Below are 57,671 nucleotides of genomic sequence, written 5' to 3'. Positions count from 1 at the left end.
ATGGTAAACATAACGGTCTGCCCAGAAAGCGGCTTGAGGGTAGTATTGTCAGTGACCGTTGCACATACGCGGTTAACAGATTTTCCGTTTGCCTGAGCATTATCAGATACCACGTTCAGGACCAGAGAAACGTCAGTTGAAGGTGTAGCTGAAACAAAAGTGGCGGTCACTGAGCCATAAACAACAATGTTATCCTGGAGATAAGCGGTCAGTCTCGTTTTGCCAGCGGTAGTACTGGTAAACGGCAGGGAGGCCCGCCCCTTGCTGTCAGTGGTTATATCTGCCGTGTTTAGCCCATTGATGAAGACAGCGCCATTTGTTAGCGCCACAGAAACGCCCACACTCGGAACGGGGATTGCCCCGCTGAACGTTTGTAGCTCTACCAGGTTTTGGTCCTCACCATCAGCTTTCGCGTCGTCGACGGTCAGCAGAAGATTTAGGGTATCGGTTTTATTACTCGATTGGGTGAACGTTGCAGCCAGCGAGCTATGAACAGAGGCATCGTTTTGAAGCGCAACCTCCACCACGACGGTTTCAGCTATCGTGTCAACCAGACTGGCGGAGACGGCCCCCAAGCTGTTGGTTGAAACGACAATGGATGACAAGCCATTCGAAAAAACGGCAGAGCCTGAAGTAATACTGAAAACGACGGGTTCCCCGGATACGTAACTATTGCCATTCATGACAACGGCGCTCGCGCTGACTAAGTCAGCACCATTCGCAATGGCAGAATTGGGGGTGAGTGTGAAATTTTCAATAATCAAAATATTTTCTCCGGCGCGATGTGCGCTGATTAAAGGTCTTATTTCAAGGTTGAAGCACTGACAGATAAATAGACGGACCCACCTGAGTCCCGGCAAAACATAAGCAAAAATCGCGCTTCACAGATCCGTGGAGGCAGATTGAATGAGCCGAATAATGGGTTAGTGATTCTTCATCAAGAAGAGTTTCCGCAATGCCGTTCAACATGCCTGTTCCGAGAGATCTTTCAAGGTTCAGCAGAACGCATGCAAATTGATCTGAACAGCCAGCTATAACGACAGCGTAGCTGGCGCTGGTCCTGACCTTCAGCGTCTCTGCCCACGAGCCTGGTGACTGCGTTGTTTCGAAGTACAACAAGCCGGGGAGTAGCCCAACGACTACCGTACTTGAAGAATAGATAATGTTAAGGATATCAACCTTACCAAGAGTATATGTTCCAAAATAAACACGTGGCTGAAAACGAAAGTTGGCCTTGCTCACGGCATCGTCACTCACTTCAACTTCAGCAGAGTCTTGTAGGGATGAGTGAAGCTCAATCCCGCCTTCATTTTTTTCATAAATTGGGTATTCAAAGAAAGGGCAGACGCTATATGTTTCTCATATTTGTTTTAAACGCAAAATCAACGATAACGTTAGACTGAAACTTTACAGGCTAGCGCTAATAGGAAAGGGAGAGAGAGAAAGTCCTAAATTTTTATCATATAAAACAATCAAATCGGCCTACAAGAACCGGACAGAGCGAGATCACGAAAATGACGCATCCCTTTCAAGAGGGGCTTTCCGTGAAGGGTCACCCGCTACCGACAACAAGCCCGTATTCTCTCATCCGGTTAGAAACAACATGTTCGTCTGGCCGTTACCAACCCCCGTTTTGTCTTCCTATTGAACCGTTCCGGCAGCATTTCCAGCACCTGTTGTTGACTTGTTTTTTCAGCGCCCAGGCGAAGCTGCTCTGGGATATTCAGGTCAACCTCTATAGTAGAACTTCAGAATTAACATCACTGACGACAATGAACGCACGAAAATGCCCCCCACATCAGCACATCAGCACATCAGCACATCAGCACATCAGCACATCAGCACATCAACACATCAGCACATCATGTACAGAATCGAACCCTCGAGACTGATCGACTGTTCCGCCGTCACCAGAAGCAAAAAGGTGTACAGGCAGGCGTCGCTTTGCCGGGCGACCAAAATTCAATTGCACCATGTAGTCTTAGCGATTGGGTCTTTATGATTCCACGCACGTCCCGCCTGCAGGATATCGGGCTAAACATTTTAGAGATATGTTGCGTGAAACGTTTCGCCAAAAGCCCTCACGCACCACAGACGGCCCTCCTCCTATGCCTTTACGACCCCACATAATGTTGTCCAGGTATTCAACCTGTTGATCTTCTTTCAACTCTTATTTATTTGAGACCATGCATTCACGACAGGACTGAAATAAAATTCCACATAGCCAAATTTTTATTTCTATATATCGATTACTGTTTATTCTCATTGACTCAAAATATGAATAATGTAGATATTAGATTGTCAGAAAGACAAAAACATTTCTTTTGTTCGACCATACCGTTCAGGTAGGGTCCAAGGAGCCAGTATGTCCAACATGATCTATTTGAAGTTAACGGGGAAAAAGCAAGGCTTGATTTCATCAGGCTGTTCAAACATGAATTCCACCGGGAAACGGTTTCACCTTTCCCATGACAATGAAATATGTGTTTATAAACTAATAAACACATTATCACGAGATGACTATGATCCCTTTCGACACGTCGACATAATAAAACCCATTGATAAATCCACGCCGCTTTTGGCCAATGCATTGAATGAAAAGGAAAGGTTGACCTGTGAGTTTTTCTTCTTTCGGACGGTGGAATATGGCAGAAAGGAACTCTATTTTAAATTTATCCTGCAGAACGCTTTTCTCACGGACATTCGCTTTATTTACCCTAACTCATTGTTAAATATAGATTGTAATCCACATGAGAGCATATCTTTCGCCTACTCATCGGCCATTTTCGAACATGTTAAAGGGCAAACGCGATCTTTGCTGACAGGGAATGAATCCGTGCAACAAAGTGATTATATTTGAAATGACGGCATATGAATGAGATCATGAATAAACGAAACCATTATCAATCAGAAAGTCATACTTAAAGACAGCATCTCTTAATTATATATATTAAGCATAGGTTGACCCATCGCGTTCTGTCATGAAAGATGAAATTAAACCCATCATGCGAAAAACATATCATTTGTATATTGATGAATTAATGCTGGAGAGGATTTTAGTTAAGAACAGAGAGAAACCTTTATCCGAATAAAACCAGACAGAATTTATAAACCGTTTCTTTATAAACCTGAACACATCATCGGAGAAATGTAAGCTAATCGATATATTCAAAGAGTAAAAAACGGATATTACGCGTGTCATACCGCATACAGACGAATGGATACCGTGCCGGCGGTATCCTTAACTCGCGTCAGATCGCCTCAATAGCCACTTTACGGTTGCCGATCGACTACATTATCTTAGCCATCGAATTATACGGCGGCGCGAGGGTCGAAGAGACCATCAGCGTAACCGTTCTTCCTATCAGTAAGGTGCTAATCAATGAAACTTTTCATCTATGAACACTGTCCGTTCTGCGTTAAAGCCAGAATGATTTTCGGTCTCAAGGCTATCCCTCATGAGCTGTCCGTGATTATGGAAGGCGATGTCGAAACGCCAACCCGCATGGTCGGACGCAAGGTTGTCCCGATACTGCAAAAAGAGGATGGCAGCTACATGCCGGAAAGCATGGATATCGTGCATTACGTCGNCGCGATCAAAGCGCCGCTCATCGTCGACAAGCCGGTCGACCCGACCCTTGAAGCCTGGAGCAAAGCCGCCACGGGTCCGGTGTTCAAATTGGCGGTTCCGCGTTTTACCCAAGCGGACTTCAAAGAGCTGGCCACGCCGGAAGCGCGTGAAGCCTATCGAATCCGGGAAGAGAAAGCCTTTGGCGATCTGGAAGCGCTGATGGCTCAGACGCCAGAACTGATCGCAAATGTCGAGCAACAGCTCGCTGAGCTGGAGCCGTTGCTGGCACAGCCGACAGCCATTTCCACCAGCGACTTTGTCCTGTTCCCAATACTGCGCTCTCTGACCATCGTCAAGGGCATCCAGTTCGGCCCGAACGTCGCCGCCTACCTCAAACGCGTCGCCGATGCCACGCAGGTCGNCCTGTTCACCGCCAAAGCCTTGTAAAAACCGCCACCTCACCCGTAGAGCATCAGCGCTCGGGTGAGGTCACCGCCAACACCGCTTTCAAGGGCAGCGTCGACCCCAATCAGACGCCGCCGCCGTTGTGCCACAGTAAAGCCGCTGCCGGGCTTCTTCTTCAACAATCCAAACGGCGGTTGGGGATTCCCTGCGCTGTGGATCGNCGGCCTGATCGCGCTGGCGTTAGTCGGCGACGGGCCTTATGCCCTGAAACCGACGAGATCGCGTCAAGCCTGATCCCGCTTCATCCGGGGCCTGTGCCTGACGCCAGCCCCGGTGCTATTCTCTCTCTTGCCGCTGCGGCGCACTGCCGTAGCCGATTTATCTACAGCGAGGGACCGTATGGATAATTCACTGATCATTTTTTTGCACGGCATCGGCGGCTATGGCCGCTATTTCGCTTCCGTGGCCAAGCGTTGGCAACAACAGTGGCCGGCCACACATTTCGCCCTTCCCGATGGCCCTTTTCCCTTCACGCAAGGCGAGGGATTTCAATGGTTCGATATCGATGACGATACTCCCACCTTACGCAACGCCCGCATCGTCGCCGCACGTACCACGTTCGATGCCGTTATTCAGCAAGCGATAGACCAATACCAGATGACTGAACACCCGGAACGGGTCGCGCTGGTCGGGTTTTCTCAGGGCGCAATCATGGCGCTGGATACACTGACGTCGGACCGCTGCCCCTATGGCGCAATCGTCGCCTTCTCGGGCTATCTGCCGGTGTTTACCGATGCTCGCATGGCGCGCCGAACACCGGTCGCGCTGATACACGGCATGGAGGACGACAAACTGCCCTGGCAGCATAGCCAGCAGACGGAACGTGCATTGACGCAGGCCGGGGTTAACTGCGAACTGCATTTGCTGCCGAACGTCGATCACCGCGTCTCCGTTACGGGCGCCAACCTTGCCAGCGACTTCCTCGCCCGCATCATGCGTTAATCACGCTCCGGCGACGCGTCGCCGGGGATTTCGAGTTGTAACTCAGCGTGGTTATCGTTTACTCTCCCTCCCGAATCCGAGCACTACCTTGTCCGTATCAGGAGGAGTCTGACGGCTATGCAAGGCTACGCCTATTCCCAATTTCCCCGGCTGTGCGCGCTGATGTTTAGCACCCTGCTCACCCTCATCAGCGGCTGCGATAATCAGAACAGCGCCAGTCCCACTTTACCGTCTTCCACCACCGCTCACGACGGCTGGCCGCGCACGTTCCAAACGTTAAAAGGCCCGCTGACGCTGCAACATCCGCCGCAGCGCATCGTCTCCACCAGCGTCACCATTACCGGTACGCTGCTGGCGATTGATGCGCAGGTGATTGGTTCCGGCGCCACCAGCCGCAATTCAACGGTGTCCGACGATCAGGGCTTTTTTATTCAGTGGGGACGAGAAGCCAAAGCGCGCAACGTNAAACCGCTGTACATCACCGAGCCGAATGCGGAAGCCATTGCCGCGGCGTCGCCGGACCTGATCGTCATTGCCGCCACCGGCGGCGATTCCGCACTGAAACTCTATGACCAGCTTTCCGCCATCGCCCCAACGCTGGTGATCGACTATGGCGATAAAAGCTGGCAGCAGTTAGCCGAACAGCTGGGAGAAGCGACGGGCCGCGAAAAAGAGGCCCATGACGTCGTCGACCGCTTCGAACGACGCGTACAGTCGATCAAACAGGCGATTACGCTGCCGCCGCAGCCGGTTTCAGCGCTGGTGTATTACGAAGATGGCCGGGGGGTAAATATCTGGACCCGCGCTTCCGCGCAAGGCCAGCTCCTGTCGGAGTTAGGGTTCCAGTTGGCGGAACTGCCGCCCAATCTGCCGACCGAGACCAGCCAGGGTAAACGGCGGGACATCGTGCAGATTTCGGGGGAGAACATGGCCGACAGCCTGAACGGCAAGTCTTTGCTGCTGTTCTCTGCGGATGAAAGAACGGTCGGAAACCTGATGAATAACCCGTTCCTGCGTCATATAGAACCCGTCGTGCAACAGCGCGTGTGGGCGATGGGGCCGGATACGTTCCGGCTTGATTATTACAGCGCCAGCAATATGCTGAACAATATCGAGCATTTTTTCCGTAAGCCCCAATGATTCATGTCCCCGATACGGCCGCGTCCCTGCGGCCTGCCGCCACGCTTCTGGCTCTCGTCGTCTAAGAGTGGCGCGCCGGGGATTCTGCGGCCTCATTCAGCGCTTCGCTGACCGATTCTTCCTCGTCGACCTGCCCGAATGTACACCGGCGCAAAGGCCGAACCAGCAACATCAGCCCCAGTCCCAGTATCGCCGCCGCGCCGCCGAACGACAGAATACTCAGCGCGGGCGTCATGAGCCGGGTCATCGCCCCCAGGCCCAGCGCGCCGAGCGAATCGCCGGTGACGTCCTGCGCCGAGCCCAGACTATTGACCCGCCCCAGCAGCCTGTCCGGCGTATGGGTCTGAATCAAAGTGAACTGAAGCAGGGAGGCGATGGCGTTGAGATAGCCGTAACAGACCAGCGCTGCCAGCGCCACGGCGAAATAGCCCGCCACACCCAGCAGCGCCACCGACAGAAACGCGCCTGTCGTGCAGACCAGCAGCACCAGTCCCGGCCGGCGTACGCCGGAAACCCAGCCGCTGGTAAACGCGCCCAGCATCGCCCCCAGCGGCACCGCGGAGTACATCAGGCCGATGGCGGAGGGTCCGGCGTGATAGACGTCGTTCGCCAGCGCGGGAAACAGTACCCGCATCGCGCCGATCATGCTGACCAGCAGACCGAGCACCACGACCCAGCCGACGACCGGATGCGAACAGACGAATTTCACGCCGCCCGCCAGCGAACGCAGCGGATGCTCCGGCTCGCTGGCCTCCGGCTGAAGCGACGGCAGCCGCATCAGCGGGATCAGGGTGCCCAGCGTGCCGACAGCCGCCACGGCGAAGCTCCAGCCGACGCCGCCCGCCACGATAATCACCCCGCCCAGCGCGGGCGACAGGATCGCGCCCAGTCGCACCGTCACCATACTCAGCGCGCCGGCAGCAGGGAGATTCTTCCGCCCCACCAGCAGCGGGATCACCGCCATCAGCGCCGTCATGCCTAATGCGCCGAAGAATCCATCCCAAGCGGCCAGCACGTACAGCGCGACGAGAGACGGCGAACTCGAAAAGGCATTGAGACTGAGCGCGACGAAGCCCAGCCCGCAGGTGCCGCGCGCGAACAGGATAAGTTTCCGCCGGTCGAAGCGATCCGCCAGCACGCCCCCGCACATCAGACCGATGAACATCCCTACGCCGTCGAGCGCCACCGCCACCCCAACCTGCAGGGTGGAGCCGGTCATCGACTGAATTTGAATGGGGACGCCCACCGCCAGCATGCCGAGCGAGAAGACGGACAGCATTCTGGCGACGAAAATCGCACGAAAGTGGGCGTTGTTTTTTAGCAAACTGAAGTCAAGCAAGATAGAGGATTTAGCCATAATATTCCGTGAAAATAAGGTGATATAGCCAGTTCAGCGGCGGCTGAATGGCGTCAACACGCGGTCTACGTCAATGTATTTGCTCACCGAGGCATGCTAACATAGCAGCTCGATAACATTAATGATAATCATACTCATCTTCACACATTAAGGAGCTGTTCGTTGGCGATGTCACTTCCTTCGCATCAGGCGCCTGTCGCCGCCAATCAGCCACCCACCCGCTACTTTCAAGCCTTTCGGCGTCGCGCCGGTCTTCTGGTGTTCCTGCTGCTGCTGGCGCTCGCTGTCGTCGCTAGCCTGACTATCGGGGCCAAGTCAATTTCTCCCGTCGTGGTCTGGCAGAGCTTGACTGGCCAGCTCGACACGGCCGACAGCACCATCATTCTTAATGCGCGCCTGCCGCGGACGCTGGCGGGCATCATTGTCGGTCTCGCGCTGGGCGGCGCGGGCGCCGTGATTCAAGCGCTGACCCGCAATCCGCTGGCCGACCCCGGCATCCTCGGCGTCAACGCGGGCGCCAGCTTCGCTATCGTTATCGGCATTACCTGCTTCGGTATCAACAGCATGACCGCGTGGCTGGGCTTCGCCTGGATGGGGGTGCTCATCACCAGTCTGGCGGTCTGGCTGATCGGCACGCTCAGCGGGGGACGCATCAACCCGATTCGACTGACGCTGGCCGGGGTCGCGCTCAGCGCAGTCCTGAGCGGCCTCTCCTCATCCATCTCGCTGCTCGACCCGCAAGCGTTCGNCCAGATGCGCATCTGGGAAGCCGGAACGCTGGATATTCGTTCGCTGCGCAACGTCGGGATCGTCACACCAACCATACTGTTGGGCGCGGTATTGGCACTGTTGGCCGCGCGCTCGTTAAACGCGCTCAGCATGGGCGAAGACATCGCGATGGCGCTGGGCACCCGCGTCATGCTGGTCCGCGTCATTGCCGTGCTGGCCATCATGCTGCTGTGCGGGTCAGCCACCGCGCTGGCCGGCCCCATTGGCTTTGTCGGCCTAATGATCCCGCACGTCGCCCGCTGGTGGACGGGACCGGATCAACGCTGGATCATGGCGTACTCGTTTCTGTTCGCCCCCATCCTGCTGCTCTGCGCCGATATCGCGGGCCGCTTGCTGGCGGCAGGCGAGCTGCGCGTCTCCATCGTGACGGCCTTTATCGGCGCGCCGGTTCTGATTTGGCTGGTTCGCCAGCGTAAAGCCTGAGGAAACAGAAATGCTGAGTAAGACACTCTCGCTGCGCGCCCCCGGCGGCATCGTCAGCGGTCGAATCGCCGGACGCTCTCTGCTGGTCAACGGCCTGCTTCTGATGCTCGGCCTGCTGCTGCTCACGGTCGCGATGGGGTTGGGGACGCTACAGATAGCCCCGCTGGACGTCTGGCGGGCGTTGGCCGGTCACGCCGACGGCGGTATTCAAACCGTCGTGACCCAGTGGCGCGCGCCTCGCGCGGCAATGGCCCTACTGTTGGGCGCAAGCCTCGGCATCAGCGGCGCAATTTTTCAGTCTATTATTCGCAACCCGCTCGGCAGTCCGGATATCGTTGGGTTCAATACCGGGGCGTTCACCGGCGTGCTGCTGGTGGTGATGGTGTGGGAAGGCGACTATTACCAGATCGTCAGCGGCGCCGTCATGGGCGGGATCGCCGCCGCCGCGCTGGTGTATCTGCTGGCCTGGCGCAAAGGGATTAACGGATTCCGGCTGATTATCGTCGGCATTGCCGTCAGCGCCGTGCTATATGCCTTCAACACCTGGCTGATCATCACGGGTTCGCTGGAACACGCCATGACCGCCACGCTGTGGGGCACCGGCACGCTCAACGGCATGACCTGGACCAAAGCGCAACCCGCGCTCTGGCTCACGCCGCTGGCGACGTTGGCCGTGCTGTTGCAGGGCAAACGACTTCAGCTGCTGGAAATGGGCGACGACAGCGCTCGCGCGCTTGGCGTCAATGCGGAGGCGAGCCGCCTGTGGCTGATGCTGTTCGGTATCGTACTGACGGCGCTGGTCACTGCCACCGCGGGACCGATCTCCTTTATCGCCCTCGCCGCCCCGCAGATCGCCCGCCGACTAACCCGCGCCAGCGCCACGCCGCTGGTCTCTGCCGCCTTGGTCGGCGCCACGCTGCTAATAGCGGCAGATATGATCGCCCAGCACGCTTTCCGCCAGATCCAACTGCCCGTCGGCGCCGTGACCGTCAGCATTGGCGGCATTTATCTGATCTGGCTGCTGATTCGCGAGTCGCGCCATTGACCGACGTCCGTCTCCGCACTGTTCATGTGGGAGACGGCTCAACCGTTGTTTAGAGTGAGTGATTGATGACACCGTTTTTGCACGCCGCCCACCTGACGCTGGGCTACGACCATAAAATCATTGCCGACGATCTGAATGTGACCATCCCGTCGCATCAGTTCAGCGTCATTGTCGGCCCCAACGCCTGCGGCAAATCGACGCTGCTGCGCGCGCTGTGCCGATTGCTGAAACCGCTGGCAGGCGAAGTGTTGCTGGACGGCAAAAACATCCACGCCATCCCGACCAAGGCCCTTGCCCGTCAGATCGGTCTGCTGCCCCAACACGCTATTGTGCCGGACAACATCACCGTGGCCGATCTCGTCGCGCGCGGACGCTACCCGCACCAGAGCCTGCTGCGCCAGTGGAGCGAGGGGGATCAGGAAGCCGTGGAACAGGCGATGCAGGCCACCAATGTCAGCGAGCTGGCGGACCGCAGCGTGGACGAACTTTCCGGCGGGCAACGTCAGCGGGTCTGGATTGCGATGGTGCTGGCTCAGCAAACGCCGCTGCTGCTGCTGGATGAACCCACCACCTGGCTGGATATCGCCCACCAGATCGATCTGCTCGACCTGTTCCGCGAACTGAATCAACAGCGCGGCCATACGCTGGTCGCGATCCTGCATGACCTGAATCAGGCCTGCCGCTACGCGGACCATCTCATCGTGATGCAGTCGGGCCGCGTGATGGCGCAGGGCGCGCCCGCCGACATCGTCACCGCCGACCTGGTGCGCGACGTCTTCGGCATGGCCTGCGTGATTATCGACGATCCGGTGTCTCACACGCCGCTGATCGTTCCCTGCGGCCGCTATCACCCGGCGCCAAAGGGTCTGTGACCCACTGATACCTCGGGCGGAGCGTCGCGTCTCCGCCCGATCGCCCTACCGTGATTTCAGTTCGGCCAGCGGCATCAGCAGCCGATTCAGCTGCGGCCCCAATCGCTCCAGCGAGGCGGGCGACAGGATGTCCGCGTGCTCACAAGGCTGGAGATAGGTCGTCAGACGATCGACATACGGCGCCCAGGTCGCCTGCACGTCCATCCCTTCCGGCAACGTACCGGTGGCGACGAACAGCGTCGCCTCACCGTGATAGCGCTGTGTGGACGCCGTAGAGAGCCGTTGCACCGCATCGCGGTAGTTCGCCACGATATCGCGGAACATCGCCGCTTTTTCCGCGCGCAGATGCTCGTCCGTTTCCTCTTCCGCCTCGGCCATGAATTCGGCCTGCTCCTGTGCCACCTCCTGCTGCGCCTGCTCCTCGCTCGGTCCGCTCCAGTCCTGCCCTTCGGGCGGATAGGTGTCGAACAGTCCGAGGAACGCCACCTGCTCGCCCGCGGCTTCCAGACGCGCGGCGATGCCGTGCGCCAGCGTGCCGCCCAGCGAGTAACCCAGTAGGTAGTACGGCCCCTGCGGCTGTAGGCGGCGGATTGTCGCCAGATGGCGTTCGCACATCGCCGCCACCGAATCACAGGCGGCGATAACGCCGTCCGGACGCGGCGACTGTAGCCCGACAAGCGGATAAGTCCCCGTCAAATGGCGCAACAGTCCGGCATACTGCCAGGCGAACCCAGACGCCGGGTGCAGGCAGAACAACGTCGGCCCACTGCCGGCGCGCAATGGCAGCGTTTCGTCCGCACCGCTGTGACGAGACGCCTCGCCCTCGCCCGCCAGCCGTTGCGCGATCTGTTCCACGCTACGCGCCGCCATGATCTGACCGACCGTCAGCGAACGCCCCAGACGACGGCGAATTTCCGCCGCCAGCCTCATCGCCAGCAGTGAGTGTCCGCCCAGCGCGAAGAAATCATCGTCGGCATACACCGTCGGCAGCGTCAAAATCTCGGCGAACAGCGCCGCCAGCATGCGCTCATGTTCCGTTTCCGGCTCACGTCCCGCCTGCGCCGGTCCCGTCGGAGACGGCAGCGCTTTGCGGTCGAGCTTACCATTGGCGCTAAGCGGGAACTGCGTCATGGTGACATAGCTGACCGGCAGCATATGGGCCGGCAAGGCTTGGGCCAGCGCCTGATGCAACATGGTCGTCTCCAGCGTCACGCCCTCCTGCGGGATCACCCATGCCACCAGTTGACGAGCATCGGCCCCCGTCAGCGCGCCTTGGCCTTCGCCCAGTTCACGCGCGCAGACCACCGCCTGCGCCACGTCAGGCTGAGCCAACAGCGCCTGTTCAATCTCGCCCAGCTCGATACGCTGCCCGCGGATCTTCAGCTGGTCGTCGCTGCGCCCCAGATAGTCCATCGCGCCGTCTTCTCGCCAACGGGCGATATCGCCGGTGCGGTACATGCGCGCGCCGTCGGCAAACGGGTCGGCCACGAAGCGCCCGGCGGTCAGATCCGGTCGGCGCAAATAGCCCTGCGCGAGCTGGATGCCGCACAGATAGAGATCGCCTGCCACACCCAACGGCACCGGTCGCAGCGCGCTGTCCAAAATACGCAGCTGGGTATTCCACACCGGCAGACCGATAGGCACCCCGCCCGTGGTGCAGTGAGCCAACGCCTCGCCCGACGCGGGCTGATAGGTCACGTCCACCGCCGCTTCCGTCGGCCCGTACAGGTTGTGGAGCGGCGCCGCCACTCGCGTCTGATAGCTTTCCGCCAGTTCCTGCGATAGCGCTTCGCCGCTACAGAACACGCGGCGCAGGCTGGCGCATTCGACGCCCGTCTGCGTTTCCAGCGCGCCGATCCAGGCCGCCAGCATCGACGGCACAAAGTGCAGCGTGGTCACAGCGTAATCGTTAATCAGCTGGGTCAGCGCGTCCGGATCGCGATGGGCGTCCGGCGGCGCCATCACCAGTCGCGCGCCCACCATCAGCGGCCAGAAGAACTCCCACACCGACACGTCGAAACTGCACGGTGTTTTCTGCAACACCACATCGTCGTGGGTCAGCCGGTAGGCGTCCTGCATCCACCACAGGCGGTTGACGATGGCCTGATGGCTGACCACGACGCCTTTGGGCCGCCCGGTCGACCCCGAGGTATAGATGACATAGGCCGGGTGCTGGAGCGACGACGCAACCGGCGGACTTTGCGGCTGACGGTGCGCATCGTCCAATGCATCGAACAGCAGCGTGTCGCCGAGTGGCGCGAAGCGCGCTTTCAGCGCAGATTCCGTGATCACCAACCGAGGCTCGGCATCGTCCACCATTAGCGCCAGTCGTTCGTCCGGATACCCGGTATCCAGCGGCAGCCAGGCAGCGCCTGCGGCGACGATGGCTTGCAACGCCAGCGACAGACGCACCGAACGCGGCAGCGCGACGGCGACGATATCGCCGGGAGCGACGCCCGCCTCCCTCAGCCGTTCGGCCAGCAGCGCGACCTGGTGACGCATCTGCCGGTAGGTCAGTTGATGTTGAGCATCCGCCAGCGCCGCGCCGTCCGGCGTTTGCCGCGCCTGACGCTCCAGCGCCTCGTGCAGCGTCATCGGCGGCACCGCGTGCGTCGTGTTATTCACCCTCGCCAGCAGCGCCTGCTCCTCCGGCAGTTGCAACGCCCAGGCGCAAAGCGGCTGTTCCGGCTGATTGACCAGCTGCGTCAGCAACTGCATCAATCGTCGAGCCAGCCGCTGTGGTTGTGCTACGCAGGAACGATATTCCATCAGCAGTAGCAGACGTTCACCCGGCAGTACCAACAGCGTCAACGGATAGTGCGTGTAGCCGCGGTTGTTCAGCGCGTCACAGCGAATGCCCGCCGAACCGCTGCCCAACGCGCCGCTGTCGGGGTAGTTCTCCACCACCAGCAGCGTGTCGAACAACGTGCCATTACCCGCCAGTTGCTGAATGTCGCCCAGCCCCAGATCGTCATGCTCGATCAGCCGGATCTGTTGCGCTTGCAGCGCNCCCAACTGGCTCAGCAGCGAGCGCGACGGGNCGAGTTTCACCCGGACCGGCAGCGTGTTGCTGAACAGACCGATGTGCTCGTCGATACCCTCGATTTGGCCGAAACGCCCGGACACCGGCGCGCCGAAAATCACGTCGTTCGCGCCGCTGTAGGCGCTGAGCAGCAGGCCCCACACGCCTTGCATCAGCGTATTGAGCGTCAGCCCGTGCTGGCGGCACAGCGTCAGCAGTCCTCGCTCCAGTTCAGGCTCCGGCAAAAGCGCCAGCTCGCGCACCTCGTCGTCGTGCGCTCCATCGCCGAACAGCAGCGTCGGCCGCGCATCGCTCAGCACCTCGCGCCACAGCGAACGAGAGCGCTCGGCATCGCGCGCCGTCAACTGCCGCACCACATCGCCATAGCTGATGCGAGGCGGCGTCAGCGCCGTGTTTTCCAACACCTTGAAGAGGTCGCCCAGCAGCACCGGCGTCGACCAACCGTCAACGATCAGATGGTGCGCGTTGAGAAACAGCGTGTGGCGTTCGCCGTCGGCATGGCTGACCAGCAGCGCGCGCAGCAGGGTTCGCGGCTGACGGAACAGATCCCGCGCCAACTCCCCTTTTTCGAGCGCCAGCAACGCGTCGCTTTCCTGCTCCGGCGTCATCGACGGCAGCGTCTGTACTTCGAGCGGCCAGTAGTCGGCGTCGTCCTGCAATAGCGGGATCAGCTGGAGTGGGTGCTCGGCCTGTTCGCTGTCGAACCGGGCGGCCAGCTGCGGATGGTGACGTACGACGGCATTCAACGCCTGACCGATGCGTTCCGCGGTCACCGGCCCGCACAGCGACAACCGGGTCAGCGAGTTATAGCTGCCGCTGTCCGCCGCCATCTGCGCATGGAACAGCAATCCTTTCTGCAACGGCAGCAGCGGCAGAACGGCCTCCAGCGGCCCATGTCGCTGGCTGAGCTGCGCCAGGGTGTCGTCCGTCACGCCAGTCAGGCCGACGTCGGCGGCCACCAACGTATCCGCCGCACACTGCGGTTGTCGGCACGCGGCCGTCAGCAGATCGTCCGCCGCCTGCGCCAGCGCCTGATGCAGCGCATCAATATCGTCGCGGTTGAACACGCCGTCGGCCCAACCCCAGTGGATAGCCAGCCGAGGCTCTCCCTGACCTTCATCGACGAAGAGGTTGATCTCCAGACCGTGGCCCAGCGCCATCTGCCCGTCCTGCGCGACGGCAAACGCATCGCGAAAACGACGAGCGCTGCGCTGCGGCGCCCACGCGCCATCCGCCGCCTCAAAGCGGCCCAAATAGTTAAACAGGATGTCGGGAGCGCTCTGCGCTTCCCGCTCGGCGAGAGAGTCTGCATTCGTCGCATCCAGATAACGCAGTACGCCGTAGCCGATGCCGCGATCCGGCACGGCGCGCAGCACCCGTTTCACCGCACGCATCACCTGCCACGGCTGCGCCGCGTCTGTGTCAGACCAGTCCAGGCACACGGGATATTCCGCCGTCAGCCAGCCGATGGTGCGCGTCAGATCGAACCGATCATCCCGATCGCTGCGACCATGCGACTCTAGCGTCAGGCGCAGACGGGAAACGGCGAAGCGGCGAGCGCAGGCCATCGCCAACGCGCACAGCAGCGTCTCCTCCACACCCGCGCGATAACGTTGGGGCAGCGTGGTCAGCAGCGCTTCGGTCTGCTGCGTGGTCAGCAGCAGACGCTGTTCGCGCTGTCGATGCTGGCGATCCTGTTCTTCCAGCAGCGGACGCCGTCCCAGTCGAGGGACGTCCGGGGGCAGCATGGACTGCCAGAAAGCCAGTTCGTCGCGCCGCCGGGGGATATCCGCCAGCAGATGAGACGACCAGTCGTGCAACGAACAGGCCTCCTCGGGCAATGTCGCCGTCTGTCCGGCCAACACGGCTTCGGCGGCCTGCCGCAGCTCGGGCAGCAGCACCCGCCAGGAGACGCCGTCCACCGCCAAATGATGAATGACCAGCACCAGCCCGCAAGACTGCGCCTCATTCCGGCGCAGCAGCACGGCCTGCAACATCATGCCCTGCGACGGATCGAGACGGCCGACCGCCTCATCAAACGCCTGCTCGGCGGCCGCCTCGGCATCGCCTTCCACTGCAAGCATGCGACAGAGCGACGCCGCCGCGTGACGTGGAGATTCTCCCACCACCAGCCGTTCGTCCTGCGTATAAGCCGCCAGTACGGGGTGGCTGGCGATCAGCGCCTCTAACGCCCGCACCGTCTGCTCCGCCTTCATCTCTTCGGGAACGTTAAGCCAGACCGCGTGAGCGAAACGGCGGTTGATGCCGTGATGCCGCGCAAACCAGTGCAGGATAGGCAGCCCCGNCAGCGGACCTCGTTGAGCGACGCGGGGTAACTGCGCCTGTTGCGTCAGCGGACACATCGCTCGCGCCATCCCGGCGGGCGTGCGTTCAGAGAAAATGTCACGCGGACGTAGCATCCAACCCTGGCGACGCAGCGCCGTCGCCAGTCCCATCGCCGAGATACTGTCGCCCCCCAGCGCGAAGAAGTCGTCGTCCGCGTTAACCGCGTTCATCCGCAGCAGGGTTGCGATGGCCTCGCAAATCAGCACTTCCTGCTCGCCCTGCGCGGCGCGACCTTGTCGAACGGCCGCCGCCTGCGGTTTCGGCAGCGCCTGTCGGTCGATTTTGCCGTTGACCGTGAGCGGCAGCTCGGCCATCACCATCAGCAGCGCTGGCACCATATACTCCGGCAGCGTCACGCCCAGCTGCGCCAACAGGCGGGCGGAGATATCCGGCTGCGCGCGCAGTGCCTCATCCGGCACCGAGCAATAGCCGATCAACCGATGCGTCGCGCCCATCGGCTCGGCGATCACGACAGCGGTGCTGACTTCCGGCAGCCCCGCCAGCGCGCTTTCGATTTCGCCCAGCTCCACGCGGAAACCGCGCACTTTAATCTGATGATCGACGCGTCCGATAAAGGCCAGCTGGCCGTCGGGACGCCAGCGCAGCACGTCCCCGGTGCGGTACATCACCTCGCCCGGCGCAAAGGGATTGGCCACGAAACGGGCCGCCGTCAGATCCGGGCGACGTAGATAGCCGCGCGCAATGCCCGGCCCTGAAATATACAGTTCGCCGGGGACGCCGACCGGCACCGGCTGCAAACGGGCGTCCAGTAGCCAGACGCGAGTATTGGCGACCGGCCGACCGATCACGGGCTGGTCCGCCGCCTGTACGCTGGCCCCCAAGGTGTCGATGGTGTACTCAGACGGGCCGTAGTAGTTGTGGATTTCGATGGCGTTCTGGCGCTGCATCAACTGCCACAGCCTGGGCGTGGCCGCCTCGCCGCCGATCATGATGAAAGCGGGCTGATGCTGTTCCGCCTCCAGCAGACCGGCGTCGATCAGCTGGGAAAAGAACGACGGCGTGATGTCCAGCAGGTCCACCGGCACCTGATTCATCTGCTGCACCAGCGCCCACGCGTCCCGGCGCAAGTCTTCGTCGAAAATGTAGAGTTCGCTGCCCATCAGCATGCAGAACAGCGGCTCCCAGGAGGAGTCGAACGAGAAGGAGGCGGTATGACCGGCGCGCAACCGTCTTTCGTGACGCTGCTGGAAACGCGTCATCGCCGGACCAAACAAGAAGTGCTGATGAGACAGCAGCAGGTTCAGCAGGCCGCGATGCGTGCTCATGACGCCTTTCGGACGCCCGGTCGAGCCGGAGGTATAGATGATGTAGGCCAGATGATCGCCGGACAGCGGCTGCGGACGATCGCCATCGCCGATAGGCGCCGCCGACGCCGCCTGGCATTCCGCCCGCAGCGCGTCATCGTCCAGACACAAGGCGTCCGCCAGCGCCGGCATCTGCGCGAGCCGGTCCCGCCAGGTCAGCAGTAGCACCGGCCGGGCGTCTTCGCACATCAGCGTCAGACGCTCGCGCGGGTAGTCCAGATCCAGCGGCAGATACGCCGCGCCGCTGGCCAATACAGCCAGGATCGCCACCACGCTGTCCACGGAGCGAGGCACGGCGATAGCGACGACATCGTCCGCGCCCACCCCGCGCGCGATCAGCACGCGCGCCAGCCGCATCACCCACGCCGACAGCGTCGCATAATCAATCTGTTCGTTTGCGCTAGTGACCGCGACCGCATTCGGCTGCCGGGTCGCCTGACGCACCAGCAGGTCTATGACTGACGCGCCGTCATCCGGCATCGCGAGCTGCGGCCCTCGGCTCCAGCTGTCAATCCGCCGTTGCTCTTCGAGGCTTAGCAACGACAGTTCGCCGATGGGCTGTGCAGGCTGCTCTGCCAGTTGGGACAGCAGGTGCTGTAAACGATCGCCGTGCGCGGCCAGCGTTTCGCGATCATAGCGGGCGGGATTCGCCACCAGCCCCAGTTGCAGGCGGTCGCCGTCGACACCGACTTCAAACTCCAGATCGTCCACCGGACCCATCGCCAACACATGAGTGACGGCGGGCGTGCCGTCCAGCGTCAGTCCTGCGTTGTACACTTTGTAGTTGAATACCGGGCCGTATAGCCCATCCTGTTCGCCTACCCGCCCCAGATCGCGCCGCAGCTGTTCGGCTTCGTAGCGTTGATGGCGGCGGACGGTTTTGATCTCCGCCAGCAACGCGCGGGTTACGTCCGTCAACGTCATGTCGGGCGAGAGCGTTAACTGCAACGGCAGTACGTTCACCACGGGTCCGACGGCGGTCAGCGCCGCAGACCCCATACGGCGCATGAACGGAAAACCGATCGATAGCCGCGGCTCGCCGCTCATGCGGAACAGGTAGACGGCCAGCGCCGCCATTGCGATTTCCGCCGGTTGGGCCTGACCCAGTTCGGGACTCGCGGCCAGCGCGGCAAACGGTGCCGCCGGGAACGAGAGTTGATGATGCCAGGTCCGCACCGTGTCTGAGTGAGGGAGGCCCTCCTCTGTAGACAAGGAGATCGGCGTCGGCAGGTCAACCGCATGCGTACGCCAAAATTCGGCGGCGCGCTGACAGGCGGTAGAGGACTGCCAGGTCAGATACTCGTCCACCACATCGCTGAATGGCGTAAACGGCGTGGGCGACGCCGTTTTTCCAGCCCGCAGCGCGTTATAAATGTCGACGATCCGCCGGGTCAGCGCGTCAAAACTGAATCCATCCAGCAACAGATGATGATAACGCTGATACCACAGCCAGCGTTCCGGCGCGGCCGACACGCGCATGATCCTATGCCGGTACAGCGGCCGATCGCCGTCCGCCGGCAGCTCTTCCGCCAGATCCGCCTGCATTAACGCATAGGCCGCCGCTTCCCCTTCCGGCTGCTCGCTTAAGTCCAGCCACTCTACCTCGCGCACCGCGTCCGGCAAGACACGCGTCGGCACAGACTGTCGCGGCTCGCCGTCTTCGTTCAGCGTGAAGCGGGCATGTACCGTATCCGCTTCGGCCAGTCCCTGGCGGATAGCGGTTTCCAGATCGTTGCAGTCAAGCGAGCCGTTAAGTTCGATGGCATGCGCCACGGTAAAAACATTTCTCCGGCTGGCGATGCTGTCCGCCATCCAGATCCCCGGCTGGGCCGCCACGAGCGGCATTTCCAAATATTTCGCCTGTAATTCAGGCGCAACGAGAGTGTCTGACACGATGAGACTTCCTTTGCGTTTGCATGGAGAAAACAGTGTGGGGCGCCGAGCCGACGCCGATGTGCGGCGTGGCTACATCTCAGCCTGTCGCAGGCTGGCGGGACGCATATCCTGCCACTGGGTTTCGATCCAGTTCAGGCAAGCCGAGCGGTCGCCCGGTCCGTAAACCGTTTTCCACCCTGTGGGGACGGCGGCAAAGGACGGCCACAAGCTGTATTGCTCCTGCGGATTCACCAGTACCTGAAACTCAAGACTGTCATCATCAAACGGGTTTTGTTGTTCCTGACTCATACTTATTACCTTTTTCATGTGGTTGTGGCGTGAACGCCCCCTCAGTCATTTCCGCCATCAGCCAGCGGCAGCCGTCGATCAAGCCGCCCCGCCAGCACAGCGCATCATGACCGCCCGCATACATCCGNAACTGAACCCGGTGTCCCGCCTCTGTCAGCGCCTGATGCATCTGTCGATTGACGAGTGCTATGTCCGCTTCGCGGCGTCCCGCCTCCTGAAAAATCGTGAGAGGCCTTTCTGTCCGCCCCCGCTTACGGACCTGCTCACCCAGCCAGCCGCCGGGTTGCGAGCATGGCTCGCCCTCAGTGATGAATTTCAGGTCAGGCCACCAGAAGGAGCCGGATTGCGTCAGCACCCGGCCGAACCGCTGCGGCAGGAAAAGTCCGGCATACAGCGCCGCCAGTCCGCCGTAACTCTGCCCCGCTACCAACGTGCGGTCGGGGTCATGACTGAAAGGGGCATGCCGAGCGGCTAACGGCAACAGCTCATCCTGCACCGCCGACCAGAATGCGGCGTTGCAGGGCAGTTCGTCGCCGCGGGTCGACGGGTCTAGCGCGTCGATCAGCAGCCAGACGGCGGGCGGCAGCTTTTCGCCTCGGGTTTCTTCGTCCAGCGCGGAAAAGAGCGGGAACTGATCCGCCCAGCGCTGACCGTCCAACACGATCGCCAGCGGGCGATGTTCAGGCGCCTCGCTGTTTCCCGTGGTGTAAAGCCAGATGCGCCGGGCGTTGCCCAATGTGACGCTGCGCCACGTGAAGGTGTGCAGCCGACGCGCGTCCGGCGCCGACGCCTGTCCCCGGTCAATGCGCCGCCACGCGGCCTGAGCCGGCGCATTGGGCATGTGAGCGGACGACTCCGGCTGCCCGCCCCAAGTGTGATGGGGCAGAATGGCATTCAGCGGGTCGGCCACCGCGTGAGCCGACAGCGAACACCACCACTCTCGCTGCTGCTGGCGTCGTTCGTTGTCGTCCTGGCTGAACGACGGCGGTAGCTCAGCTTCCGTGACGGGCAGCAGGCAGTAGCTGCCGCGCCAGTCGTTCTCCAGCGTGACGCTCCAGTGCCAAACATCGGTGTCCGCCAGACGCCGTAGGCTCTGCGGCGAACAACTGTGGTGGTCGGTGACGCCGTTGATATCCGCATAGACTCGTTGGATGGGAGACTGCGCCCCCGAACCGTGTGGGTCCCGCCACAAAAATGTCGCGCTGACCTGCCCAGGTGCCGCGCTTTCCACCAGCGGCGTGCCAAGCTGAGCCACACGTCGCCACCAGGCTTCCGTTCCCACCTCTGGCGCGTTTAATAACGCCGCGGTAAAGCCGGGTTGCCGTGGTTCAGACATACCTCCTCCTGTTCCGATAACCCCTAATACTTACTTAAGATTATTTACTTAAAACCATACGTCTGCGGATTACATCACAGAATCAGACATAAAAACGAATAATATTGAGAATCATTTACACTTGCAATAACATGTAAATCGAACTTACGTTAAGCCAGGGATTAATGTGAGCTAAAGCCACTAAAAATAAGGGGTTTATCAACCTTTCACCAACAAGATTGTTAGACGCTTCGGTGATTCGTTGACGCAATGCTTACGAAATCCTTCTTTCTGATGTTTTGCGACAGGTTTTCAAAGGGATAAATCATGTTCACCACCAAAATAAAACCATTAACACAGCTTATTGCTTTTTATACTAATGGCCGCAGAGCGCCTCTGATATTGGCCTCTGCGCTCCTGACCCCTGCCTTGGCGCAGGCGGCGGATACGCCTTCCGCCGCCGACGGCAATGACACAATCGTGGTCACCGCCACTCAGGGAGAGAGCGTCACTGCGCCGCTGCGAGGCATCGTGGCCAAAGCCAGCGCGTCGGGCACCAAGACCGAAACCCCGCTGGTGAAAACGCCGCAGTCGATTTCCGTCGTAACGCGCGACCAGATGGACCAGCAGGCCGTCGGCTCCGTGGCTGACGCGCTGAATTACAGCAGTGGCGTCGTCACCAACTNCCGTGGTTCTTCCAACCGCAATGACGAAGTGATTTCCCGCGGGTTCCGGTATGCGCCGAAATTCCTGGATGGCCTGAGCTTCGGCCTGAGCGGTCAGGGTTCCTCGCTGGGGAAATTCGATCCGTGGCTGCTGGAGCGCGTTGAGCTGGTGCACGGCCCGGCATCGGTGCTCTATGGACAGGTTAATCCCGGCGGACTGATCAGCATGACCAGCAAACGCCCGACGGCCGAAGAGATCCGCAAAATTCAGTTCAGCGCGGGCAACCAGCATCTAGGCGAAGCGGCGTTCGACTTCGGCGGCGCGCTGAACGATGACAAGACGGTGCTCTATCGCCTGAACGGCATCGGCAGCACCCAGCACGAATTCGTTAAAGACTCCAAACAGGAACGGGTCGCCATCGCGCCCGCCCTGACCTGGCTGCCGAATCCCGATACCAGCTTTACGCTGCTGACGGCGTACCAAAACGACCCGGAGGCGGGCTTCCGCAACTTTCTGCCCGCCTACGGTACGGCATTTGAGACGGTATCCGGCTATATCCCCTATGACCTGAACGTCAGCGACCCTCACTACCACGAGTCGAAACGCGAGCTGGGTTCTCTTGGCTATATCTTCGACCACTCGTTTAACGACACGATTTCGTTCCAGCAGAACTTCCGCTATTCCAAGCTGAAGGAGAAATACAAGTATCTGGTGTACACCGTTGGGGGGACGGCGACGGACACTACGATCTCCCGCCGCCAGCAGAAGGAGTACACCAATACCGACGAGCTGGGGCTGGATAACCAGCTGAAAGCCAAGTTCACTACCGGAGACGTCGCGCACACCCTGATCGGCGGTCTGGATTACAAGTGGCAGAAGCAGGATTACAACTACTGGCGCAACGGCGGCGATCAGTACGACTTCGACTGGGCCAACCCGGTCTATGGCGGCTCTTGGCTGGTCAGCGACAATGAACTGAGNCTGATGACCAGTACGGTGAAAAAGCTCGACCAGGTGGGGATCTATCTGCAAGACCAGTTGGAGTGGGAGCGTTGGAACCTGCTGCTGTCAGGGCGTAATGACTGGAGCGAAGTGCGCACCACTGACCGGACCGGGTCCACCACCACTCAGCAGAACGACAACAAGTTCACCGGCCGCGCGGCGCTGTTGTACGCCTTCGACAACGGCATTTCCCCGTACATCAGCTACAGCACCTCTTTCGAACCTAACCTGAGCAGCGGTGCGCCGGGCAGCGACCCGTTCAAGCCCACGACAGGCGAGCAGTCCGAAGTCGGGGTGAAATATCAGGCCCCGGGCAGCGATACGCTGCTGACGCTGTCGCTGTTCGACATCACCCAGAAGAACATCACCTCCTACAACAGCATCACCGGGTACAACGAGCAGATCGGCAAGGTGAAATCGAAGGGGGTGGAAGCGGAAGCGCATACCCAGCTGACCCCGGAAATCAGCCTGATGGGCGCCTACACCTTCACCGATGCGGAAACCCGCGAGAGCAATACCGCCAACCAAGTGGGCAAGGCGCCGGCGTCGATTCCGCGTCACACCGCATCCGCGTGGGGAACCTATCGATTCCTGGATAGCGCGCTGAAAGGCCTGACGCTGGGCACCGGCGTACGGTACGTCGGCACCAGCTACGGCGATAACGCCGAAAGCTTCAAAGTGCCTCACTACACCCTGTTCGATGCGATGGCGCGTTACGAATTGGGTGAAGCCGCCGCCAGCCTGAAAGGCGCGGCCGTTCAGCTCAACGTCAACAATGTGGCTGACAAACACTACGTCGCGTCGTGCAGCAATACGTCCGCCTGCTTCTACGGCTCCGGACGCAGCATCGTCGCCACGGTGAGTTACAGCTGGTAAACGCGATGGCTATGTATCATCGCCGCTAGCACTCCGGCGGACGGCATTTCGCGTCCGCCCATTTTTATTTATTGCCTTGAGAATTCGCCATAAGGGGCTTTATTCGCGCAGCCCGTGTTGACGGCATCAGCACACGCCGTTCATTCGAAACGGCGAATAAAAGCAGCCCGACGGTAGGATTCCGATGAAGGGACCTGTGATTACCACAGCAAAATTTCGACGAAATAAGCCTGGCGCGTTATTTCGTTTTTTTGAATCAACTATAAGGAACGGACTGTGTCTACGCTATCTGCCAAGTCTTCCGCGTCGGATATCAGCGACCTACGCCGAGACGACATGCTATTCCTGTCGCCAACCGCCAGCCTGCATGCCCGCGGCTGTTACGCTACGTTAACCCACCCAGCCGAGGACGGCGACGACCTGAACGGCGCATTCCAGCGCCAGATGCGTCAGTTGTTCGAACAGGCGCAGCGCGACGGTCTCGACAATCCGCTGCTGGTTGGCGCGATCCCTTTCGATAAACGTCAGCCGGTTAACCTGCAAATTCCCACGTCGTATCGCTGGATTAAGCGTGATGCGCTAGCGGAACGCCCGGCGGCGGCCTATCCCCGCATTCTCCGTCAGCGACAAATCCCGGAACAAGAGACGTTTATGCGGATGGTCAGCGCCGGTATCGACGCCACAAAACGCGGCGAACTGAACAAGATCGTACTTTCGCGCCTGCTGGACATCGAAACCGAGCAGCCGCTGGATACTCTCTCGCTGTTGTTGCAGCTTAACCAGCAGAATCCGTGGAGCTACAACTTCCACCTGCCGCTGGCGCAAGGCTGTCTGGTCGGCGCCAGTCCTGAACTGCTGCTACGCAAACAGGGCACGACGATCGCCTCTCAGCCGCTGGCTGGCTCCAGCCGCCGCAGCAACGACGCGGGCGAGGATCATCGACTGCAGCAGGCGTTGCAAAGTTCCGTCAAAGATCGCTATGAACATCAGTTGGTCATAGAGGAGATGCAGCGCACGCTGCTGCCACGCTCCCGCTCGTTATCGCTGCCGCAAGAGCCGACGCTCATCAGCNCACCGGTACTCTGGCATCTGGCCACCCATCTTCGGGCCGAAGTCATCGACCCGCGGGAAAACGCGCTGTCGATGGCCTGCCTGCTGCATCCCACGCCCGCGCTGTGCGGCACGCCCTACACGTCGGCACTAGACTTGATCGGCGAGTTGGAGCCGTTCGATCGCCAGCGATTCGGCGGAATCGTCGGCTGGTGCGACGCGCAGGGCAATGGCGAGTGGGCGGTGACCATTCGCTGCGGCGAGGTGCAAGACAACCGGGTGCGATTGTTCGCTGGCGCGGGGATCGTGCCGGACTCCCAGCCGCTCTCCGAATGGCAGGAGACAGGCGTCAAACTCAGCACTATGTTGCGCGCGTTCGGGTTACAGCAAGACAGGGAGTATGCCGCATGAACATTGAATTCAACCGCTGGCCGCCCGAGCTGGAGCAACGCTACCGGGCGCGCGGTTACTGGACCGATGCGCCGCTGGACGACATTCTGGCGCGGCATAAGGACAGCGACGCCGTCGCCGTAATCTGCGGCGCGCGGCGATTCAGCTATCGACAGATGGATCGACTGGCATCGCAGCTCTCGGCCGCCTTGCGCCAACGCGGCCTGCACTGCGGCAATACCGCGCTGGTGCAGTTGGGAAACATCGCCGAGTTTTATATCGTCTATTTCGCGCTGCTGCGCGCCGGGATCGTCCCCGTTCATGCGCTGCCCAGCCATCAACGCAGCGAACTTAACTCTTACGCCGACCAGATTGAGCCGACGCTGCTCATCGCGGATCGACGTCACCCGCTGTTCGCAGACAACCGTTTCGTCGGCCAGTTGCGTGAGCGCTGCCCATCAATTACGCAGGTCGTCTTGCTGGGCGATGACGACGACAACGGTTTATCCGCGCTTATCAACAACGACATCGACATTCCCGCATCGACCCCTACGCCGCCGGATCAGGTCGCATTTTTCCAGCTATCGGGCGGCAGTACCGGCACGCCGAAACTGATCCCGCGAACCCACAACGACTATTACTACAGCGTACGCGCCAGTGTGGACATTTGCGGCTTCACCGCCGCCACCCGTTACCTGTGCGCGCTGCCCGCAGCGCATAACTACTCGCTCAGTTCGCCGGGCGCGCTGGGCGCGTTCTATGCGGGCGGCTGCGTCATACTCGCGCCCGACCCCAGCGCCAGCGCCTGCTTTCCGCTCATCCATCAACATCAGGCCACCGTCGCCGCGCTGGTGCCGCCGGCGGTCATCCTGTGGCTTGAGGNGGCCGCCTCGGCCGGGGAACGCGCCGCGCTTAACAGTCTGCAACTGCTACAGGTGGGCGGCGCGCGCCTGAGCGAGTCGCTGGCGCGACGCATCCCGGTCGAGTTGGGCTGCCCATTGCAGCAGGTGTTCGGCATGGCGGAAGGGCTGGTGAACTACACGCGACTGGATGACGATGACGCGCACCGCTACGCCACACAGGGATGCCCAATCAGCCCTGACGACGAAGNGTGGGTGGCCGACGCCGACGGCAATCCGCTGCCGCCGGGACAAGCGGGAAAACTGATGACGCGCGGCCCCTATACATTTCGCGGTTATTACCGCAGTCCCGAGCAGAATCGGCAGGCGTTCGACGCTGAGGGTTTTTACTGCTCCGGCGACCGCATTATCCGGCACGCCGACGGCTATCTTCAGGTGGTTGGGCGGGAGAATGACCTGATCAATCGCGGTGGAGAAAAAATCGCCGCTGAGGAGATCGAGAACCTGCTGCTGCGTCACCCGAATGTCATCAATGCCGCGCTGGTCTCCGTGCCGGATGCGCTGATGGGCGAGAAAAGCTGCGCTTTCATCGTCGCCCGTCAGGCACTCAAACCCGTCGAGCTGCGTCGCCATCTGCGTCAGCTAGGCATCGCCGATTACAAGTTGCCCGACCGCGTGGCAACCCTGTCCGCCCTGCCGGAAACCCCGGTCGGGAAAATCGATAAGAAACGTCTGCGACAGATGGCGCAGGAACGCTTCGCCCCTTCTCAGCAGGAGAATCATTGATGAGTATCCCCAAACTGAACGCTTACCCGCTTCCCNCCGCAGAGCAGCTGCCCGCCAACAAAGTGCGCTGGACGCTGGAGCCTCAGCGGGCGGCGCTGCTGATCCACGATATGCAGCAGTATTTCCTAAATTTCTGGGGCGAAGACAGCCCCTTGACGGCACGGGTGGTGCAGAACATCGCGCGGTTGAAACAGATCTGCCGCCAGCAGGGCATCCCGGTGTTCTATACGGCACAACCGCAGCAGCAGAGCGACAGCGATCGCGCGCTGCTCAACGACATGTGGGGACCGGGCATCAATCAGCATCCCGAACAGCAGAAAATCATCCCGGCGCTGACGCCGGAAACCGGCGATACGGTGTTGGTGAAATGGCGTTATAGCGCGTTTGTGCGTTCCGATCTGGAACAGCAGATGAAGAAAGCCGGACGCAACCAGCTGATCATCTGCGGCGTATACGCCCACATCGGCTGCCTGACTACCGCCAACGACGCCTTTATGCGCGATATCCAGCCGTTCATGGCGGCCGATGCGCTGGCCGATTTTTCGCAGGAAGAGCACATGATGGCATTGCGCTNCGCCGCCGGNCGCTGTGGCCGCGTCGCCACCGTCAATCAGCTTCTGGCGGAGATCGCGCCGGCCCCCGGCTATAGCCGGGAACAGCTGCGTGCGGAGCTGCTGCCCCTGTTGGATGAAGGCAGCGAAGATTTGGAAGACGATGAAAACCTGCTGGATTACGGTTTGGACTCCGTGCGCATCATGTCGCTGGTCGCGCGCTGGCGTCAGTCCGGGCACGATCTGGACTTTGTCGCGCTGGTTAAAAACCCCACGATCGCGCACTGGCTGCACCTGTTGACCGANCCGCAGCAGGAGGAAGCATGAGTCTGGAGTCGGAATTCCGCGGCAAGCAAGTCTGGGTGACCGGCGCCGGGCGCGGCATCGGCTATGTCGTCGCCTGCCGTTTCGCGCAGGCGGGCGCCGACGTCACCGGCTTTGACGTTGAATTCGAGGAGTCCGATGCCCCATTTTTACGGCGCAAACTGGACATCAGCGATGCGGCCGCCGTCGCCGACAACTGTGGCGAGCTGCTGGCGCGCACGCCACGGCTGGACGTGTTGGTTAATGGCGCAGGTATCCTGCGCATGGGCGCGACGGAAACCCTCAGCCAGCAAGACTGGCTGGACTGCATCGGCGTCAACGCGGGCGGCGCCTTCAACCTGTTCCAGGCCACGATGCCGCAGTTCCAACGCCAGCGCTCCGGAGCTATCGTGTCCATTGGTTCCAACGCCGCGCACGTGCCGCGCGTCGGTATGGCGGCATATTGCGCATCCAAAGCCGCGCTGCGCAGCCTGTGCCTGACGGTCGGACTTGAGCTGGCGCCCTACGGCGTGCGCTGCAACCTGATTTCTCCCGGTTCCACCGATACGCCGATGCAGCGCAGTCTATGGCACGCGCCCGATGCCGAGCAGCGCACCATTGAGGGCTTTCCGGAACAGTACAAACTCGGGATCCCACTGCGTAAAATCGCCCAGCCTGAAGACATCGCCGACGCCGTGGTGTTTATGGCCTCGTCGAAAGCGGGCCATATCACGCTGCAAGATGTCGTCATCGACGGCGGCGCAACGCTCGGCGCTTAGAAGCACGAGGGCTTAAGGCGGATCGTCGCCCCTGCGGCGGCGGTCGTCATCGACAGGAGGAGAGAAAATTCATGATCTGGAAGCGAGGCGTCACGCTTGAGCAGCTTAATCAAATGTCGGAAGGGAACATGCTGTCTCATCTGGGGATGACGTTTACCCACCTGGGCGAACGCGTTTTAGAAGCCACGATGCCGGTGGACGATCGCACGCGTCAACCCTTCGGGCTGCTGCATGGCGGCGCTTCGGNCGCGTTGGCGGAGTCGCTGGGATCGATGGCCGGCTATCTGTGCAGTGAGCCGGGGACGTGCGTGGTCGGCGTGGAAATTAATGCGAGCCACCTGCGCCCGGTCAGTCAAGGCGAGGTGCGCGGCGTATGCCGGCCGCTGCATCTCGGACAAAAAAATCAGGTCTGGCAAATCGAGGTGTTTACGCCGCAGAATAAGTTGTGCTGTATTGTTCGACTCACCACCACGGTGTTGGGGGCGTAATTCAGGCTTCCTTCGGGATGAGGCTTTCCGCGAAATCCGCCAGCCGTTGTAGGCCATATTCCCAGGTTCCGAAACCGGATTCCGCATTGATATGGCCGCCTTCGCCCACATCGACCAGCTCACAGCCCCAGGCTTCCGACCAGTGCTTGGCGCGCTCATAGGTCATCAGCGGATCGTTGTGAGTGGCGAAAGTCAGCGCGGGAACATTCAGCCGCTCGGCGCGAATACGCTCTTCTATCTCAAAACGCATTGGCTCCGCCGGCGCGACCAGCATGACGCCCGCGATCCCTTTCATCGCTTCCTGCACCACGTAGCACGAGGCCAACGCGCCAAAACTATGGCCGATCAACAGCGCCGGTTGCTCGCACTCCGCCAACTCCCGACGGATCGCCAGCGCCCAGCGATCGAGGTCCGCCGGAAACCACTCTTTCTGGCTGACGCGACGCCAGAACGGGAAACGCTGATGCCAGTAACTCTGCCAGTGTTCTTCACCGCTGTCGCGCAATCCCGGCACCAGCACCATCTTTATGCGTTGGTCGATTTCGGCCAGCCGCAGGTCCAACTCTGTCGTCTGCATCGGACTCTCTTTCTCCCTATTCGTTGACTGCCTGGATGGAGCGACATCGGCTCAGGGCAGGCTCTGCCCCCGGTCTTGACACGCTGTAATTGCCCAGCGTGCTCGGAAGGCTCCATATTTTACAAATTGATAACAATATAGCTCAAGTCAACAGCCTATCACGGTGATTTACATTTGTATCGGGGTTATCCGCATCAAAAGTTGCGCTCCGTCAACGGGCCTCAGACGCTTTGATGGGGGATAGAGTGTGGGATTTTTTACCCGTCTCAACGGGCTATAATCGGATAAATCCCAGCTCGCGCGGCTCGGCGATACGCCGATAATCCTGTGTGTTCAATATCAGCGATCGCTCCAGGGATCCGGCGTTGAAAGCCAGCTCATCGAAACGGGAAAACAGGTGTGGATCGGCCACCAACAGCAGATCGGGATGGAAGCTGAACGGAGGAATGGCGCCGAATACGCAGCGCGTTAGTGTCTCCNCTTCGGCCGGACTGGCAAGCGAAGCGCGGGTTCCTCCCAGCCCTTGAGCCAGCCGCTGCAAATCCGCCTGACAATCGGCAGGCAGCACCGCCAGAACATGCTGGCGTAAACCATTGCCCTTGACGTGACATACCAGCGCTTTGGCGCCCTGCCCTAGCGCCGTACCGCGCTGGGCAGCGACCTCTTCCGAGCGTCCGGCGCTGGCATGTTCGACAACCCGATAGCGCGCCTGCCCCCGATCGAGCCGTGCGCATAATTGTGAGAAAATAGAAGGTGTTTGCATCAATTTTTCTGTCTCCGTTATCTCGTTAACCCGCACACAGAATAATCGCGCAGATGGCGAAGTGGCAAAGATCCGTGCGATCGCACTCGATTTCCGCATTCTGCCGAGCATACCTCTTGAATTCCTCCCAATACCCAGCGTAGATTGGGCGCCGGTAAAATACGGCCTTAGATCCATGCCGTCATCTCCGACCAGAAAGCGCCTCAGCCTGACTCATCGGGCGATCGTTTCTCTGCATAATGGACAAATCATGCGCATCATAGCGATACAATCATCATAACGATGCAATCATCATCGCGACACGGTGGTTGCTGGAGAGAATAATCAGTGAAGTACTTCTTTATTGCGGTTTCGTTTATTCTGGTTCTATGGATCGGAACTTTTATGCTGTTGGTGAACTAATTCGGCCCCATGACCGGGCCACACTATCGCCACCGGGTAAAATTATCCTTTTTAGTGCCAATGACAGGCTGACGGATCGACCCTCAGCCTGATAAGGCGCCTCGCCGGGCGACTGCCGGTACCATGCGTTATCCTATTGCGTTCAAGACAACCCCAATAGCGCCTGCCAGCGCCAACCACGGGCCGAAAGCCAACGAAACCTGAAGACTATCGCCTCGAACCAACCGCCATAACAGCGTCAATGCCAGCCCGGCCAGTGACGCGATCAACACGACATTCGGCAAGCTAGCCCATCCCAGCCACGCCCCCAGCGCGGCCAACAGTTTAAAGTCACCGTAACCCAGCGCCTCTTTGCCGGAAAACCAGCGAAAAGCCCAATACACTAGCCACAAGGACAGGTACCCCGCTATGGCGCCCACAACCGCCTGCGACAGCGGTACGAACGTACCGTCAACATTGAATAACAGTCCTGCCCATAACAGTGGGAGCGTCAGCACATCCGGCAGCAGACGGGTATGGATATCAACCATCGCCAATGTCAGCAGAACGCTGAATAGCACCAGACCGCCCAACAGCGCTTCTCCTGGCGGCCACAGCAACCCGGCCAGTAGAAACAGGAGTCCGCTCATCAGCTCCGTCAGCGGATAACGCCTGGAAATCGGCCGCCTGCAACAATGCGAACGTCCGCGCAGCCATAGCCAGCTCAGCAGCGGGATGTTGTCTCTGAGGCGCAACGGCTGGCGACAGCGTGGACAAGATGACGGCGGCCAGCAGAGATCGTAACGCTCGCCTGGTTCCGGTTCATCCATCTCCAGCGTTCGGCAGGCCTCTTGCCGCCAGCGTCGCGCCAGCATCTTCGGCAGCCGATGGATCACGACATTCAAAAAACTGCCGACAATCAGCCCCAGCAGCACCAGCGCCGCCTGCCACATCAGCGGAAATGAGCCGGCAAACGCAGCTAACTCCATGAGCGTTGTTCCTTTTTTCAGGGGAGAATGAAAGCGTTATGGCAACCGCTCCATCGATAGCTTGTTGACGGCAACAATGCCCGTGTGGTCTGTCTGCGCGGCCACTTCAAGCTCTTGTGTCACCACGCCGTTTTTCTGTTCCAGCTCCGCCAGCCAACGCATCAGGGTGGCGAAATCGCAGGGGGACAGCGTCAGCATAATGCGTTCATCCTGCGGCTGAAGGCGCTGGATGGTAATGCCGCTGTGGGCGGCGCTTTGGGGGATCAATTCCGTCAGATTGATCTCGCGCCCTTCGACTTCGCGAGGCTGCGCGCCAGGCGGCGGCAGTCTGGACTCCTGCTGGCGCATCCACATCACCGCCTGTCGTTCGCGCTCGGCGGCCTGACGCCAACGCACCCCCTGCTGGTGCCAGGGCTGCCACAGCAGACTGTAAATCAACCACACCAGCAACAGTCCGGCGGCTATCGCCAGTAAGAGGCGCTCTCGTGGCTGCATCCCCAGCCAGCGCTGCTGCAATAACATCATGTTCATAGCTTGCTCCTTAGCACCAATTGACCTTCCGTGTGATCCCGCTCTTGCTTCATTTCTCCCGGCGGGATGTCGTAGTAGGCGGACGCCTGCTGACGAAACTGCTCCATTTGGACAAACGAGGCCGCGTGTAGCTGCAGCCGCAGCTCGCCCCGACGGCGATCGTACCCCAGCGTGATCAACTGCAGCCCGTCATGGCGAGACACCAACTGCTGCAAACGCCCAACGTGCGCCGCCAGCGACGCCGCCGGATTGCCGCTTCCTGCGGCCCGGAGGTGCTGCTGCATCTGAGCGCGCGGATTAACGACCACCTTGTCGTCAGGAAATAGCGCCCGGTAAACCCGGACGCTTTCTTCCCGCCAGAAGGCGGCCTGTCGATAAAGCTGATAGTGATCCCACAGGCTGCTGCCTGTCAGCGCCAGCAGGTAAAGGCCAGCGGCGGCAATCACGCCGCGCCAGGGTGCGACGGCCTCGCGCCACGGCTCGCCGACGGCGAAGTCGCCCTGGCGAAGGTCAGCGCCCGGCATAGCGGGGGCATCCGCGGCCATCGTCATCAGCGACGCTTCCGGCAGCGCACGCCAATTTTCCACGCCCGCCGGGAGCGAGCTGTAGCTATAAATCACGGGCCGAGTGTCGTGACTGTCCAGCAGCGTTTGACACCACGCCTCTTCCGCCGCCATGCCCGCGCCAATCGCCGTTCTGAATAGCCATGTCTGCCGATGAAGCACCGCGCTCCAGCCCTCTTCCGCCAGCGTCAACGCCAGCACGTCCGGCAGAATGGCGTCAATGCGAACGCCGATGGACTGGCACTGCGCCACCCAGCGCGCCATCAGCGTTTTTTGCATCNCCGCCACCGTGAATCGCTCTCCCTGACGGGCAACGACCGCGAAATGCAGCTGCTCGATATCTGACGCCAGCTGCTCTTCCAGCATAAACGGAATGGCCTGCCGCCAGTGGCGCTGTGTGCGGCGCGGCAGCGTTACCCTGTGAAACGCCATCGCCGTCGCGGGCGCCCAAACCCGGGCGGAGTTCACCGGATAGCGCGCCAGTTCGGCGCGCAATTGGTCTAACGTCCCGATCCCCTGCGTCAGGACATAAAAAGGCGAAGAGGTCGCGATCAGCCATTCAACCTGCGGGTCGTCCTCTGCGCCCAGGCGCAAGGTCAAGTGCCGAATCTCGCCGGCCGGCATCCTATTACTCATCGGTTCATCGTCCTGTATCCCCCGTACTGCCGTTGTATGACATCAATGCGCCGCTTATGGCGATGAAATAAACTACGCTGATGGAATGCGCCCTCTTCTCCCTGAATGCGGACGTCGCCGAAAAACCAGTCGCTTTTGACCGCCAGCGCCTGACGAATATTGCTTTTGCCGGACTCCGGCAACTGCGGCAGCCCCATAAAGGCATCAACGTTTTGCCAGCCTTTCGCAGGGCGCAGCGCCAGTACGCGCTCCGCCTCCTCCGGGCTGAGTTTCCCCATCAGCAGCGCGGACAGCAGCGGCGCCTGTTGTGGCGTCAACGTATTGATGTTGATGATGAGTTTATCTACCGGCAGCACGCACACATAGGGCAGCAACCGTCGATAGAGGTCCGCATCCACTCCGTTGATCGCCCGCAGTTCGGATACATCCGCCATCGGCTGATTCGCCGGTAAATAGCGCGGGTAAGCGTCCTCTTCGGCCCCGCCGGCCCGCGGCTCGCCGTCTTCGTCCAGCCAGTCCCGCACGGCGGCGGTGACCGTATCCGCCCGCTCGCCCTTCTCGCCCAGCACCACCATCAGTTGCTTGAAAACCTGCGCGGCATAAGGCGTTTTATCGGACGCCTTCGCCGTCGAGATCGTTCCTGACGTTCTGACGTTTTTAGGACGCGGTTGCAGGGCATTCAAATTTAAACAGGTCGACCCGTCGTGAATCTGCCCAACCATTTCCCGTCCGTCGTCCAGCCTCTGCCTGTCGACACGCGACCACGGCTGTCCGATGAAAGTGATTTTCGGCGAATCTTGCCCGTTACGCTGCAGGACGCTGCCCATCAGCGCCTCTGCGCCCAGCGCGTACCATTGAGCCTGCGTTCGGGTCAACAGGCTATCAGTGCGCTGATAAGCCGTGCCGGTATGCTCCGCGACCGACGTCGCAACAATGACCATCAGCGCCAGCATCAGCAGCACGACCAACAGTGCCATTCCCCGTTGTCGTTTCACTGGCTGTCCTCCGATGCGCCGTCGCCGGACGACGAAGTCGTATCTGCATCCGTATCGTCTGACTGATCGCTGCCGGCCTCTTCCAGCTCTCCGTCATTCTCTTTCGCCTCCGGATCCTCCTGCTTTGGCAGGAGAAACAGACGCGTGATCTCGCCGTAATCATGCAGATTGACCGTCACCGAAACCCCTTGCGGCAACCGATCAGGATCGTCCCAGCGATCCTGCCAGCCGCCTTCAGAGAAGAAGCTCAGCGTGAAGCCGTCGACCTGAGTCAGCAGCGGGCGGATCGCCATTTCCTGTCTGGGCAAGGGCTGCGGGGAGTCGAAAAACAAGCGTTCCAGCGTGCCATGACGCAGGCGATATCCCACTCGCTGTAGCTCGGAACGAGGCAGAATGCCCAGCGGATTCAACCAGCCGTTGCGTATGAAACTGGCGGCGCCATCTTCGCTTTCGATGCCATTGCGCTGGGCGAATAATCCCGGCTCGGCGGTTTCACTGCGCCGCGGCGTTATTTGGGTAAAATCGCGTTCCATCAGTGTCAAGGCGTGCTGTAACTCTTCGAGTCGCACGCTTTTACGCGTAGACAGCTCGTCCTGACGCATCACTCCATTCAGGACCGATGAGACGCTGAGGCTTAGCGCGGCGAATACCACCAGCGCCAGCATCATCTCCAGCAACGTGAACCCCCGCGAGGCGTTAATTCTCATCACCGTCATCCTCTACCGGCTGCGGTAAATCGCTGCGTAATATTGCCGCCGGCGCGGCGTCATGACTGCCGTGGCGCACTTCGACCTCCACCGCGCGTAGGCTGTCGTCACCGGTATCAATGCCCCGATAGCGCCAGTACCACGTCGAACCCGCGAATATCATGCTGCCGTCGGTCCAGGTGGTCGACGGCCACTGTTTTTCCAGCCGTAGCGCGCCCATCTGATTTTCGGCGATCCATACGGCAAAGGNTTTCTCTTCCAGTCGCCCCAGCGTACTGGCTTGCTGCGCGGTGGTCTTCAATATGGCCAGTCCCGCCAGTGCGAACACCACCAGTGCCACCAGCACTTCCAACAGCGTCATGCCCCGTTGCTTCATCGCGCGTCACCCTCCGGGGAAGAACTGTGGATCGCCCCGTTGCCGTCGACTTCCAGCCAGGCGCCGTCCCCCTCACCTGGCTGAAATTCGAGGCGGAAAGGGGTGATCTCGCCGCCCGGCAGGATCAGAACGGTCGGCGACGCCTGTTTTGAGGTCACCCCCTGATCCACCTCGCCATCCTTCCACTGCGCGGTGAAGGNCAGTCGGATGTCAGCGGGCAGCGTGATGAGCGAAGAACTTGGCTGCCACTGGTAGGCCTCCGGCGCAGACGCGTTAGCAGGCTCCAGCACCGCGAGCTGCCAGCCGCGCGGCGCGAGATAGAATCCCAGTACGCGATCATTCTGTTGACTGTCGGCCACCGCGCGCTCCAGCTGCGCCCGAAAGCGCGCCATCTGCCACTGCGCATCCCGCGGCTTTTGCTGTGGAAACGCCATCATCACCAACGTGGCCGAGACGCCGGCCAGCAACACCACCAGCATCATTTCCAGCAGGGTGAACCCGCGCTGACGCATCACGGATTCGCGCTGTGCGCCCCATTGCCGATATTCCAGTTGCCGATGTCGTCTTCACTGTCCGGCATGCCATCCGGGCCGTAGGAGAACACGTCGATACGGCCATGATTGCCGGGACTCAGCAACTGATAGTCGGCGCCCCACGGGTCTTGCGGCAGACGGCGAATATAGCCATCCTGCGCGTAATTGCGTGGTTCGGGCTGCGTGCTCGGTTTTTTCACCAGCGCAGACAGGCCTTGCTCCGTCGTGGGATAGCGGCTGTTGTCCAGCTTGTACATATCCAGCGCGCTCTCCAGCGCCACGATATCGCTGACGGCTTTCTGCCGGTCGGCCTTTTCTTTATTGCCCATCAGATTCGGCACTACCAGGCTGGCCAGTACGCCGAGAATAACGATCACCACCATGATTTCTAACAGGGTGAATCCTCGCTGACGTTGTTCCATTTTATTGTTTCCTTTGACGTTATTCGAAATCACATACTCATAAGCGTGTTTAATTGCAGAATTGGCTGGAGAATGGCCAGCACGATGAAGAGCACGACGCCCGCCATCGTGACGACCAGCAGCGGCTCAAAGAGTCCCAGCGCCAACGTGACCTGCGCGCTGAATTCGCGATCCTGATTGTCGGCCGCGCGCGCCAGCATGGCGTCGAGATCGCCGCTGCGTTCGCCGCTGGCGATCATATGTCGCATCATCGGGGGAAACAGCGACGTCTGCTGTAACGCCTGATGCAAACTCACGCCTTCGCGTACCGCCTCCGTCGCGTGCGTGAGCCGTTCACGGGCATCGTCATTACTCAGCACATCGCCACTGATACGCATTGCCTGCAACAGCGGCACGGCGCTGGCGTTGAGGATGCTGAGCGTGCGGGCGTAGCGCGCGGTGTTAAGCCCGCGCAACACGCGCCCGACGACCGGCAGCCGCAGGAGAAAACGGTGGAAAGGCAGCCGATATTTTTCCTGTCGCAGCAGCCAGCGTCCCGTCATCATCCCCAGCGCCAACAGCAGCAGCACCCACGGGCCGCCGACACGTACCGCGTCGCTGATCCCCATGAGCAACCGCGTGGAAAAAGGGAGCGCCTGCTTCATATGAACGAACTGGTCCACGACTTTAGGCACCACGGCGGAGAGTAAGATGCACACCACCGCGATGGCGACCAGCGTCAAAACGCAGGGATAGATCATCGCCTGTTGAATGCGGCTGCGCATCTGCTGACGCTGCTCGGTGTAGTCCGCTAGCCGATTGAGGACGATATCCAGATGGCCGGAGGCTTCGCCCGCCGCCACCATCGCACAGTACAAACGCTCGAAACTGCCGGGAAAGCTGCTGAGCGCCTCCGCCAGCGAATGACCCTCGACGACTTTGGCCCGCACGGCCGCCATTAACGTGCGCAGCGCGGCCTTCTCGCTCTGCTCCGCCACCGCCGCCAGCGCTTCTTCCAGCGGCAACGCCGCAGCGACCAACGTCGCCAGCTGTCGGGTCAGCAGCGCCAGATCGCAGGCCCCAATGCGTTGAGAGCGCCGCAGCGTAAAGAATCCGCCGTCCCCGGACGGCCCCGCATCGCGCTGCGCTTCCAGCGTCAACGCCACCAGCCCTTTCTCACGCAGCAGCTGTCTGGCCTGCCGCGCCGAGTCGGCCTCCTGAACGCCGCGGCGGCGTTTCCCCTGCGCGCTTAACGCCTGATAATGAAACAGCGCCATCTCATTCCGCCCTTGTCACGCGCACCACCTCATCCCAAGTGGTATTACCGGCGATGACCTGCTGCAGCCCGCTCTGTCGCAACGATCCCCAGCGTTCGCCCAGCCGTTGCGCAATCTGCTGCTCCCCTTCCCGCTGGTGAATCGCCGTTCGAACGTCGTCGTCGATAGGCAATAGCTCATGGATTGAGGTTCGCCCGCGATAGCCCGTCTCGTTACAGGCAGGACAGCCCCCGGCCCGATACAGCCGTATGCCGGGCGCAATCCCCATCAGCTGCGCCTGTTCAGAGCTGACCGTGTAGGGCTGGCGACAGTCCTGACACAGGGTGCGCACCAGCCGTTGCGCCAACACGCCGAGCAGGGACGTCGATAACAAAAACGGCTCCACGCCCATATCCGTCAAGCGGGACAGCGCGCCCAAGGCGCTGTTGGTATGCAGCGTCGACAGCACCAGATGCCCGGTCAGCGAAGCCTGCACGGCAATCTGCGCCGTCTCGCCGTCGCGGATTTCCCCCACCAGCACGACGTCCGGATCCTGACGAAGGATGGCGCGCAGTCCGCGTGCGAACGTCATGCCGACCTTGGTGTTCACCTGCGTCTGGGCGATCCCGTCCAACTCATACTCGATGGGATCTTCCACCGTCATGATGTTGCGTTCGGTGGCGTTGAGGCGGCTCAACGCCGCATACAGCGTGGTACTTTTCCCCGAGCCGGTCGGCCCGGTCACCAGAATGATGCCGTGCGGACGGTGGATTAGCTCGTCCACCTCTTGCTGATGCGCGGCGCTCATGCCCAGCGCGGCCAAATCCAACCGCACGCTGTCCTTGTCCAGCAGGCGCAGTACCACACGTTCCCCATAGTTGGAGGGCAGCGTCGAAACGCGCACATCGATGGCGCGGCCGCCGATACGCAGCACCATGCGTCCATCCTGAGGCACGCGTTTTTCAGCGATATCCAGCTTCGCCATGACTTTGATGCGGGACACCAACAGCGGCGCCAGCTGACGCGGCGGGCGCAGGATTTCCCGCAGCACGCCGTCGATACGGAAGCGGATCAGCAGGTTTCGTTCGTAGGTCTCAATATGGATGTCGGAGGCTTTGTGCTTGATNGCCTCCGTTAGCATGGCGTTAATCAGGCGGATGATCGGCGCGTCGTCGTCCGCATCCAGCAAATCGTCGCTGTCCGGCAGTTCTTCGGCCAGCGTGTAGAAGTCGATGTCGTTGCCGATGTCTTCCATCAGCTGCTGTGCGGCGGCGGAGTCTCGCTGATAGTGCTGCACCAGCGCCCGCTCGAACTCCGCTTCGCTGAGGCGGCTCACGCTCAATGAAACGCCCGCCACGCGTCGGGCTTCCAGAAAAGCATCGGGCTGCGTTTCACCGACGCAGAAAACCTGCGCCGGCGCCTGCTGCTGCTCTTCCTGCAACAGCAGTATTTTATGGGTGCGGGCGTAGGCGAACGGCAGAACCGGATGAAGTCCTGAAGCCGCAACGTCCTGCACGCTCATCGCCCCTCCCGGGCATAAAACGACGAGATGGCCGCCTGTACCTGACGGAAGACCATCGTGTCTCCGCCGGCGGGCAGACGCAGCGTGTCATTATCCAGCACTACGCCGGTGGCGCGCGTGGCGCCACGCTGCTGCTGCTGCTCCTCGTTGAAGGCGCGGTATTTGTTTACCGTCGCCGTCTGATACTGCATACCGTCGCGAATAATGGTCGGACGGAGAAACAGCATCAGATTACGTTTGGTCACCTGGCGGCTTTTGGAACGAAACAGGTTGCCGATCACCGGAATATCCCCAAGGAAAGGCACTTTGCTGTCGGTTTCCAGCGTAGTCTTGTCGAGGAGTCCGCCGACCACCACGGTTTCGCCGCTGCCCACCAGCACCGCGTTGTTGACCGTGCGGGTGTTGAACGTCGCGCCCAGACTGCTGGTACTGCTCGACGAGGAGTCCGCCACACTGGAAACCTCCTGCGCGATCTGCAGCAGCACGGAGTCGCCTTCGTTGATCTGCGGCTTGACCTTCAATTTGATGCCGACGGTTTTACGTTCCACGGTAGTAAAGATGTTGTCCGCCGAAGTCGTCTGAGAGCCTGATAGCACCGGCACTTCCTGCCCGACATTAAAGGTGGCTTCCATGTTGTCCAGCGTGACGATGCTGGGCGTCGCCAGCACGTCGTTTTTGGAGTTGCTGGACAGGGCCGTTAGCAGCATCGACCAGTTGCCCTGATAAAACCCGGCGGCAATCCCGCTGAAACTGCTGAGCACGCTGGAGTAGCTACTGGTCAGCGTGCCGTCGGCGCGATACTGATCGGAGCCAACCATGGCCGTCGAAATCGGCATGCCGGTGCTGGTGAACTGCGTCATGCCCGCCCGCTTGTTGGCCCACTGGATGCCGAGATTCAAACCGTCCGCATCCTGCACTTCGGCGATAATCGCCTCCACCAGCACCTGAGGTCGACGGATATCCAGCTGGTCGATGACCTGTTCCAGGTCGCTCATGATGTCGGGTGGCGCGGTGATAATCAGCGCATTGGTCTGGTCGTGCGCGCGGACCGTCACTTCTTTCCCCTGAATCATGATGGTTTTGCCGCCCGAGCTACCGCTGGAGCTGAAAGCCGAACCAAAGCCGAGACTGCTGCTGTTTGACGAAGCGCTGTCTTCGCTATTCGAGGAAGACGAGGAGGAGGAAGAACTGCTGTTGCCGCTGTTCTGAGTACTGTGCGACGTGGTGGGAGTGCTGGAGCTATTACGGCTGCCGCTGGTGCCGCTTCCCGCCAGCACTTCCAGCAGCTCAACCGCCTTGGCGTATTTAAGGTAGATGACCTTGGTGCCGCCCTGCACCACCTGTTTGCGGTCAAGCTGACGGATCATCTGTACCGCGCGCTGACGCGACTTTTCTTCGCCGCTGACAATGACCGAATTGGTCCGGCTATCCGCGACCACATTCGCTAACACACTGCTTGGCAGCGCGTTTTTCTCATCGGTTTTATTGAGGTTGTTCACCAGCTTGACCATATCGTCCGCCGATGCGAAGTTGAGCGGAACCGTGGTCATATCCCGGCCGCCGATTTTCTCCACCCGCGCGACGATCTCCATCATATGCTTGACCACCGCCGCGCGGCCGGTCATCAACAGCGTATTGGACGGTTCATAGTGGACGACGCTCCCCGCCCCGGCGCTGTCGTTCAGTTGGCGCAGCAGCGGCGCCAGGTCGCGCGCGGCGACGTTATTGAGCGCGACCACGCGCGTCACAATTTCATCGCCGTGGCCCGGCTGTTCATCGCTGGCCAGCGGGATGGCGGCCGTTTTCGCATCTTTGGCTCTCACGACCTTCAGAACGCCGTTATCCTGCGGAACGACGGAGAAGCCATAGACGTCCAGCACGCTAAGGAAAAACTGGTAATACTGCTGTTCGTTCATCATGTCGTAGCTGCGCACGGTAATAGTGCCGCGCACGCTGGGGTCGATAATGACGGTTTTATTCAGGTTTTTACTGACGGTATTGATGAACTCCTGAATGTCAGTTCCTTTGAAGCTGGCGGAAAACTCTGCGCCCCAGCACCAGCAAGATGCCAACAGCAGCGAGCCGATTGCCGCTCGCTCCCATCGTTTGATCACTCCTTTGCTCCGCACGTTACTCTTCGCCCCCAATTTCCATGTAGATATCTTGTTGTTGCCCTTCCCGTTCGACGGTCAGGGTAAATGTGTGAATTTCCGGTATCCGCTCCATGGCGGTTTTCGCCTGCGCTTCGTCACGCAAGTCCAGTCCGTTCAGCGCGATAATCACATCGCGATCCTGCAGTCCCACCCGGTAAAAGACATCAGGATGCCGACCCGGCGAGATGCGATATCCGCTCAATTTGTTGCCGTTAATCAGCGGCGCAAGCTCAAGGTAGTCGCTAATCGGAGAGGAAGGCCGCGGCTGAAGCTGCTGCAAGGCGGCCGTATCGGTCTGAGACTCTTCGCCGCCCGGTTGTTCGTACAACCGCAACACCTCATGACGGCCCTGGTAAAGCAGAACCACGCTGTCGGCGTGGATCGCTACCAGTTTGGCGTCGTCGTCGGGCAGAGATTCGTTGGGGCTACAGCTGAACTGTTGATTATCTTTGCTGAAGATCGCAATCGAATGCGCGGCATCCTGGCTCAGTAATACGCCCGTCAGCGACAGATGCAGGGAAGAAAGTGGTAGCGAATCGGGATGTTCAGCTTCCGGATCGGGAGCGGCCGCTTTTTCCGGTGCGACGCCAAACAGAGAGTAGTCATTGGGTAGATCAAGAGAGGAAGGTGGCTGAGGTGTCGGCGTCCGCGCGACGGCAGGCAAAGGGGCCAGATCACGGTGTTGAAACAACGATGCCGTCTGCAAAACGGTCAACAGCAGAAACAGCGCCAGCAGGCTCCGTCTGAGCGTCCGTGGCGTCAACGATGGCAATTTTACTTTATCCATGAGAAACATTATCCCTATGCCTTGGCAACAAGGCCGACCCATCCATCAAAGCCGTTTAGGCCCTGCCGTCGCCTCTCAGGCAATCCATTCCCCCGAGAAAAAAACGGGTATATGATGCCACGAACCGCCGAATTAAGGAACCGCCCCCCTGAGCGTTCTCCCGCGCTATATCGGGATATTAATCTGGTTATGCGGGCCTTCGCGCAAATCCGTCAATCCGGGAATCCCGACGTTCCAAAAGTGAGCAAGAAAGGAAGCTATTGCATGATATTTAAGGAAAAAATGTGGACAGCGCACCGGAAGTAACCCCATCGACCCCGATTTCCCGAGGCTATGTCATCCCCGGTTATCTGCTGGTCCTCTATGCCCTGCTGCTATTCGCGCTGGGATGGTTGGGGCATCAACGCTGGCAAGAATTCCGCCAGGCAATAACGCCTCCGCCTCACATCGTTACGGCGCCGCCCAGCCACGCGGCAACCTTGCCCGCCGCCAACGCCGCGCCTATGCCGCCCACCCCTTCGGCGGACAACGGCGAATTGCCTGCCTTCACCTACAGCGCACACGTGTTTACGTCGGAACCGGAGCGGCGCAGCGTCACGCTGAACAACCAACGCTATCGTGAAGGCGATAGCCCATTTAGCGGCGTGGTGATCGAACAAATTCAGCAGGATGTCACCGTGTTCAGCGTCAACGGCGAGCCTTTTATTCTGGATGCGCTGGAAGACTGGCCGGGAGGAAAACCAGAATCTTCCGAGAACAACCCATCATCCCCCTAACCGCGAATGGCGCTAAGGAAGGGAGACACGGACAGATTGAACGCCGAGCACTGTTGATCTTTCGGCGTCCCATCCTTCAGGAGTCCTTCATAGAGCGTGTCGCTCAGCGGCGGCAACATTTGAAACCCGCTGACATCCCATCCCTTCTTTTCACCCTGACGCAGCGCGCCGCGCATGAGCGTATTGTCATCCGGCAAATCGCTGCGGTTACACTGCGTGCGCAGATATTTTCCGGCGGCGACCAACGACGCGAGCTGATTGATTTGCTCATCCTGAGTGGCTCTGGCGTTCCCGGAACGGGACGGAGAAGATGACTGGCAACCAGCGATAATCAAGCAGCAGAAGGTGAAACCGATGAGATGAAGCGAAGAGAAACGCATGACTTGATTCGTCCTTTTGATAAAACATCCATAAAAAACCTGAACCGCCGTCGTCTACCGATGAGACGAACGGCGGGAACCCGGCTTTTCCGATTAAGGCTAAGAGCTAGGCGCTATGGCCGTGTTTTTTCTGCGACGCAGGCAAAATGCCGTCCGCGCGGAACATGGACTTGATGCCCCTGACCGCCTGGCGAATACGATCCTGATTTTCGATAAGTGCGAAACGAACGTGGGTATCGCCGTAGTCGCCGAAACCAATCCCCGGCGACACGCACACTTTGGCTTCCGCCAATAGGCGTTTAGCGAACTCAAGGGAGCCTAAGTGCGCATACGCTTCCGGTATTTTCGCCCATACGTACATCGACGCTTTCGGCTCGTCGACCATCCAGCCCGCTTCATGAAGCCCGCGCACCAGCACGTTGCGGCGCTGACGGTACTGCTCCGCGATATCGCGCACGCACTGTTGATCGCCTTCCAGCGCCGCAATCGCCGCCACCTGCAACGGCGTGAAGGTCCCGTAATCGTGATAGCTTTTAATTCTGGCTAGCGCATTGACCAGCTCAGGATTCCCCACCATAAAGCCAATTCGCCATCCGGCCATGTTATAGCTTTTAGACAGGGTAAAAAACTCTACCGCGATATCCTTGGCGCCGGGCACCTGCATAATGGAAGGCGCCTGCCAGCCGTCATAGACGATGTCGGCGTAGGCCAGATCGTGCACGACCAGCACGTCATATTGTTTCGCCAGCGCCACGACCCGCTCGAAGAAATCCAGCTCGACGCACTGTGCCGTCGGATTGGAAGGGAACCCCAGAATCATCATCTTGGGTTTGGGTATACTTTCGCATATAGCGCGCTCCAGCTCGTTGAAGAAGTCAACGCCGTCCACCAACGGTACAGAGCGAACCTGCGCACCGGCGATCACCGCACCGTAAATATGAATGGGGTAGCTGGGATTGGGCACCAATACCGTATCGCCATGATCGAGGGTTGCCAGCATCAGGTGCGCCAGCCCCTCTTTAGAGCCGATGGTGACGATGGCTTCACTATCCGGGTCAATATCCACCTGATAGCGGTCAGCATACCAGCGCGAGATCGCTCTGCGCAGACGCGGGATGCCGCGAGAGGTCGAATAGCCGTGCGTATCTTCGCGCTGGGCAACCGTACAGAGTTTTTCAACAATGTGCGGCGGTGTGGGGCCATCCGGATTTCCCATACTGAAATCGATGATGTCTTCGCCACGGCGACGCGCAGCCATTTTCAATTCAGCGGTAATGTTGAAGACATAAGGGGGAAGACGATCGATGCGCGAAAAGCGGCGCGGAGAATTGCTATCAGCCATAAATACCTCGTAGTCACGTAAGCGCCCGGACCGTCCGAGCGACGTATTGACCCGCGAGCGAGTCAGCCCTCACGCTATCCCAGTTTCCGGGCGCTGTCGATAAGCTCAACGTAAAAATTTGACGCGCCTTCCACACCCAAGCGAAACGGCGAATGACGGCGTTCCCCCCATCCCATCGGAACAGGCGAGTAGACTTCCTCTCTTATTTTTAAGGATTATCATTGTCTAAGCCTCCGTAGACAGAGAGTCAAAAAAAGGAGCATACCAACGTAAATAGCTGACTTATTTATTACCGAAACAGAGCCGATATTGCATTATTTTGGGGCCCAACAATGCATCATCATCACCAAAATAGAGCAGGCGAAAAGAAAAAATAAAAACACTTAAAAAACAATGAATTAAAAAATAAATAATAAAAACGCCGTCTAATTTTTTTATTAAAAAAACGACAATCCTAAATATAAAAAAATATCGACATTTAATTTCAAATAAAACACATAAGTTGAAATTTAACACCAGAAAAAAACCAATTATATAGATATAAAAACTGATTGAACCCCTACATTGACAACAATATAACTCTCGTTATTATCGATTAAACAGACAGACCTTCTCGCCCCAAACGCATATCGCATGATTAATGACTGACGCCTTAATTTAATTCGAGGATGTATGATGGATATCAAAAAGCCTTATTTGTTATTTCTGGGTGATGCGCACGATCAGCTGGCTGCAAAAGTGGCCATCGGCATCAAGCAATGGCATCCCGAATATTGTGTAGGCCAGTTTCGTATGGAGGGTTGTCGCGCCGATTGCCAACTGCCCGATATGGACATCGCGACGGCTCGCGCCGCCGGAGCGCAAACGCTGGTGATCGGCGTCGCCAACCGGGGCGGGATCATCTCCGACGCATGGATAGCCGTATTGAGCGAAGCGCTGGAAAGCGGTATGGACCTGGCCGCCGGGCTGCATAACCGTCTAGCCGACGTCCCTGAACTCAGCGCGCTGGCGGCCAGGCTGGGAAGAAACCTTCACGACGTTCGCCATCCAACACAAACCTTCCCGGTCGCAAACGGTCGCAAACGGACTGGCAAACGGCTGCTTCCGGTCGGCACCGACTGCTCCTGCGGCAAGATGTATACCGCGTTGGCGATTGAGAAAGAGCTGCTGACGCGCGGCGAGAAAGCGACTTTTCGAGCGACCGGTCAGACCGGCATTCTGATTAGCGGCTCAGGCGTTAGCATCGACGCCGTGGTGTCTGACTTTACCGCCGGTGCCGTCGAGGTGCTGGCTCCGGCCAATGACGCCGATCACTGGGATGTGATCGAAGGTCAAGGATCGCTATTCCATCCGTCCTTCGCGGGCGTAACTACCGGCATCATTCACGGCGCGCAGCCGGATGCGCTGGTGCTTTGCCACGAACCAACGCGTAAAACCCTGCGCGGCGTCGACTATCCAGTCCCCGATCTCGCCGCCTGTATGGCGCTGAATTTATCGATGGCGCACCTCACCAATCCCAATGCGCGTTTCGTCGGCATCTCCGTGAATACCTCGGCGTTGGATGAAGCCGCCGCGCAAAAATTCATTACCGAGACGGAGAGTAAATTCGGCCTGCCGGTGGTCGATCCCTTCCGTCAGGGCGTTGGACGCATCGTTGACCAGTTGGCTGACCTATGACAGAACTTCACGTTTCTCATGAAAGCTGGCCGCTGCAAGGCACCTTTACTATTTCGCGCGGCAGCAAAACGCAGGCCGATGTCGTTGTCGTCGCGCTGAGCGCGGGTGGCACGACAGGCTATGGCGAGTGCGTTCCCTACGCGCGCTACGGCGAGTCTATCGATAGCGTAATAGCACAGATCCGGTCGCTGGAGGACGATCTCCGCAACGGGTTGGATCGGATCGCGCTTCAACGCCGCCTGCCGTCCGGCGCGGCGCGTAATGCGGTGGACTGCGCCTTTTGGGACCTGGAATGTAAACAAGTCGGACAGCGAGTCTGGCAGAGACTGCCGTTATCGGCGCCCAACGCGCTCGAAACCGCCTATACCTTGTCGTTAGATACGCCGGACAACATGCGTATAGCGGCCCAGAAACAATCTGCCAGACCTTTGCTGAAGCTGAAACTGGCGGACAAAGACGATTTGGCGAGAGTGGCCGCCGTACGTGAAGGCGCCCCTGCCGCGCGACTGATCGTCGACGCCAACGAGGGCTGGAACGCCGAGCTTTATCTGAAACTGGTGCCCGAGCTGGCGGCGCTAGGCGTGACGATGATTGAGCAGCCGCTGCCCGCCGGACAAGACAGCGAGCTGGAGGTGTTACCGCATCCTATTCCTATCTGCGCCGACGAGTCCTGCCATGACTGCGATTCACTCAGCGCCATCGCCGGTTACTACGACATGATCAATATCAAGCTGGATAAAACCGGCGGGCTGACCGAGGCCATGCGACTGCGCGCCGAAGCCCACAAAGCGGGCCTGCAGATTATGGTCGGCTGCATGGTCGGCACGTCGCTGTCGATGGCGCCAGCCACCTTTGTAGCGCAAGGCGCTGAAGTCGTCGATCTGGATGGCCCATTGCTGTTGCAACGCGACCGTGAAAATGGTCTGCACTATGATGGCAGTATCATCGCACCACCTACGGCGGCACTATGGGGCTAACGCATAAGCTGCGCCAAATGACGAGTTAAAGGAGTGTTGTAATGCAACGTCTTGTTTATGTTGACGGCCGCTATGTGCAAGAACAGGAAGCGTCTGTTTCCGTGTTCGACCGCGGTTTTCTGTTTGCGGATGCCGTCTATGAAGTCACCGCCGTGGTCAACGGCAAATTGGCCGAATTCGATGGTCATATGACCCGATTGCAGCGCTCTTGTCGGGAGCTATCGCTGACGCTGCCGGTCAGCATTGAAGAGCTGAAAAATATTCATCAGGCCTTAATCGAAAAAAATCAGATGCAGGAAGGCGCTATCTACCTTCAACTGACGCGCGGCAATGCAGGCGATCGTGATTTTCACTTCCCCGGCGCCGACGTGAAATCGACGCTGGTCCTGTTTACCCAGGCTCGACCGGTGCTTGAAAATCCGGTAGCGGAACGCGGGCTTCGGGTCGTGACCTGCCCGGACATTCGTTGGCATCGTCGCGACATTAAAACCGTAAGCCTGCTGGCAGCCTGTCTCGCAAAAGAGTTTGCCCACGCACACAACGCGGAAGACGCCTTTATGGTGGAGAATGGTTTTGTGACGGAAGGAAGTTCATGCAACTGCTACATCGTGCTGCACGATAATACGGTGGTGACCCGTCCCCTCAGTCACGACATCCTTCACGGTATCACCCGCAAGGCTATTTTGCAGTTGGCCGAACAGGATGGCATCCGACTGGAAGAACGGCTGTTCACGCCGGAAGAAGCCTATCATGCCAAAGAGGTTTTCATCAGCTCAGCCACCACGTTCGTTCTCCCGGTAGTGACGCTTGATGACCGAACCATCGGCGACGGCAAGCCCGGCCCGATTACGCGTCGCCTGCGCGAGATCTACATCGAGATGGTCAAACAGCAGACGCAATAAACGCCGCCTGTACCAGATAGCCTTTGAAGCCGACAGATGACCCTATTGCGTATCGTCTGTCGGCTTACTCTTTACAGTCAGTCCCGACATCAGCACATTGCCTCTTCATAAGGGAAGTCGACAACTTTTTCGCTTCACTACTCATCCAACGATCGGTGGCTTTTGTGCCAAAAATCAAATAGTTCGCCACATCGAATTTAGCCTTCAAACCTTTCAGGTGCGCGTCGCGTCGTCGCCCAACATCGAAGGAGGTACGGTAGTTGTGTTTTGCGCATTTTCCAGCACCATGCGCTGGGGTACCGCCAGCGGGATACCCGCTGCGCGCAGACGTTTGATTATCTCGAACAGCAGGTCGCTTTTAACACTCGCCACCAGGCGAGGACTGCTGACATATCCAGTCACGCTGAGCACCATTCCGTCAGCGCTTAATTGACTAAAAGTCACCGAAGGCGCGGGGCTGGTTAAAATGCCTTCATGCTCCGTATAGGAATCCAGCAGAATGGTTCTGGCCTCTTGGGGATCGGTATCCAATGGGAAAGACAGCGCGAGCGTCGCTACGCCAAGGGCATTGCCCATCGTAATATTGCGTACGTTCTGCGAGATAAATTGCGAGTTAGGTACAATGACCGTCGACAGGTCNCCGAGCTGAATTTCCGTCGCTCGCACGTTAATACGCCGAATATCCCCTTCAACTCCGCTGATGTTAATCAGATCGCCGACTTTCACAGGACGCTCCGTCAGCAAGATGACTCCCGAGATAAAGTTTTTCACTATCTCCTGCAGCCCGAAGCCGATACCTACCGACAGCGCGCTGACAATCCACGCTAGCTTGTTCCACTGAATGCCTAGTGTGGCCAGCGTTAGCAAAATGATGATGATATAGCCGACGTTGCTGAACATCGTAACCATCGACGCCCGAATCCCGCGGTCCAGGGTGGTTTTTGGAAGAAAATCATTTTCCAGCCAGCGCCGTGAAGAACGCATGGCGTACAGGGCTATCGCCAGGAAAATCAGTGCATCCACCAACCGGGCCGGAACAATACGTAAGTTTTCCAGCCCTTTCCCACCCCAGATATCCAGCGCCTTTTTCATCAGCTCCAGTGGCGTAGTGGTGCCAAACGTCCCATTCAGCAGCGCGACAGCGGCCATGAGAATCAGGAAGACTTTGCCTGCGGCAGAGAGCAACGCCGTGGCCTGAGCTAAATGACGGTCATCAAGATTCAACGAACTCTTGATACGCTGACCGCTAAGATTGTTTGGCGAAAACAGACTCTCACACGCATCAGACACCAGCGNGGAAAAGAGATAGAGGNAGGAAAACACGATGGCTATCCACACCAGCTCGTAGATCAGAAAACGCGCCAGAGAGATATAGCCGATAACCAGCGAAACCAGTACGGCAAAGGTCGTCAGCAAAACTGCCAGATGAATGATCCCGGAAAGCGTGGAACGCGCTTCCGGTTGCTCGCCAGTTTCGACCATCTGACGACGTATCTGATTACTTCTCAAGGCAACCATGCCCGTCGTCAATGCCAGGCATAGCGTCGCCAGCCCGTTAACAACGATGGTAACGGCAACCGTGGTGCCCATGGTGATGGTCACCTGCTCGATGATTCCGAATATCAAAATAATTAACGCGGCGATCACCGGAAACGGCGTCATAGCCTTAGCCACCGGATTGGAGATGGCGGGAAGACGCCACGAAGGCCGTTGATTAGACAGGAAGGCCCTCCCCAATCCGGCAATCATGGAGCAGAACACGGTGAGGCGTACCAGCGTATCCATATAAGAGGCGACGCGTTCAGAGGCGATATCATGACGAGTAAATGTGATATCGATCAAATTGGCGGCAATCCCCACCGTCAGTACGGTAGACATGACGGTCGCGGTCGCAAGAAAGCTGCGCCGCAGCCGTCCTTCCGGCAGCTTGTTTATCCCCAGCCAGGCCAGATATTTCTCGAGGTATTTGCCCCCAAGCGTCACCAGTGCCAGCGCAATCAGCAGCAATATCGCAGAGCCCCAGCGCCATTCCGCACTCCATGCTCCGGTAAATGCACTCGCGACCTGTTGAGAAAACGAGGATAACCGGCTCACGTCCTCCGGCTGTGGATTAACAATCGGCGACCAGAAGCGCGCACCAAAAAGACTGCCCGAATCGAGCGCCAGCTGTGTCTTCAGTGCGTTCCGCCTCAGGTTGACGATCTGTATGGAAAGATTGGTCGCACTGGCGTGCAGCGCTTGTATCTGTTCTAACTGTGAATCCAGATTGGCTTTTTTCTGATTGAGGCTATTACGTTTACGCGTCACCTCATTGGTTTCATTGAGCGTGGAACTCGACTCGGGCTCCGGTCCCAGCACATTAAGCTGCGACTGCATTTGTGAACGAAGCGGCGTCACGACCGCCGAGAGTTCGTCCGCCTTGCTGATGAGCTGCTGGGTTTGATCGTTCAGGTCGCCGAACTTGCTGTCGTTATTGACTCCCGACACCTGCTGCTTGATACCGTCCAACTGTTTCTGGAGCTGTACCAATTCAGCATCGACATTGACGTTAGACTCCCCGCTCGCTTGTGCGGATTGGGATGCCGTCTCCGCCGCCACGCCATATCCCATCGGCAAGACCAACATCGCCCACAAAAAAACACGCATCATTACGGAAAATAAAGTTGGCATATAGCGAAAGGTTCCCAAGTTCATCAGAGACGGCGGAGTTCCATACACCCACACCAGACAGGCTAAAGTGTAATCCAATAGTACAAAAGTATGGCAAAGTTCCAATCAGAGGAGACCGTAATTGCGTATCGCCTCGCAGTGGCAATGGGCGACGATGAAACTAAAAAGGCTTTTCTCGATGAGGATCGAACAAGCGACGCTATCAATCAGTGAAAAGCGAGAACGGTGCTTTGCTGTACAGGGAATCGCCGTCTGGCCAAAATCGGCCGCCAAGTCGTTGACTCATCGGGGGGGGTGGGTATAATCCAGCCCACTTGTTATTGGTTGCGGCACATCGCAATCTCTCTTCCCAAGGCGCCCTTAGCTCAGTTGGATAGAGCAACGGCCTTCTAAGCCGTAGGTCACAGGTTCGAATCCTGTAGGGCGTACCATTCAAATCGACACACCTCGATCGAATTCGCTTTTTATCCATTATACTCTCTGAAAGTACTGAATTTTTTCGTCACGAGTTCTACCGAGGTCAACTTGTAAGCACACCTGTTTTAGTTCCACTCACTTTTTGAGATTTCCGGTTTCTCAGTCATCTGCCGTTATTCTTCCGGCGTCAGGTTATTCAGGGATTCATGAGGCCGCTCATTGTTATATTCATTCAGCCAGCGCTCCGTTATTTCCCGTGCTTCATTCAGTGTTCTGAACAGATAAAAATCCAGTATTTCTGTCCGGTACGTTCGATTAAACCGTTCGATAAATGCGTTTTGCGTCGGTTTGCCTGGCTTGATAAATTCCAGCACTACGCCATGGTCCTCAGCCCATTGCGCAAGAGTCAGTGATACCAGTTCCGGTCCGTTATCCATCCGCATCTTCAGCGGATATCCACGGTTTACCACTATTCTTTCCAGAACCCGCACAACGCGCTGCGCCGGGATATTCAGGTCAATTTCGATGGCGAGAGCCTCGCGGTTAAAATCATCAACGACGTTGAAAGTCCTAAAACGTCGGCCGCATGTTAGCGCGTCCTGCATAACATCAATCGACCAGCTTTGGTTAAGGGCTTCCGGCGTGGCCAGGGGGGCCGGATTACGCACCGGCAGGCGTTGTTTACCCTTACGACGAAAATTGAGTTTTAGCAGACAATAAATCCGGTGTACACGCTTGTGGTTCCAGACGTGGCCCTGCCTGCGAAGCACCTGAAAAAGCTTCTTAAATCCGTAGCGGGGATAGCGTTCAGCCGCCTCAGTCAGGCTCTGGATCACCGGTTCATCACGTCGCGTATCCGGTTGATAACGAAACACCGTCCTGCTCAGCGATAGCGTCCTGCATGCCTGGCGTATACTCATCGTAAACTGCGTCGTCAGATAGCTGACAAGCTCACGCTTTATCGCTGGTTTTAAAGCTTTTTTTCTATGACGTCCTTCAGTGCCCGGTTTTCGAGGCTCAGATCGGCAAACATCTGTTTGAGCCGCCGGTTCTCGTCCTCCAGATCTTTGATCTTTTTAATATCTGCCGCTTCCANCCCGCCATACTTCGCCTTCCAATTGTAATAGCTAGCTTCAGATATAGCGGCCTCGCGACACACATCCTTGACGGTCCGTCCTGCTTCGACAGACTTCAGGACGGCGATAATCTGATGTTCGGTGAATCGGGCTTTACGCATAGCGATCTCCTCATGGGGACATATTCAGTATGCCGGAAGATCTCTAAAAGTGAATGGTTCGGATTACCGGGATACTTACAAAATAGTACGCGGCATATTTCCAACTTTTATTCATGATGAATTCCGTTTATATTTTATATTACACCGGGAATAAAATAGTATTTGTCACTATTTTTTTACCACATAGCGTGGCCGATTCTTAACTTCTGAGTAAATCCTTCCGACATACTCACCGAGCACACCAATACCTATAAGCTGGACTCCACCAAGGAAAAGAATGGATACAAGAATGGATGGATAACCAGCAACCGCATTACCCCAAATAATTTTGTCAATTATCATCCAGATCCCGTATAAAAAGGACAGACCCGCAACAAAGAAACCGATATAAGTCCACATCCTAAGTGGGAATGTGGAAAAAGAAGTAATCCCTTCTAAAGCCAGATTCCAGAGCTTCCAGCCATTAAATTTTGTGCTCCCTGCCACACGCTCAGCTCTCGTGTATTCGACTACTTCTACACGGCCACCTACCCAGCTAAGCACTCCTTTCATAAAAAGATTTCGCTCAGGCAGCAGTTTGATATTCTCCACTACTTCTCTCGACATCAGACGATAATCACCCACATTTTCTTCAATTTTTGGATGACTGATACGATTATGCAGCTTGTAAAACAAAGCTGCGGTATTTCGTTTTAAACGCCCGTCGCAACTTCTGTCTGATCGCTTGGCTAATACGGCATCTGCTCCAGCCTGCCATTTTGCAACCATTGCAGGGATGATATCTATCGGGTCCTGAAGATCGACATCGATAGGAATTACGGCATCCCCTGTTGCGGCCTCAAGTCCGGCAAACAGTGCAGGTTCTTTGCCGAAGTTGCGGGTAAATGAAACACATGTCACAAGTGGATCTTGGCGAGCAAGATCGCGGATGACCGCTTCGGTGCTATCGGAACTACCGTCGTTAATGAAGACAATTTNAACCTGCCAGTCTTTGAAGGGAGTAAACCCCCTGACAGTTTCATAAAAAATGGGAGTAGCCTCTTCCTCGTTAAAAACGGGCACTACCAGAGATATTTTCATTTTCTAACCTTGAAAACGACATAACGTGAATAGATAAAACCGCATACCAGGCTCAGGGCCGAGAATACAATGAGAGTGCAGATTGGATTAAGCCTGACCACATCCGCCAACCCCCCGATCAACGCAGCCAGTGCTCCCATAAAAACCACATACATCGTATATCTGGCCGTCGTAGCTTCAGCAGTGAAGGTCCAACGGGCATTGGCGAAGAATGAGAAGGTCACAGCGACACAAAAAGCGATGAAATTCGATAAGAATTGCTTTTGACCTGACATATAAAGAGCGCTAAAAACAGCCCAATGTAACAACGTGTTCAAAACGCCGACGGACATGTAACGCGCAATAAGTCTGAGCATAGTAACCGCTAAGATTCTGTAAATTTATGGGCAAATTTTGGCATCAGAAGGAGGGATGATCAAGGTAATGTTAAACACGTAAAAAAGGGGACTCACAAAATAATTAGCTGGAATGAAATAGTTATCGTTTAGGCAATCTGAAGCGTTTCGCTACACCATTCAGCTCAAGAGGATAAGTAATATCAATGCACCATGAAAGCATATAATAACAATGTTGCGTTTTTGTATCCATTATTCTCTTGTTTTAATGTTATAGAGCGCTTTTAGCGTATTGATACTCTCCCCATTTTTCGAAAGCATCGCTCTACCCCACGCGCTCCCCACACCGCTTCCCTCTGGTTTCCACAAATCCCTTGATTGCGTAACGCGGATGCGTATAGTTCTTATTTTTAATTGCGGTTATTTATCCACGGTCTTTCGCCAACCGCGCGGCAAGCAGAACGCCGCTCTCGGCAAACGATTATTCATAGCCCCCATATTCAGGGCATTGCCGGTGACTACATCGCTGAAGCTTGTCAATCCTCAGGTCACGCGCAACCCGGCCTGCGACGTTGAATCAATAAAAAAACGCCCCGGAAACGGGATTTGCCATTTCAACTTTTCTCTATAGTTGAGCGAACTATGTATAACGTCAAAAACACATCCACGCCTTTACGTAAAACCTTGCTGGCTCTGGCGGTAGGCTCTCTTACTCAGACGGCTACCGCAGCAACGACACCGACCCAGGCTGACGCCGATGCCGCGACCGATTCAAAAGATACGATCGTGGTGCAGGCGAGCGAGGCGGAGAACTTCCGGCCTGGCGGCGATGCGCTGGTCCCCGCCTATCTGGAGGGCCAGGTCGCCAACGGCGGGCGNCTGGGCATGCTCGGTGAACAAAAGGCCATGGATGTGCCGTTTAACGTGGTCGGTTACACCGCCAAAATGGTGCAGGACAAACAGGCGAAAACCATTGCCGAGCTGTTACACAGCGATGCAGGGGTGCAGGCGGTTCAGGGTTATGGCAACCTGGCGGAAACCTACCGGATCCGCGGTTTCAAGCTGTATGGGGAAGACATGACCATGGGGGGGCTGGCAGGTGTGGTGCCGCGTCAAGTGGTGGATACCCAGATGCTCGACCGCGTGGAAGTATTCAAAGGCGCTAATTCACTGGTTAACGGTGCCTCCACCAGCGGCGTCGGCGGCATGATCAACCTCGAACCCAAACGCGCGGAAGACACGCCGACCACTCGCGTAGGCGTCGATTACACCTCATCGTCGCAGGTAGGCGGTAGTCTGGATCTGGGGCGTCGCTTCGGCGACGACAATCAGTTCGGCGTACGCATGAATGTGGTACACCGGGAAGGCGAAACGGCCGTGGATGACGATAAACGTCGTACCACCATGGCCTCTCTCGGGCTGGATTATCGCGGCGACCGCTTCCGAACGTCGTTGGATCTGGGCTACCAGAAAAAAACATTCCACGGCAGTGAAACTGGCATCAATATCAGCGGTATAGACGATGTTCCCGTCGTACCGGGCAACACGCGCAACTATTCGCAAAAGTGGGCTTACAGCGATATCTCCAATAAATTCGGGATGGCTCGCGCCGAATACGATCTGACCGACAGCTGGACCACCTATGCCGCGTTGGGCGGGCAGCATGCCAATGAAATGGGGATATACTCTTCTCCGACGCTCATCAGCGAAAACGGCGAGGCGACTGTCTCACGTCTGGACACCAACAATATCGTCGATAATTTCAGCGGCATGGCCGGCTTACGCGGCAGGTTCGATACCGGCTTCGTATCCCATCGGGTCAATGTCGGCTACTCGGCCCTGACCACGCGTTCCCGAACCGCCTGGGGCATGTCGTTTGACAACCCTGCCACCAATATCTACCACAACAGCGATGTTGCCATGCCGGACAACGCCCTGTGGGGCGGGCGTTATGCCGATCCGTTGACTACCAGTCGTTCGCGCATGCAGGGTGTATTGCTGAGCGATACGCTCGGCGTGTTGAACGACCAACTGCTGTTCACCGTGGCCGGGCGTCACCAAAAAGTGGTGGTACGCAACTACAGTAACGCGACCGGCGAGGAAGAGGCGGACTCTCGCTTTACCGAAAGCCGCTGGATGCCGACCTATGGCGTGGTTTACAAGCCGTGGGAACAGTTGTCGCTGTATGCGAACCATACAGAAAGCCTGGAGCCGGGCAGCATCGCGCCGAACACGGCGGCTAACGCAGGCCAAAGCACCGGCATCATCCATTCGAAACAGAATGAAGTGGGCGTCAAGGTTGATATGGGTCGCGTAGGCGGTTCGATGTCGCTGTTTGAAATCAAGAAGCCTTCAGCCATTATTGATAGCGTCAGCAATCGTTACAGCGTCGACGGGGAGCAGCGTAACCGCGGGCTGGAGCTGAGCGTCTTTGGTGAACCCGTATTGGGCGTGCGTCTTAACGCCAGCACGGTTTGGTTGGATCCTACGCTAACCAAAACCGCCGACGGCGCCAACGACGGTCATGATGCCATCGGCGTCCCGCGTTTCTACGGCGTGCTGGGCGCTGAATACGACATCAAACCGGTGGATGGTTTGACCGCGACGGCGCAGCTGAACCATACCGGTTCACAGTACGCCAACGCGGAGAACACCAAAAAGCTCGACAGCTACACCACGTTGGATCTGGGTCTGCGCTACCGTACTCGCGTGAATAATGACCAGAACGAGATGATCTGGCGCGTGGCGTTGAACAATGTGACCAATGAGAAATATTGGTCTGGCGTGGAGGATTACGGCGTATATGTCTTCCAAGGGGAACCCCGTACGCTCAAGGTGTCCATGAGCTACGACTTCTAACGCCCTTCCCTGCGCTAAGATCCCGGCATCCCGTCATGAACGTCGGGATTTTTTTCTCCGCCTCAGGGGCCATTTCAGGCAAACAGGGATGCGAATCAATAGAGCAACTTACGCCAGCGCCATGCCCATCGCATGCACTTGAAACGTTCCAGCCTATAAATACGCAGGCGAATCACGTAGATGCTTCCAAGGCCAGCTCGAATATTCGCATGAGCGATCACCGCGACGCTATCTGCCTCGTCACGCAACAACCGAATAATGCTTGTCGAGTAGCTCGAACTCGTAATTGGGGTTCGGCGACAGAATGATCTGTTTCTCTTTCGTCACGAAGATGGCAGTAATACCAGGGAAGTCTTGCAGATACGCGATCCCGGCTTTCACCCCCATGCCATACATCAGGGTGGTGTAGATGTCGCCATCAATGGACTCGTTCGACACGATGGTGACACTGTCCAATTCGTTATTCAGCGGATAGCCCGATTTCGGATCCAGAATATGATGATACCGCTCGCCATCAAGGGTGAAGTAACGCTCGTAAGTACCGGAAGTCACGACGGATTTATCAATTACTTTAATCACGCCGATCAACTCACCCTGTTCAGCGAAAGGCTTTTTGAGGCCGATGCTCCATCGCCCGTGAGGATCATTTAACGATCGCCCCATCGCCTGCACGTTGCCGCCCAGATTCAATAACGCGTCTTCGACACCGTTTTGCCGCAGGTAGCCTTTAATCACGTCGGCGATATAACCTTTGGCAATAGCGCCCAGATCGATCTCCATGCCCTCCTGTTTGAGGAAGACGGAGCGCGCTTCATCGTTCAGGATCACGTGGCGAGGATCCGTCAGGCTAAGGCGCTGTTGAATGTCTGCCGCGTCAGGCNCCGTATTGCCGCTGAAACCGATCTTCCACAGCTTGACGATAGGCCCGATGGTGAAATTGAAATGACTGTTGTCCAGCAGGCTCACCTGCCGGGCGCGCTTAATCAACTGATACACGATGGGGCTAACCACTACCGGATGCTGACCCGCCGCGTGATTAATATTCATGACTTCCGACAGGGAGCGATTCACCGTCAGCAAATCTTCGAGACGTTTAATGCGTTTGAAAGCCTGAACAACCAGATCCTCATTAAGAGAAAAAAGCGTTAAGGAAATTCGCGTGCCCATCAGTGTCGCGGCATAGGAAAAAGAGTTGTCTTCAGACGTCGTCATAAAAGCACCGTCGCGGTTAGAGGGGAAAAACATCGCTAATGATGGAGGCCATTAAAACGCAGGCGGGGC

General features: G+C 58.4%; 45 protein-coding genes and 1 tRNA gene (1 of these 46 running past the window's edge). 20 read left to right on the top strand and 26 right to left on the bottom strand.

The annotated features are described in order from the left end of the window. On the bottom strand, positions 1-764 hold the 5' portion of the coding sequence (locus RZ35_RS12090) for an Ig-like domain-containing protein (RefSeq protein ID WP_026743546.1). 727 nt of this gene lie to the left of the window's left edge; only the first 764 of its 1,491 coding nucleotides appear in the window; the start codon lies at positions 762-764; its stop codon lies off the left edge, out of view. A gap of 1,601 nt (positions 765-2,365) precedes the next feature. On the opposite strand from RZ35_RS12090, the gene tssD reads away from it, so the two are divergent. From tssD to fepB, 4 genes are all read left to right on the top strand, one after another. Next, positions 2,366-2,860, top strand: coding sequence for a type VI secretion system tube protein TssD (gene tssD / locus RZ35_RS12085; RefSeq protein ID WP_026743545.1), 495 nt, complete (start codon positions 2,366-2,368; stop codon positions 2,858-2,860). A 522-nt stretch (positions 2,861-3,382) separates the two neighbouring features. After that, on the top strand, positions 3,383-4,018 hold the full coding sequence (grxB, locus tag RZ35_RS12080) for a glutaredoxin 2 (RefSeq protein ID WP_026743544.1): 636 nt from the start codon (positions 3,383-3,385) through the stop codon (positions 4,016-4,018). 357 nt (positions 4,019-4,375) lie between these two features. Beyond that, entirely contained in the window at positions 4,376-4,978 is a 603-nt protein-coding gene (locus RZ35_RS12075) for an alpha/beta hydrolase (RefSeq protein ID WP_026743543.1), read from the top strand. A 117-nt stretch (positions 4,979-5,095) separates the two neighbouring features. Further along, positions 5,096-6,118 carry a Fe2+-enterobactin ABC transporter substrate-binding protein gene (gene fepB, locus RZ35_RS12070; RefSeq protein WP_026743542.1) on the top strand — a complete coding sequence of 341 codons (1,023 nt, stop codon included), beginning with the start codon at positions 5,096-5,098 and terminating at the stop codon, positions 6,116-6,118. Positions 6,119-6,179: 61 nt separating this feature from the next. Here fepB and entS read toward each other — a convergent pair whose 3' ends face one another. Further along, positions 6,180-7,475 (bottom strand): enterobactin transporter EntS, encoded by a 1,296-nt coding sequence (entS, locus tag RZ35_RS12065; RefSeq protein ID WP_026743541.1) that lies wholly within the window; start codon positions 7,473-7,475, stop codon positions 6,180-6,182. A 168-nt stretch (positions 7,476-7,643) separates the two neighbouring features. Here entS and fepD point away from each other — a divergent pair, with 168 nt between their 5' ends. The 3 genes from fepD to RZ35_RS12050 all read left to right on the top strand — a co-directional run bounded on the left by fepD (position 7,644) and on the right by RZ35_RS12050 (position 10,604). Further along, the gene (gene fepD, locus RZ35_RS12060) at positions 7,644-8,687 is read left to right on the top strand and encodes a Fe(3+)-siderophore ABC transporter permease (protein ID WP_026743540.1); all 1,044 of its coding nucleotides are present in this window, start codon (positions 7,644-7,646) and stop codon (positions 8,685-8,687) included. Between the two features lie 10 nt (positions 8,688-8,697). Beyond that, entirely contained in the window at positions 8,698-9,732 is a 1,035-nt protein-coding gene (gene fepG, locus RZ35_RS12055; protein ID WP_026743539.1) for an iron-enterobactin ABC transporter permease, read from the top strand. Positions 9,733-9,797: 65 nt separating this feature from the next. Beyond that, the gene (locus tag RZ35_RS12050) at positions 9,798-10,604 is read left to right on the top strand and encodes an ABC transporter ATP-binding protein (protein WP_026743538.1); all 807 of its coding nucleotides are present in this window, start codon (positions 9,798-9,800) and stop codon (positions 10,602-10,604) included. A 45-nt stretch (positions 10,605-10,649) separates the two neighbouring features. On the opposite strand, the gene RZ35_RS12045 is transcribed toward RZ35_RS12050, so the two are convergent. The 3 genes from RZ35_RS12045 to fes form a co-directional block, all read right to left on the bottom strand. Beyond that, entirely contained in the window at positions 10,650-19,211 is an 8,562-nt protein-coding gene (locus RZ35_RS12045) for an amino acid adenylation domain-containing protein (RefSeq protein ID WP_026743537.1), read from the bottom strand. Positions 19,212-19,283: 72 nt separating this feature from the next. Further along, a complete protein-coding gene (locus tag RZ35_RS12040) occupies positions 19,284-19,502 on the bottom strand; it encodes an MbtH family protein (protein WP_026743536.1) in 219 nt (72 codons plus the stop codon). Continuing rightward, complete coding sequence (gene fes / locus RZ35_RS12035) at positions 19,474-20,838, bottom strand: enterochelin esterase (protein WP_026743535.1); 1,365 nt, start codon at positions 20,836-20,838, stop codon at positions 19,474-19,476. The genes RZ35_RS12040 and fes overlap by 29 nt, the downstream gene beginning before the upstream one ends. A gap of 306 nt (positions 20,839-21,144) precedes the next feature. Here fes and RZ35_RS12030 point away from each other — a divergent pair, with 306 nt between their 5' ends. The 6 genes from RZ35_RS12030 to RZ35_RS12005 all read left to right on the top strand — a co-directional run bounded on the left by RZ35_RS12030 (position 21,145) and on the right by RZ35_RS12005 (position 28,568). After that, positions 21,145-23,361, top strand: coding sequence for a TonB-dependent siderophore receptor (locus tag RZ35_RS12030; protein WP_026743534.1), 2,217 nt, complete (start codon positions 21,145-21,147; stop codon positions 23,359-23,361). 276 nt (positions 23,362-23,637) lie between these two features. Continuing rightward, on the top strand, positions 23,638-24,822 hold the full coding sequence (locus RZ35_RS12025; RefSeq protein WP_026743533.1) for an isochorismate synthase: 1,185 nt from the start codon (positions 23,638-23,640) through the stop codon (positions 24,820-24,822). Next, positions 24,819-26,447 carry a (2,3-dihydroxybenzoyl)adenylate synthase gene (locus RZ35_RS12020; RefSeq protein WP_026743532.1) on the top strand — a complete coding sequence of 543 codons (1,629 nt, stop codon included), beginning with the start codon at positions 24,819-24,821 and terminating at the stop codon, positions 26,445-26,447. Before RZ35_RS12025 ends, RZ35_RS12020 begins: the two co-directional genes overlap by 4 nt. After that, positions 26,447-27,325, top strand: coding sequence for an isochorismatase (locus RZ35_RS12015; protein ID WP_026743531.1), 879 nt, complete (start codon positions 26,447-26,449; stop codon positions 27,323-27,325). Before RZ35_RS12020 ends, RZ35_RS12015 begins: the two co-directional genes overlap by 1 nt. Next, positions 27,322-28,080, top strand: a complete 759-nt coding sequence (gene dhbA / locus RZ35_RS12010; protein WP_026743530.1) for a 2,3-dihydro-2,3-dihydroxybenzoate dehydrogenase — start codon at positions 27,322-27,324, stop codon at positions 28,078-28,080. Before RZ35_RS12015 ends, dhbA begins: the two co-directional genes overlap by 4 nt. 71 nt (positions 28,081-28,151) lie before the next feature. Continuing rightward, positions 28,152-28,568 (top strand): hotdog fold thioesterase, encoded by a 417-nt coding sequence (locus RZ35_RS12005; RefSeq protein WP_026743529.1) that lies wholly within the window; start codon positions 28,152-28,154, stop codon positions 28,566-28,568. Between the two features lies 1 nt (position 28,569). Here RZ35_RS12005 and RZ35_RS12000 read toward each other — a convergent pair whose 3' ends face one another. Then, a complete protein-coding gene (locus RZ35_RS12000) occupies positions 28,570-29,145 on the bottom strand; it encodes an RBBP9/YdeN family alpha/beta hydrolase (RefSeq protein ID WP_026743528.1) in 576 nt (191 codons plus the stop codon). Positions 29,146-29,419: 274 nt separating this feature from the next. After that, entirely contained in the window at positions 29,420-29,908 is a 489-nt protein-coding gene (locus RZ35_RS11995; RefSeq protein WP_026743527.1) for a YbaK/prolyl-tRNA synthetase associated domain-containing protein, read from the bottom strand. 327 nt (positions 29,909-30,235) lie between these two features. On the opposite strand from RZ35_RS11995, the gene ypdK reads away from it, so the two are divergent. Continuing rightward, positions 30,236-30,310 carry a membrane protein YpdK gene (gene ypdK, locus RZ35_RS18610; RefSeq protein ID WP_099049273.1) on the top strand — a complete coding sequence of 25 codons (75 nt, stop codon included), beginning with the start codon at positions 30,236-30,238 and terminating at the stop codon, positions 30,308-30,310. Positions 30,311-30,438: 128 nt separating this feature from the next. Here the strand turns inward: ypdK and RZ35_RS11990 are convergent, their stop codons facing one another. The 12 genes from RZ35_RS11990 to gspC form a co-directional block, all read right to left on the bottom strand. Continuing rightward, a complete protein-coding gene (locus RZ35_RS11990) occupies positions 30,439-31,278 on the bottom strand; it encodes a prepilin peptidase (protein WP_026743526.1) in 840 nt (279 codons plus the stop codon). Between the two features lie 36 nt (positions 31,279-31,314). Then, positions 31,315-31,809, bottom strand: coding sequence for a type II secretion system protein GspM (gene gspM, locus RZ35_RS11985; protein WP_051625566.1), 495 nt, complete (start codon positions 31,807-31,809; stop codon positions 31,315-31,317). Then, entirely contained in the window at positions 31,806-32,996 is a 1,191-nt protein-coding gene (gspL, locus tag RZ35_RS11980; protein ID WP_455709713.1) for a type II secretion system protein GspL, read from the bottom strand. The genes gspM and gspL overlap by 4 nt, the downstream gene beginning before the upstream one ends. 8 nt (positions 32,997-33,004) lie before the next feature. After that, entirely contained in the window at positions 33,005-33,985 is a 981-nt protein-coding gene (gene gspK / locus RZ35_RS11975; protein WP_036153329.1) for a type II secretion system minor pseudopilin GspK, read from the bottom strand. A 14-nt stretch (positions 33,986-33,999) separates the two neighbouring features. After that, positions 34,000-34,710, bottom strand: coding sequence for a type II secretion system minor pseudopilin GspJ (gspJ, locus tag RZ35_RS11970; RefSeq protein WP_026743522.1), 711 nt, complete (start codon positions 34,708-34,710; stop codon positions 34,000-34,002). After that, positions 34,700-35,086 carry a type II secretion system minor pseudopilin GspI gene (gene gspI, locus RZ35_RS11965; RefSeq protein WP_026743521.1) on the bottom strand — a complete coding sequence of 129 codons (387 nt, stop codon included), beginning with the start codon at positions 35,084-35,086 and terminating at the stop codon, positions 34,700-34,702. The genes gspJ and gspI overlap by 11 nt, the downstream gene beginning before the upstream one ends. Continuing rightward, the gene (gene gspH, locus RZ35_RS11960) at positions 35,083-35,598 is read right to left on the bottom strand and encodes a type II secretion system minor pseudopilin GspH (RefSeq protein WP_026743520.1); all 516 of its coding nucleotides are present in this window, start codon (positions 35,596-35,598) and stop codon (positions 35,083-35,085) included. Before gspH ends, gspI begins: the two co-directional genes overlap by 4 nt. Beyond that, positions 35,598-36,041, bottom strand: a complete 444-nt coding sequence (gene gspG / locus RZ35_RS11955; RefSeq protein WP_026739999.1) for a type II secretion system major pseudopilin GspG — start codon at positions 36,039-36,041, stop codon at positions 35,598-35,600. The genes gspH and gspG overlap by 1 nt, the downstream gene beginning before the upstream one ends. Positions 36,042-36,070: 29 nt before the next feature. Then, the gene (gene gspF, locus RZ35_RS11950) at positions 36,071-37,297 is read right to left on the bottom strand and encodes a type II secretion system inner membrane protein GspF (protein WP_026743519.1); all 1,227 of its coding nucleotides are present in this window, start codon (positions 37,295-37,297) and stop codon (positions 36,071-36,073) included. A gap of 1 nt (position 37,298) precedes the next feature. Then, positions 37,299-38,798: a type II secretion system ATPase GspE gene (gene gspE / locus RZ35_RS11945; RefSeq protein WP_026743518.1), complete on the bottom strand. Its 1,500-nt coding sequence runs from the start codon at positions 38,796-38,798 to the stop codon at positions 37,299-37,301. Next, positions 38,795-40,885, bottom strand: a complete 2,091-nt coding sequence (gspD, locus tag RZ35_RS11940) for a type II secretion system secretin GspD (protein ID WP_071999795.1) — start codon at positions 40,883-40,885, stop codon at positions 38,795-38,797. Before gspD ends, gspE begins: the two co-directional genes overlap by 4 nt. Positions 40,886-40,928: 43 nt before the next feature. Beyond that, positions 40,929-41,738, bottom strand: coding sequence for a type II secretion system protein GspC (gene gspC / locus RZ35_RS11935; protein ID WP_026743516.1), 810 nt, complete (start codon positions 41,736-41,738; stop codon positions 40,929-40,931). A 284-nt stretch (positions 41,739-42,022) separates the two neighbouring features. Between gspC and gspB the strand changes: the two genes are divergently transcribed. Continuing rightward, complete coding sequence (gene gspB, locus RZ35_RS11930; protein ID WP_026743515.1) at positions 42,023-42,514, top strand: type II secretion system assembly factor GspB; 492 nt, start codon at positions 42,023-42,025, stop codon at positions 42,512-42,514. On the opposite strand, the gene gspS is transcribed toward gspB, so the two are convergent. Then, entirely contained in the window at positions 42,511-42,894 is a 384-nt protein-coding gene (gene gspS / locus RZ35_RS11925; RefSeq protein ID WP_036153326.1) for a type II secretion system pilot lipoprotein GspS, read from the bottom strand. The genes gspB and gspS overlap by 4 nt on opposite strands. Positions 42,895-43,000: 106 nt before the next feature. After that, positions 43,001-44,236 carry an alanine transaminase gene (gene alaC, locus RZ35_RS11920; RefSeq protein WP_026743513.1) on the bottom strand — a complete coding sequence of 412 codons (1,236 nt, stop codon included), beginning with the start codon at positions 44,234-44,236 and terminating at the stop codon, positions 43,001-43,003. Between the two features lie 675 nt (positions 44,237-44,911). Here alaC and dgcN point away from each other — a divergent pair. Genes dgcN through RZ35_RS11905 form a run of 3 tightly spaced genes read left to right on the top strand, consistent with a single transcriptional unit; the run spans position 44,912 to position 47,792 of the window. Next, a complete protein-coding gene (gene dgcN, locus RZ35_RS11915) occupies positions 44,912-45,913 on the top strand; it encodes an N-acetyltransferase DgcN (RefSeq protein ID WP_026743512.1) in 1,002 nt (333 codons plus the stop codon). After that, positions 45,910-46,890 (top strand): N-acetyl-D-Glu racemase DgcA, encoded by a 981-nt coding sequence (gene dgcA, locus RZ35_RS11910; RefSeq protein WP_026743511.1) that lies wholly within the window; start codon positions 45,910-45,912, stop codon positions 46,888-46,890. The genes dgcN and dgcA overlap by 4 nt, the downstream gene beginning before the upstream one ends. Before the next feature lie 41 nt (positions 46,891-46,931). After that, positions 46,932-47,792: a D-amino-acid transaminase gene (locus RZ35_RS11905; RefSeq protein ID WP_026743510.1), complete on the top strand. Its 861-nt coding sequence runs from the start codon at positions 46,932-46,934 to the stop codon at positions 47,790-47,792. 213 nt (positions 47,793-48,005) lie between these two features. On the opposite strand, the gene RZ35_RS11900 is transcribed toward RZ35_RS11905, so the two are convergent. Further along, positions 48,006-50,462, bottom strand: coding sequence for a DUF3772 domain-containing protein (locus RZ35_RS11900; protein WP_026743509.1), 2,457 nt, complete (start codon positions 50,460-50,462; stop codon positions 48,006-48,008). A gap of 354 nt (positions 50,463-50,816) precedes the next feature. Between RZ35_RS11900 and RZ35_RS11895 the strand changes: the two genes are divergently transcribed. After that, a tRNA-Arg gene (locus RZ35_RS11895) sits at positions 50,817-50,893 on the top strand. Positions 50,894-51,052: 159 nt separating this feature from the next. On the opposite strand, the gene RZ35_RS11890 is transcribed toward RZ35_RS11895, so the two are convergent. The 3 genes from RZ35_RS11890 to RZ35_RS11875 form a co-directional block, all read right to left on the bottom strand. Beyond that, a protein-coding gene (locus RZ35_RS11890; RefSeq protein WP_235195116.1) for an IS3 family transposase occupies positions 51,053-52,116 on the bottom strand; the annotation gives its coding sequence in 2 pieces (ribosomal slippage) (positions 51,053-51,864 and positions 51,864-52,116; 1,065 coding nt in all). Between the two features lie 168 nt (positions 52,117-52,284). Further along, complete coding sequence (locus tag RZ35_RS11880; protein ID WP_026743507.1) at positions 52,285-53,196, bottom strand: glycosyltransferase family 2 protein; 912 nt, start codon at positions 53,194-53,196, stop codon at positions 52,285-52,287. Continuing rightward, a complete protein-coding gene (locus RZ35_RS11875; protein WP_026743506.1) occupies positions 53,193-53,552 on the bottom strand; it encodes a GtrA family protein in 360 nt (119 codons plus the stop codon). Before RZ35_RS11875 ends, RZ35_RS11880 begins: the two co-directional genes overlap by 4 nt. A 621-nt stretch (positions 53,553-54,173) precedes the next feature. On the opposite strand from RZ35_RS11875, the gene RZ35_RS11870 reads away from it, so the two are divergent. After that, complete coding sequence (locus RZ35_RS11870) at positions 54,174-56,390, top strand: TonB-dependent receptor (RefSeq protein ID WP_026743505.1); 2,217 nt, start codon at positions 54,174-54,176, stop codon at positions 56,388-56,390. A 240-nt stretch (positions 56,391-56,630) separates the two neighbouring features. Here the strand turns inward: RZ35_RS11870 and RZ35_RS11865 are convergent, their stop codons facing one another. Then, a complete protein-coding gene (locus RZ35_RS11865) occupies positions 56,631-57,557 on the bottom strand; it encodes an FAD:protein FMN transferase (protein ID WP_455709712.1) in 927 nt (308 codons plus the stop codon). Positions 57,558-57,671 lie beyond the last annotated feature (114 nt).

It is taken from the genome of Lonsdalea quercina subsp. quercina, assembly GCF_000688655.1.
Classification (GTDB): Bacteria; Pseudomonadota; Gammaproteobacteria; order Enterobacterales; family Enterobacteriaceae; genus Lonsdalea; species Lonsdalea quercina.
Note: the sequence above shows the minus strand (reverse complement) of the source record. Positions and strands in the feature narration are given on the sequence as shown.

Excerpts from the sequence above, each read along its gene's own strand:
- gspF (WP_026743519.1), bottom strand. The coding sequence starts at position 37,297 with ATGGCGCTGTTTCATTATCAGGCGTTAAGCGCGCAGGGGAAACGCCGC.
- RZ35_RS12050 (WP_026743538.1), top strand. The coding sequence starts at position 9,798 with ATGACACCGTTTTTGCACGCCGCCCACCTGACGCTGGGCTACGACCAT.
- fepG (WP_026743539.1), top strand. The coding sequence starts at position 8,698 with ATGCTGAGTAAGACACTCTCGCTGCGCGCCCCCGGCGGCATCGTCAGC.
- dhbA (WP_026743530.1), top strand. The coding sequence starts at position 27,322 with ATGAGTCTGGAGTCGGAATTCCGCGGCAAGCAAGTCTGGGTGACCGGC.
- gspC (WP_026743516.1), bottom strand. The coding sequence starts at position 41,738 with ATGGATAAAGTAAAATTGCCATCGTTGACGCCACGGACGCTCAGACGG.
- RZ35_RS11990 (WP_026743526.1), bottom strand. The coding sequence starts at position 31,278 with ATGGAGTTAGCTGCGTTTGCCGGCTCATTTCCGCTGATGTGGCAGGCG.
- gspM (WP_051625566.1), bottom strand. The coding sequence starts at position 31,809 with ATGAACATGATGTTATTGCAGCAGCGCTGGCTGGGGATGCAGCCACGA.
- dgcA (WP_026743511.1), top strand. The coding sequence starts at position 45,910 with ATGACAGAACTTCACGTTTCTCATGAAAGCTGGCCGCTGCAAGGCACC.
- dgcN (WP_026743512.1), top strand. The coding sequence starts at position 44,912 with ATGGATATCAAAAAGCCTTATTTGTTATTTCTGGGTGATGCGCACGAT.
- alaC (WP_026743513.1), bottom strand. The coding sequence starts at position 44,236 with ATGGCTGATAGCAATTCTCCGCGCCGCTTTTCGCGCATCGATCGTCTT.
- gspJ (WP_026743522.1), bottom strand. The coding sequence starts at position 34,710 with ATGAGAATTAACGCCTCGCGGGGGTTCACGTTGCTGGAGATGATGCTG.
- gspK (WP_036153329.1), bottom strand. The coding sequence starts at position 33,985 with ATGGCACTGTTGGTCGTGCTGCTGATGCTGGCGCTGATGGTCATTGTT.
- RZ35_RS12000 (WP_026743528.1), bottom strand. The coding sequence starts at position 29,145 with ATGCAGACGACAGAGTTGGACCTGCGGCTGGCCGAAATCGACCAACGC.
- RZ35_RS12040 (WP_026743536.1), bottom strand. The coding sequence starts at position 19,502 with ATGAGTCAGGAACAACAAAACCCGTTTGATGATGACAGTCTTGAGTTT.
- gspG (WP_026739999.1), bottom strand. The coding sequence starts at position 36,041 with ATGGAACAACGTCAGCGAGGATTCACCCTGTTAGAAATCATGGTGGTG.
- RZ35_RS11875 (WP_026743506.1), bottom strand. The coding sequence starts at position 53,552 with ATGCTCAGACTTATTGCGCGTTACATGTCCGTCGGCGTTTTGAACACG.
- RZ35_RS12075 (WP_026743543.1), top strand. The coding sequence starts at position 4,376 with ATGGATAATTCACTGATCATTTTTTTGCACGGCATCGGCGGCTATGGC.
- tssD (WP_026743545.1), top strand. The coding sequence starts at position 2,366 with ATGTCCAACATGATCTATTTGAAGTTAACGGGGAAAAAGCAAGGCTTG.
- gspS (WP_036153326.1), bottom strand. The coding sequence starts at position 42,894 with ATGCGTTTCTCTTCGCTTCATCTCATCGGTTTCACCTTCTGCTGCTTG.
- RZ35_RS11905 (WP_026743510.1), top strand. The coding sequence starts at position 46,932 with ATGCAACGTCTTGTTTATGTTGACGGCCGCTATGTGCAAGAACAGGAA.
- entS (WP_026743541.1), bottom strand. The coding sequence starts at position 7,475 with ATGGCTAAATCCTCTATCTTGCTTGACTTCAGTTTGCTAAAAAACAAC.